General features: G+C 53.9%; 60 protein-coding genes (2 of these 60 only partly in view). 36 read left to right on the forward strand and 24 right to left on the reverse strand.

What is annotated here, in order from left to right:
- Positions 1-321, forward strand: partial view of an AGE family epimerase/isomerase gene (locus V9K92_RS07990; protein ID WP_337353728.1) — the end only. Its footprint begins 1926 nt before the window's first position; the window shows 321 of its 2247 coding nt (coding positions 1927-2247); the start codon falls outside the window, past its left edge; its stop codon occupies positions 319-321.
- A 76-nt stretch (positions 322-397) separates the two neighbouring features.
- Here the strand turns inward: V9K92_RS07990 and betB are convergent, their stop codons facing one another.
- From betB to betI, 4 genes are all read right to left on the reverse strand, one after another.
- Positions 398-1861: a betaine-aldehyde dehydrogenase gene (betB, locus tag V9K92_RS07995; protein ID WP_337353729.1), complete on the reverse strand. Its 1464-nt coding sequence runs from the start codon at positions 1859-1861 to the stop codon at positions 398-400.
- 164 nt (positions 1862-2025) lie between these two features.
- Positions 2026-3675: a choline dehydrogenase gene (gene betA / locus V9K92_RS08000; RefSeq protein WP_337353730.1), complete on the reverse strand. Its 1650-nt coding sequence runs from the start codon at positions 3673-3675 to the stop codon at positions 2026-2028.
- 7 nt (positions 3676-3682) lie between these two features.
- Positions 3683-5203: a choline-sulfatase gene (betC, locus tag V9K92_RS08005; RefSeq protein WP_337353731.1), complete on the reverse strand. Its 1521-nt coding sequence runs from the start codon at positions 5201-5203 to the stop codon at positions 3683-3685.
- The gene (betI, locus tag V9K92_RS08010; protein ID WP_337353732.1) at positions 5200-5802 is read right to left on the reverse strand and encodes a transcriptional regulator BetI; all 603 of its coding nucleotides are present in this window, start codon (positions 5800-5802) and stop codon (positions 5200-5202) included. The genes betC and betI overlap by 4 nt, the downstream gene beginning before the upstream one ends.
- Positions 5803-5955: 153 nt before the next feature.
- On the opposite strand from betI, the gene V9K92_RS08015 reads away from it, so the two are divergent.
- The gene (locus tag V9K92_RS08015; protein WP_115051984.1) at positions 5956-7122 is read left to right on the forward strand and encodes an acetyl-CoA acetyltransferase; all 1167 of its coding nucleotides are present in this window, start codon (positions 5956-5958) and stop codon (positions 7120-7122) included.
- A 9-nt stretch (positions 7123-7131) separates the two neighbouring features.
- Here the strand turns inward: V9K92_RS08015 and V9K92_RS08020 are convergent, their stop codons facing one another.
- Together V9K92_RS08020 and V9K92_RS08025 are read right to left on the reverse strand one after the other, a co-directional pair.
- A complete protein-coding gene (locus V9K92_RS08020; protein ID WP_337353733.1) occupies positions 7132-7803 on the reverse strand; it encodes a class I SAM-dependent methyltransferase in 672 nt (223 codons plus the stop codon).
- Positions 7804-7936: 133 nt separating this feature from the next.
- Complete coding sequence (locus V9K92_RS08025; RefSeq protein ID WP_307286451.1) at positions 7937-8674, reverse strand: DUF3750 domain-containing protein; 738 nt, start codon at positions 8672-8674, stop codon at positions 7937-7939.
- A 92-nt stretch (positions 8675-8766) separates the two neighbouring features.
- Here V9K92_RS08025 and V9K92_RS08030 point away from each other — a divergent pair, with 92 nt between their 5' ends.
- Both V9K92_RS08030 and V9K92_RS08035 read left to right on the forward strand, forming a co-directional pair.
- Positions 8767-9789 carry an asparaginase gene (locus tag V9K92_RS08030; RefSeq protein WP_115051981.1) on the forward strand — a complete coding sequence of 341 codons (1023 nt, stop codon included), beginning with the start codon at positions 8767-8769 and terminating at the stop codon, positions 9787-9789.
- Positions 9790-9880: 91 nt separating this feature from the next.
- The gene (locus V9K92_RS08035) at positions 9881-10354 is read left to right on the forward strand and encodes a GreA/GreB family elongation factor (RefSeq protein WP_115052202.1); all 474 of its coding nucleotides are present in this window, start codon (positions 9881-9883) and stop codon (positions 10352-10354) included.
- Positions 10355-10618: 264 nt separating this feature from the next.
- Here the strand turns inward: V9K92_RS08035 and corA are convergent, their stop codons facing one another.
- The 3 genes from corA to V9K92_RS08050 are packed head-to-tail and all read right to left on the reverse strand — an operon-like array spanning position 10619 to position 15183.
- Positions 10619-11611, reverse strand: a complete 993-nt coding sequence (corA, locus tag V9K92_RS08040) for a magnesium/cobalt transporter CorA (protein ID WP_115051980.1) — start codon at positions 11609-11611, stop codon at positions 10619-10621.
- Position 11612: 1 nt separating this feature from the next.
- Positions 11613-13745, reverse strand: a complete 2133-nt coding sequence (scpA, locus tag V9K92_RS08045; protein ID WP_337353734.1) for a methylmalonyl-CoA mutase — start codon at positions 13743-13745, stop codon at positions 11613-11615.
- Positions 13746-13749: 4 nt separating this feature from the next.
- Positions 13750-15183: a methylmalonyl-CoA mutase subunit beta gene (locus V9K92_RS08050; RefSeq protein WP_337353735.1), complete on the reverse strand. Its 1434-nt coding sequence runs from the start codon at positions 15181-15183 to the stop codon at positions 13750-13752.
- Between the two features lie 188 nt (positions 15184-15371).
- Between V9K92_RS08050 and V9K92_RS08055 the strand changes: the two genes are divergently transcribed.
- Complete coding sequence (locus V9K92_RS08055) at positions 15372-16136, forward strand: SDR family oxidoreductase (protein ID WP_115051977.1); 765 nt, start codon at positions 15372-15374, stop codon at positions 16134-16136.
- Positions 16137-16192: 56 nt separating this feature from the next.
- Here the strand turns inward: V9K92_RS08055 and V9K92_RS08060 are convergent, their stop codons facing one another.
- Positions 16193-16558 carry a DUF2267 domain-containing protein gene (locus tag V9K92_RS08060; protein ID WP_115051976.1) on the reverse strand — a complete coding sequence of 122 codons (366 nt, stop codon included), beginning with the start codon at positions 16556-16558 and terminating at the stop codon, positions 16193-16195.
- Positions 16559-16846: 288 nt separating this feature from the next.
- On the opposite strand from V9K92_RS08060, the gene V9K92_RS08065 reads away from it, so the two are divergent.
- Positions 16847-18379, forward strand: coding sequence for a helicase HerA-like C-terminal domain-containing protein (locus V9K92_RS08065; RefSeq protein ID WP_336440905.1), 1533 nt, complete (start codon positions 16847-16849; stop codon positions 18377-18379).
- A 217-nt stretch (positions 18380-18596) separates the two neighbouring features.
- Here the strand turns inward: V9K92_RS08065 and V9K92_RS08070 are convergent, their stop codons facing one another.
- On the reverse strand, positions 18597-19307 hold the full coding sequence (locus tag V9K92_RS08070) for a L,D-transpeptidase (RefSeq protein ID WP_115052201.1): 711 nt from the start codon (positions 19305-19307) through the stop codon (positions 18597-18599).
- Between the two features lie 354 nt (positions 19308-19661).
- On the opposite strand from V9K92_RS08070, the gene V9K92_RS08075 reads away from it, so the two are divergent.
- Together V9K92_RS08075 and V9K92_RS08080 are read left to right on the forward strand one after the other, a co-directional pair.
- Positions 19662-20540: a branched-chain amino acid aminotransferase gene (locus tag V9K92_RS08075; protein ID WP_307283557.1), complete on the forward strand. Its 879-nt coding sequence runs from the start codon at positions 19662-19664 to the stop codon at positions 20538-20540.
- A gap of 154 nt (positions 20541-20694) precedes the next feature.
- The gene (locus V9K92_RS08080) at positions 20695-21294 is read left to right on the forward strand and encodes a superoxide dismutase (RefSeq protein ID WP_115051974.1); all 600 of its coding nucleotides are present in this window, start codon (positions 20695-20697) and stop codon (positions 21292-21294) included.
- A 109-nt stretch (positions 21295-21403) separates the two neighbouring features.
- Here the strand turns inward: V9K92_RS08080 and V9K92_RS08085 are convergent, their stop codons facing one another.
- On the reverse strand, positions 21404-22480 hold the full coding sequence (locus V9K92_RS08085) for a CaiB/BaiF CoA transferase family protein (protein ID WP_337353736.1): 1077 nt from the start codon (positions 22478-22480) through the stop codon (positions 21404-21406).
- A gap of 209 nt (positions 22481-22689) precedes the next feature.
- Between V9K92_RS08085 and V9K92_RS08090 the strand changes: the two genes are divergently transcribed.
- The 5 genes from V9K92_RS08090 (at position 22690) to V9K92_RS08110 (ending at position 26300) form a co-directional block, all read left to right on the forward strand.
- Positions 22690-23076, forward strand: coding sequence for a hypothetical protein (locus tag V9K92_RS08090; protein ID WP_115051972.1), 387 nt, complete (start codon positions 22690-22692; stop codon positions 23074-23076).
- A gap of 188 nt (positions 23077-23264) precedes the next feature.
- Positions 23265-24248, forward strand: a complete 984-nt coding sequence (locus V9K92_RS08095; protein WP_307283569.1) for a D-alanine--D-alanine ligase family protein — start codon at positions 23265-23267, stop codon at positions 24246-24248.
- Positions 24249-24384: 136 nt separating this feature from the next.
- The gene (locus V9K92_RS08100) at positions 24385-24834 is read left to right on the forward strand and encodes a c-type cytochrome (protein WP_336440908.1); all 450 of its coding nucleotides are present in this window, start codon (positions 24385-24387) and stop codon (positions 24832-24834) included.
- 10 nt (positions 24835-24844) lie between these two features.
- Positions 24845-25768, forward strand: coding sequence for a cytochrome c (locus V9K92_RS08105; protein WP_307283575.1), 924 nt, complete (start codon positions 24845-24847; stop codon positions 25766-25768).
- Positions 25769-25883: 115 nt separating this feature from the next.
- The gene (locus V9K92_RS08110; protein ID WP_337353737.1) at positions 25884-26300 is read left to right on the forward strand and encodes a hypothetical protein; all 417 of its coding nucleotides are present in this window, start codon (positions 25884-25886) and stop codon (positions 26298-26300) included.
- A gap of 29 nt (positions 26301-26329) precedes the next feature.
- Here the strand turns inward: V9K92_RS08110 and V9K92_RS08115 are convergent, their stop codons facing one another.
- Positions 26330-26668, reverse strand: coding sequence for a metallophosphoesterase (locus V9K92_RS08115; RefSeq protein WP_337353738.1), 339 nt, complete (start codon positions 26666-26668; stop codon positions 26330-26332).
- Positions 26669-26818: 150 nt separating this feature from the next.
- Between V9K92_RS08115 and V9K92_RS08120 the strand changes: the two genes are divergently transcribed.
- From V9K92_RS08120 to V9K92_RS08130, 3 genes are read left to right on the forward strand one after another with little or no spacing between them, the layout of a single operon-like run.
- A complete protein-coding gene (locus tag V9K92_RS08120) occupies positions 26819-27148 on the forward strand; it encodes a metalloregulator ArsR/SmtB family transcription factor (RefSeq protein ID WP_115051966.1) in 330 nt (109 codons plus the stop codon).
- Positions 27145-27609: an SRPBCC family protein gene (locus V9K92_RS08125; RefSeq protein ID WP_337353739.1), complete on the forward strand. Its 465-nt coding sequence runs from the start codon at positions 27145-27147 to the stop codon at positions 27607-27609. The genes V9K92_RS08120 and V9K92_RS08125 overlap by 4 nt, the downstream gene beginning before the upstream one ends.
- 44 nt (positions 27610-27653) lie before the next feature.
- A complete protein-coding gene (locus tag V9K92_RS08130; protein ID WP_337353740.1) occupies positions 27654-28070 on the forward strand; it encodes a GFA family protein in 417 nt (138 codons plus the stop codon).
- A 56-nt stretch (positions 28071-28126) separates the two neighbouring features.
- On the opposite strand, the gene V9K92_RS08135 is transcribed toward V9K92_RS08130, so the two are convergent.
- Positions 28127-30232 carry a S9 family peptidase gene (locus tag V9K92_RS08135; protein ID WP_337353741.1) on the reverse strand — a complete coding sequence of 702 codons (2106 nt, stop codon included), beginning with the start codon at positions 30230-30232 and terminating at the stop codon, positions 28127-28129.
- Positions 30233-30388: 156 nt separating this feature from the next.
- Positions 30389-30793: a peptide-methionine (R)-S-oxide reductase MsrB gene (gene msrB, locus V9K92_RS08140; RefSeq protein WP_115051962.1), complete on the reverse strand. Its 405-nt coding sequence runs from the start codon at positions 30791-30793 to the stop codon at positions 30389-30391.
- Between the two features lie 392 nt (positions 30794-31185).
- Between msrB and V9K92_RS08145 the strand changes: the two genes are divergently transcribed.
- Entirely contained in the window at positions 31186-31623 is a 438-nt protein-coding gene (locus V9K92_RS08145) for a MucR family transcriptional regulator (protein WP_115051961.1), read from the forward strand.
- A gap of 166 nt (positions 31624-31789) precedes the next feature.
- Here the strand turns inward: V9K92_RS08145 and V9K92_RS08150 are convergent, their stop codons facing one another.
- The gene (locus V9K92_RS08150; protein ID WP_307283601.1) at positions 31790-32089 is read right to left on the reverse strand and encodes a cytoplasmic protein; all 300 of its coding nucleotides are present in this window, start codon (positions 32087-32089) and stop codon (positions 31790-31792) included.
- A 197-nt stretch (positions 32090-32286) separates the two neighbouring features.
- Here V9K92_RS08150 and V9K92_RS08155 point away from each other — a divergent pair, with 197 nt between their 5' ends.
- Positions 32287-32739 carry a helix-turn-helix domain-containing protein gene (locus V9K92_RS08155; protein ID WP_115051959.1) on the forward strand — a complete coding sequence of 151 codons (453 nt, stop codon included), beginning with the start codon at positions 32287-32289 and terminating at the stop codon, positions 32737-32739.
- Positions 32736-33536 carry a DUF6456 domain-containing protein gene (locus V9K92_RS08160; RefSeq protein WP_337353742.1) on the forward strand — a complete coding sequence of 267 codons (801 nt, stop codon included), beginning with the start codon at positions 32736-32738 and terminating at the stop codon, positions 33534-33536. Before V9K92_RS08155 ends, V9K92_RS08160 begins: the two co-directional genes overlap by 4 nt.
- 30 nt (positions 33537-33566) lie before the next feature.
- On the opposite strand, the gene V9K92_RS08165 is transcribed toward V9K92_RS08160, so the two are convergent.
- Positions 33567-34007 (reverse strand): SufE family protein, encoded by a 441-nt coding sequence (locus V9K92_RS08165; protein WP_337353743.1) that lies wholly within the window; start codon positions 34005-34007, stop codon positions 33567-33569.
- A gap of 64 nt (positions 34008-34071) precedes the next feature.
- A complete protein-coding gene (locus V9K92_RS08170; RefSeq protein ID WP_337353744.1) occupies positions 34072-34482 on the reverse strand; it encodes a DUF5330 domain-containing protein in 411 nt (136 codons plus the stop codon).
- Positions 34483-34914: 432 nt separating this feature from the next.
- On the opposite strand from V9K92_RS08170, the gene V9K92_RS08175 reads away from it, so the two are divergent.
- From V9K92_RS08175 to V9K92_RS08185, 3 genes are all read left to right on the forward strand, one after another.
- A complete protein-coding gene (locus V9K92_RS08175) occupies positions 34915-36801 on the forward strand; it encodes a sensor histidine kinase (RefSeq protein ID WP_337353745.1) in 1887 nt (628 codons plus the stop codon).
- Positions 36776-37651, forward strand: coding sequence for a peptidoglycan-binding domain-containing protein (locus V9K92_RS08180; RefSeq protein ID WP_337353746.1), 876 nt, complete (start codon positions 36776-36778; stop codon positions 37649-37651). The genes V9K92_RS08175 and V9K92_RS08180 overlap by 26 nt, the downstream gene beginning before the upstream one ends.
- A gap of 141 nt (positions 37652-37792) precedes the next feature.
- A complete protein-coding gene (locus V9K92_RS08185; RefSeq protein ID WP_115051954.1) occupies positions 37793-38140 on the forward strand; it encodes a DUF1491 family protein in 348 nt (115 codons plus the stop codon).
- Between the two features lie 54 nt (positions 38141-38194).
- On the opposite strand, the gene V9K92_RS08190 is transcribed toward V9K92_RS08185, so the two are convergent.
- The gene (locus V9K92_RS08190; RefSeq protein WP_337353747.1) at positions 38195-39133 is read right to left on the reverse strand and encodes a DUF2336 domain-containing protein; all 939 of its coding nucleotides are present in this window, start codon (positions 39131-39133) and stop codon (positions 38195-38197) included.
- Between the two features lie 190 nt (positions 39134-39323).
- On the opposite strand from V9K92_RS08190, the gene V9K92_RS08195 reads away from it, so the two are divergent.
- Together V9K92_RS08195 and V9K92_RS08200 are read left to right on the forward strand one after the other, a co-directional pair.
- On the forward strand, positions 39324-39515 hold the full coding sequence (locus tag V9K92_RS08195) for a hypothetical protein (RefSeq protein ID WP_162802427.1): 192 nt from the start codon (positions 39324-39326) through the stop codon (positions 39513-39515).
- 63 nt (positions 39516-39578) lie between these two features.
- Positions 39579-39863 carry a YciI family protein gene (locus V9K92_RS08200; protein WP_337353748.1) on the forward strand — a complete coding sequence of 95 codons (285 nt, stop codon included), beginning with the start codon at positions 39579-39581 and terminating at the stop codon, positions 39861-39863.
- 91 nt (positions 39864-39954) lie between these two features.
- Here the strand turns inward: V9K92_RS08200 and V9K92_RS08205 are convergent, their stop codons facing one another.
- The 4 genes from V9K92_RS08205 to V9K92_RS08220 form a co-directional block, all read right to left on the reverse strand.
- Complete coding sequence (locus V9K92_RS08205) at positions 39955-40998, reverse strand: YdcF family protein (RefSeq protein ID WP_337353749.1); 1044 nt, start codon at positions 40996-40998, stop codon at positions 39955-39957.
- 102 nt (positions 40999-41100) lie between these two features.
- Positions 41101-41646, reverse strand: coding sequence for a DUF1254 domain-containing protein (locus tag V9K92_RS08210; RefSeq protein WP_337353750.1), 546 nt, complete (start codon positions 41644-41646; stop codon positions 41101-41103).
- Positions 41639-42223, reverse strand: a complete 585-nt coding sequence (locus tag V9K92_RS08215) for a DUF1214 domain-containing protein (protein WP_337353751.1) — start codon at positions 42221-42223, stop codon at positions 41639-41641. Before V9K92_RS08215 ends, V9K92_RS08210 begins: the two co-directional genes overlap by 8 nt.
- 35 nt (positions 42224-42258) lie before the next feature.
- Entirely contained in the window at positions 42259-44406 is a 2148-nt protein-coding gene (locus V9K92_RS08220) for a transglycosylase domain-containing protein (protein ID WP_115051947.1), read from the reverse strand.
- Positions 44407-44669: 263 nt separating this feature from the next.
- On the opposite strand from V9K92_RS08220, the gene V9K92_RS08225 reads away from it, so the two are divergent.
- Complete coding sequence (locus V9K92_RS08225) at positions 44670-45299, forward strand: LysE family translocator (protein WP_115051946.1); 630 nt, start codon at positions 44670-44672, stop codon at positions 45297-45299.
- A 94-nt stretch (positions 45300-45393) separates the two neighbouring features.
- Here V9K92_RS08225 and V9K92_RS08230 read toward each other — a convergent pair whose 3' ends face one another.
- A complete protein-coding gene (locus V9K92_RS08230; protein ID WP_337353752.1) occupies positions 45394-46020 on the reverse strand; it encodes a hypothetical protein in 627 nt (208 codons plus the stop codon).
- A gap of 692 nt (positions 46021-46712) precedes the next feature.
- On the opposite strand from V9K92_RS08230, the gene V9K92_RS08235 reads away from it, so the two are divergent.
- From V9K92_RS08235 to V9K92_RS08285, 11 genes are all read left to right on the forward strand, one after another.
- On the forward strand, positions 46713-47249 hold the full coding sequence (locus V9K92_RS08235; RefSeq protein WP_307283641.1) for a hypothetical protein: 537 nt from the start codon (positions 46713-46715) through the stop codon (positions 47247-47249).
- Positions 47176-48120, forward strand: a complete 945-nt coding sequence (locus V9K92_RS08240) for a DUF6107 family protein (RefSeq protein WP_337353753.1) — start codon at positions 47176-47178, stop codon at positions 48118-48120. Before V9K92_RS08235 ends, V9K92_RS08240 begins: the two co-directional genes overlap by 74 nt.
- 137 nt (positions 48121-48257) lie before the next feature.
- Positions 48258-48476 (forward strand): hypothetical protein, encoded by a 219-nt coding sequence (locus V9K92_RS08245; RefSeq protein WP_337353754.1) that lies wholly within the window; start codon positions 48258-48260, stop codon positions 48474-48476.
- Between the two features lie 92 nt (positions 48477-48568).
- A complete protein-coding gene (locus tag V9K92_RS08250) occupies positions 48569-48820 on the forward strand; it encodes a hypothetical protein (protein ID WP_115051940.1) in 252 nt (83 codons plus the stop codon).
- A 27-nt stretch (positions 48821-48847) separates the two neighbouring features.
- Complete coding sequence (locus V9K92_RS08255; protein WP_115051939.1) at positions 48848-49519, forward strand: response regulator transcription factor; 672 nt, start codon at positions 48848-48850, stop codon at positions 49517-49519.
- Between the two features lie 113 nt (positions 49520-49632).
- On the forward strand, positions 49633-50934 hold the full coding sequence (locus V9K92_RS08260) for an ATP-binding protein (protein WP_115052198.1): 1302 nt from the start codon (positions 49633-49635) through the stop codon (positions 50932-50934).
- A gap of 69 nt (positions 50935-51003) precedes the next feature.
- Positions 51004-51429, forward strand: coding sequence for a hypothetical protein (locus V9K92_RS08265; RefSeq protein ID WP_115051938.1), 426 nt, complete (start codon positions 51004-51006; stop codon positions 51427-51429).
- Between the two features lie 92 nt (positions 51430-51521).
- Entirely contained in the window at positions 51522-52682 is a 1161-nt protein-coding gene (ccmI, locus tag V9K92_RS08270) for a c-type cytochrome biogenesis protein CcmI (RefSeq protein WP_336440938.1), read from the forward strand.
- Positions 52682-53128, forward strand: coding sequence for a cytochrome c maturation protein CcmE (gene ccmE / locus V9K92_RS08275; protein WP_307283657.1), 447 nt, complete (start codon positions 52682-52684; stop codon positions 53126-53128). Before ccmI ends, ccmE begins: the two co-directional genes overlap by 1 nt.
- Positions 53125-55143: a heme lyase CcmF/NrfE family subunit gene (locus V9K92_RS08280; RefSeq protein ID WP_337353755.1), complete on the forward strand. Its 2019-nt coding sequence runs from the start codon at positions 53125-53127 to the stop codon at positions 55141-55143. The genes ccmE and V9K92_RS08280 overlap by 4 nt, the downstream gene beginning before the upstream one ends.
- A protein-coding gene (locus tag V9K92_RS08285) for a cytochrome c-type biogenesis protein (protein WP_337353756.1) crosses the window boundary here: on the forward strand, positions 55140-55490 show its 5' portion. Its footprint extends 132 nt past the window's final position; the window shows 351 of its 483 coding nt (coding positions 1-351); it begins with the start codon at positions 55140-55142; its stop codon lies beyond the right edge, outside the window. The genes V9K92_RS08280 and V9K92_RS08285 overlap by 4 nt, the downstream gene beginning before the upstream one ends.

A 55490-nucleotide genomic window follows, 5' to 3' on the forward strand; every position in this document is an offset into this window, starting at 1 on the left:
TCGACGGAACTTGCCTATGGTGCGGTCTCACGGCATGGCCTGCCACTTGACACCAACTCTCGCAGCTGGCCGCAAACGGAAGCCGTTAAGGCCGCTATCGCGCTTGACGGAAATGGCGGGCCCGATCTGAAACCTGAAGTGGAGGCCCGTGTTGGACGGCTCTTCCGCTGGCATATTGAGCCTGCGCCGAAGGGGTTGTGGATTGATCTTATTGATCAGAAAGGGCGAGCCAAAGCCGAAGAGGTTCCAGCTTCGATCTTCTATCATCTGGTCAGCGCCCTGACGCAATATGTCGACTATGTTGGAAAGCGCCCTCAGTAAGTTAAACGCTCACTTCGCCGTCATCCTCGATCAAGCCCGAGGATGACGGCGAGGTTAGTAGTTCTCGCAACGATCCTCAGTAAGGGCTTTCCACATTTCCGGTCTCGACATAGACCGACTTGATCTGGCTATAGTGATACAGTGCTGCCAGGCCATTTTCGCGTCCGACGCCTGATTGCTTGAAGCCGCCAAAGGGCATTTCCACCGGCGCCAGATTATAGGTATTGATCCAGCAGGTACCGGCTTTGATTTGGCTTATCACTCGATGGGCACGGGAAAGGTCCTTGGTGAAAACGCCAGCGGAAAGGCCAAATTCCGAGTCATTTGCACGGGCAATGACCTCTTCTTCCTCAGTGAAGTCCAGCACCGTCATAACCGGGCCGAATATTTCTTCACGCGCGATGATCATATTATCAGTCACATTGGTGAAAATGGTCGGCTCGACGAAGCAGCCGCCCTCAAAACCCTGCATCTGAGGCACGCCGCCACCGAAATGCAATGTGGCCCCTTCAGCTTTGCCCTTTTCAATATAGGACACAACCTTGTCGCGTTGTGCAGCGTTGACGAGCGGGCCGAGATGGATTTCCGGATCAAGCGGGTCGCCGAGGCGGATGGCCTTTGTGCGTGTGGTGAGACGGTCGAGAAACTGATCCTTGATACCGCTTTGTACGAAAACGCGGGTGCCGTTGGAACAAACCTGTCCTGTTGAATAGAAATTGCCCAAGAGCGCGCCGCCGACAGCGTTTTCGACATCTGCATCGTTAAAGATGATCAAGGGAGACTTGCCGCCCAGTTCCATTGTGGCGTGTTTCATATGCGAGCCAGCCTGTGCGAGCACACGTTTGCCTGTCGGTACCGAGCCGGTAAGGGAGACTTTCGCCACCAGCGGATGATCAACCAGTTGTGAACCAACATCGCCGAAGCCCTGGACGACGTTGAACAGACCATCTGGCAAGCCTGCTTCCTTGTAAATCTCGGCAAGCGCCAAGGCCGAAAGCGGCGTATTTTCCGATGGCTTGAAAATCATGGCATTGCCCGCAGCCAAGGCTGGGGCGGATTTCCAACCTGCACCCTGAATCGGGTAATTCCATGCCCCAATGCCAACGCATACGCCCAGTGCCTCGCGGCGTGTATAGGCGTAGGACCCGCCGAGCTCGATCATCTCGCCATTGAAACCAGCAATGATGCCCCCGTAAAACTCCAGCGCATCAGCAGCAGATGCAGGGTCAGCAACCAGCGTTTCCTGAATGGCCTTGCCGGTGTCCAAGGTTTCAAGATGCGCAATTTCTGCATTGCGTTCCCGGAGGATGTCGGCGGCGCGGCGAAGGATACGGCCACGCTCAACAGGTTTTAAAGCAGCCCATGCGGGCTGGGCAGCGGCAGCGGCTTGTACCGCCTGTTCGATGAGCGCTGGCGTTGCTCCATACAGTTTGGCAATGAATTCGCCGGTGGCCGGATAGATCACGTCGAGCGGCTTGCCTTCCTTGTCTTCTACAAAGCGGCCATTGATGAAATGCGATGCCTTTGGCTGCGCGCGCATGATGTTCTCCTTGAATTAAAAAGTAGCATAGGCGTTATGCGTGGTTCGACAAGCTCACCATGAGGAAGGTGGATGATGGCACCAGCAAAACTCGGCGGCGCCTTGCAAAGTATCAACCTTCCTCATGGTGAGCTTGTCGAACCACCCATAATGGTACTGCAAGATCATCGATCACTCACTTTCCACCGTGGATTGATCCAAGGCTCCTGGTTGGAACGGGGTAGTGGATCGCGGCCAAGAATATGATCTGAGGCCTTCTCCCCGGTCATAATCGATGGGCCATTGAGATTGCCATTGGTAACGCGCGGGAAAATTGACGAATCCGCAACGCGCAGACCTTCAATGCCGATCACACGGCATTGCGGATCAACAACCGCCATTGGATCGCTGATCGCACCCATCTTGCAAGTGCCACATGGGTGGAAAGCGCTTTCCGCATGTTCGCGCAGGAAATCGTCAATTGCATCATCCGACTGGATATGAGCGCCGGGAGAAATTTCCCGGCCCCGATAGGGCGTCAAAGCATCCTGGCCGAAAATCTCACGCGTAAGCCGTACCGCATGGCGGAAGTCCGTCCAATCATCAGGATGCGACATGTAGTTGAACAAAATCTTGGGCTTCTCGAATGGATCGGAGGAGCGGAGCGTGACGCTGCCTCGCGATTTGGAGCGCATGGGACCAACATGGGCTTGAAACCCATGGCCTTTGGCCGCGACCTTCCCATCATAGCGGATTGCTGCAGGAAGGAAGTGATATTGGATATCCGGATAATCGATACCGGGTTTGGACCGCACGAAAGCTGCGGATTCAAAATGATTGGTCGCGCCGTCACCTGTCTTGAAGAAGAGCCATTGCGCGCCGATCAATCCCTTTGAGAACAGCCCAAGCTTGGAGTTCAAAGTTATCGGTTTCAGACTTTCCTGCTGGATATAGACTTCCATATGATCTTGCAGGTTCTGGCCGACGCCCGGTCGGTCTGCAATGACATTTATACCATGTTCTTTCAGATGGGCGGCTGGACCGATGCCCGACAACATGAGTAGCTTTGGCGAATTGATGGATGAGGCCGCAATAATAACTTCGCGTCGTGCCCGAATAGTTTCAACCTTGCCGCGCCGCGTGATTTCGACACCAACGGCCCGTTGATTCTCAATGATCACGCGCCGGGCAAAGCCATTGATCAGATTCACATTTTTGCGCTTCAGGGCTGGGCGCAGATAGGCATTGGCGGCTGACCAGCGGCGGCCATTGTGAATGGTCTGCTCCATCGGGCCGAAGCCCTCCTGTTTGGAACCATTATAGTCCTCAGTAACCTCGAAGCCTGCTTCTTGCCCTGCTTTGACGAAGGCATGAAATAAGGGATTGTCGCGGCGTCCGCGCTGGACATGAAGCGGGCCATCTGTTCCGCGCCATCCGGCTTCACCGCCATGGGAATGTTCCATGCGCTTGAAGTAGGGCAGCACATCGGCATAGGACCAACCCGTTGCGCCGCTTTCGGCCCAGTGGTCAAAATCATGAGCATGGCCCCGCACATATACCATGCCGTTGATGGAGGATGATCCACCGATGACCTTGCCGCGAGGGGTGACGAGCGTGCGCCCACCCAGATGCGGTTCAGGCTCTGAGGTAAAGCCCCAATCATAGGTGCTCATATTCATCGGGAATGAGAGCGCTGCAGGCATCTGGATGAACGGGCCGATATCAGTGCCGCCAAATTCGATGACCAGCACTGAATATTTTCCATCTTCCGACAGGCGATATGCCATGGCGGAACCTGCCGAACCCGAACCGACTATAATGAAATCTGCTTCCACGACTGTCTCACTCGCCGCGCGGATAGCGGGCGTTCTCTTCCAAAACGTTCAAATCCATATGATTGCGCATGTAGCGCTCGGAGGCTTTTTGCAGCGGCTGATAATCCCACGGATAATAAGAACCATTGCGCAGCGCCTCATAGACAACCCAGCGCCGCGCCTGACTTTCGCGCACAGCAGCGTCAAAGGCCTTGAGATTCCAGCGCTCCCGCACGTCAGCCATGAATTTTGCCACTGTGGCAGCGAAGGCCGGGTCATCGGCAAGGTTTGTCAATTCATGCGGATCGGATTCAAGATCAAAGAGTTGCGGCGGATCGATCTCGCAATGCACGAACTTATATTTGCCGGTGCGAATACATATGAGCGGCGCGTTTGAACCTTCCGCAGCAAATTCCATGAGCACAGGTCCGCTGCGATCCTTGCCGCTGAGCAGCGGGGTCAAATCCTCGCCATCGGTCCAGGGGAGAATTTCAGCAATATCAATGCCGGCAAGGGCGCCCAAAGTCGGATTGAGGTCGAGGGTCGATACAGGCTGCTTGATTAATTGAGGCTTGATGCCCTTGCCCGCGATCATCAGCGGCACACGGGCGGAGCCCTCGAAGAAGTTCATCTTGAACCACAGGCCGCGGTCGCCCAGCATATCTCCATGGTCGGAGGTGAAGACGATGATTGTATCGTCAAGCATCCGGGTGGTTTCAAGGGTTTCGATAAGCTCGCCAACCTTGTCATCAATATAGCTGATGTTGGCGAGATAACCCCGCCGCGCACGGCGCACCTGCTCAGGGGTAATATCAAATGCCGTGTGATCGCAGGCATGCAACAGGCGCTGCGAGTGCGGGTCCTGTTGGTCAAAAGGGATCGCTGCGACTTGCGGATCAAGCGCAGGCGAATTCTCGTACAGGTCCCAATATTTGCGCCGCGCCACATAGGGATCGTGCGGATGGGTAAACGAGACGGTCAGGCACCACGGACGGCGGGCCGTATCATCGGACTCGCGCGATAGCTGATAGAGTTTCTGGCGTGCGTGAAACGCAACTTCGTCATCATATTCCATCTGGTTGGTTATCTCGGCAATGCCGGCACCCGTGACGGAGCCAAGATTATGATACCACCAATCAATGCGCTCTCCAGGCTTGCGATAGTCGGGCGTCCAGCCGAAATCGGCAGGGTAGATATCCGTCGTCAGCCGTTCTTCAAGTCCATGCAACTGATCCGGCCCGACAAAATGCATCTTGCCGGACAGACCCGTATAGTAGCCGGCGCGGCGCAGATGGTGGGCATAGGTCGGAATGTCAGAGGCAAATTCAGCCGCATTGTCATAGACCTGGGTTCGCGATGGCAATTGGCCAGACATCAGCGAGGCGCGAGCAGGCGCACAAAGCGGGGAAGCCGTGTAGGTATTGGCAAAGCGTGCCGAACGCTGTGCCAAGGCTTTCAGGTGCGGCGCATGGATGAAATCGGCTGGGCCGTCAGGAAACAGCGTTCCGTTCAGTTGATCTACCATGATGACAAGAATATTGGGCTTCATAGGGCGGCTCTTGAGCGTTCGGAGGCGGCAAGCTTGGTGGTAACGTAATCTTCCACGAGGGCTATGGCTTTGGCTGCTTCAGGCGCGCCATTGCGTAGCGCGTGGCGGATGTAAAGGCCGTCAATCATTGCGCCTGTTCCCTCAGCTATCTGGAGCGCGGTTTCCTTGTCTGTCAGTTGCTGCAAGGCATAAGCAAGATTGGAATGCATGCGCCGCGCGTAGACCCGTAGGAGACGGCGCGTCTCATCGGACTGCTGTGCATGAACGTAGAATGTCAGCCAGGCAGCGATAGTCTGCGGCGCAAATTGCGCCGCAGAAAAATTGACAGCGATAACAGCTGCGATGCGTGCCGATGGCGTTCGTGCATTGTGTAGCGCGCCAAGAAGGTCCTGGCCAAGCTCGTTCAGCAAATGCCGCATGGTGGCGAGGATCAACTGTTCCTTGCCGCCGAAATAATGATGCGCCAATGCCGCCGAAACGCCAGCTTCCTGGGCAATCTGGGCCACCGTTACATCCAAAGAACCGCGCTCGCCGATCGTGCGGATAGCAGCATCGATCAATGCGCGTTTTCGCAGTGGTTCCATTCCGACTTTTGGCATGAAAGTGTCCTCGTTCGAAAGAAAGACTATTCTTGATTGACTGATCAATCAATAAAAAATTTATGCAGATATTACGTGTTTATACGACATTTACCTTGAAGGACCGGAGGTCCATGTTTAGCTGAAGTACATGACATTTTGTGGAGGAATGAAATGACAGCCTGCATCGTTGGATGGTCGCACTTGCCGTTTGGCAAGCTCGAAGGCGAAACTGTGGAAACGCTGATCGTCAAAGCGGCGCTGGGCGCGCTGGATCATGCGGGCATCGGCCCCGAAGATGTCGATGAAATCGTGCTGGGACATTTCAATGCGGGTTTCTCACCGCAGGACTTCACCGCGAGTCTGGTTCTGCAAGCCAGCGATGCGTTTCGTTTCAAACCGGCTACACGGGTAGAAAATGCCTGCGCGACAGGTTCCGCGGCCGTCCATCAAGGTATCAAGACCATTCGCGCCGGTGCTGCAAAAGTTGTTCTGGTTGTTGGTGTTGAGAAGATGACCTCCACGCCGGGGCCGGAGATTGGCAAGAACCTGTTGAAGGCCTCTTACCTGCCGGAAGAAGGTGATATTCCAGCGGGATTTGCCGGTGTGTTCGGTCAGATTGCAGCGGCATATTTCCAGAAATATGGCGACCAGTCCGATGCCCTTGCCACTATCGCTGCCAAAAACCACAAGAATGGTGTCAATAACCCTTATGCGCAGATGCGTAAGGATTTGGGCTATGATTTCTGCCGTCAGGAGAGTGACAAGAACCCGTTTGTCGCCGGTCCGTTGAAACGCACGGACTGCTCACTGGTATCCGATGGTGCCGCGGCGCTGGTGCTGACCGACACACAGACGGCCTTGAAGATGCGCCGTGCCGTAGCATTCCGTGCCGCTGCCCATGTGCAGGACTTCCTGCCAATCTCCAAGCGCGACATATTGCAGTTTGAAGGTTGTGCGGAAGGATGGAAACGTGCGCTCAATCAGGCCGGTGTCACGATTGACGATCTGTCTTTTGTGGAAACCCATGACTGCTTCACCATCGCTGAACTGATAGAATATGAGGCGATGGGGCTGGCAAAACCGGGAGAGGGCGCGAAGGTTGCCCTCGAAGGCCAGACCGCAATGGGCGGCCGCTTGCCAGTCAACCCATCTGGCGGGCTAAAAGCCAAAGGTCATCCAATTGGCGCAAGTGGCGTTTCAATGCATGTGCTTTCGTCGATGCAACTGACCGGGGAAGCAGGCGGCATTCAGGTGCCGGGCGCAAAGCTTGCCGGCATATTCAATATGGGCGGTGCTGCCGTGGCAAACTACGTTTCGGTGCTTGAGCGGATCAAATAGGGGTGCGGGTTATTTATAGGCAACCCAACCCTTGAACGTCAGTCCAGCATAAAACAGCTCGATATTGGAGAACCCTGCTTCGCGAAGCAGGGCTTCATCCTCTTCAGGCGAGAGGACCGGCAACCGCTCCTTCATGGTCCTGATATTGTTTTCAGATTGAAAGGCAAGCACCCCAGATAAGGATGCAAAAGCCGCATAGCGCGTCAGCCATTTGTCCGGTTCCGCTCCTTGCGTGGGGAAACTGTGATGCGCAGCGACGAAAGGTGCCCCTGGCTTCAGTCGACGTTGGATGCCGCGCAATGTTTGCAGCCTCTCCCTACGCGGCAGGAAGTGAAGCGTCAAAAGGCAGGTCGCAGCGTCGAAAGGGCCTTCCGGCGCATTATCGATATAGCCCTCCTGGAATGTCACGCGGGAAGTCAGAGAACCGAGATTCGTTTCGGCCAGTTGAAGCATCTCCGCTGACGGGTCAATGCCATCAAAGCGCCATTCCGGTTGCAGCTCCGCGAGCGCTTTCAGCTCCATTCCTCCGCCAGCTCCAAGCACCAGCACTCGCGCATCGGCAGGAGCCCTTTCCGCCAAAAGCAGGCCGGTCATCTTATGCAGATGGCGAAGGCCCGGCACGAGCTGTTCGGTTCTTGCCGCATATCCAGAAACAATATCGGGGTCGGAAAAGGATGCCATTCAAAATCTCCTTAGGGAGCAGAGCCAAGAGGAATGTACTCTAAATCATGTAACTATATATGTTACATATAAGTTGATATTCAAGACGCATGAATTTTGAGGACAATAATTGCCTTGCAAAAAACCCGTTGCTTTAAAAGCCCACTCTGCCAAATCCAGGAACTTTAAGTCCCGGATTCAAAATATCCAGACCTGCAACTAAGCCCATGAATTGAATCTCGAAACCGCTGCGAGCGCCAGCTGAAATCCCTGCATAGCCGAAAAGGTTTGCGTGGAAATTTTGCCAGTCATCATCGATAGCAAAAAGCCTGCCTTCCGTAGGAAAATCCCTACCAATTGCATTAGGAGGCAGGACGATCCCGATTTGCGGCACGGCTCGCAGGACATGCGCCACAAAGCTGTTTGAGTTGGGGCCGGGCCAGATAACGTAATTGCCGTGCGCGGCGTAAGGATAGTTGGTAATAGCAGCCTCAATCCGGGGGATGAGGGATGCCGCTTCCTCGCCGTGAATCTCATGAATAATGGTGGGCTTGTTGGAATACCAGTTTCCGTCCGCATCATAGGCGTTCTTGCGTACGGGATTACCCCAGCCAACGACATCGTAACGATCATAATTGGTAGCCCCGGGCCGCTTCAGTACCAACCAGCTATGCAGGGAGAGGGCGCCTTTGAGACCGCCAGTCCGCGCCGCCATAATATAGATTGCAGCATCGTTGGCGGCAGGCTGAGCCAGCAGAACACCGCTTGAACTCCAGTCGGCATCACGCCAGTTCGCCGCGTGGGTCTGCGTCATCCACCACCCTGTTGCCATCATGGCCGGCGCTAGAAACATTACAAAGATAAACAGCGCAAGACGGCGGAAGAGCTTCAGCAAGCAGTTTCTCCATTGGAAAGATACACGGAGCAATCTATAACGGCATAAATTCGGGCCGATTTCAGCCCTATTGATGGGAAAATTTAGGTATCATGAGCAATCCGGTTCTGGTGGAAGTTTTTCGGGGCGAAACGTCAGAAAGCCGCCATCGCGGCGCAGTTGTTGTCACCGATGGGGATGGCAAGGTTGTGTTCTCGCTCGGCGATATTGAGCGCCCCACATTTCCACGTTCGGCAATCAAGGCGATACAGGCCTTGCCACTCGTGGAGAGTGGTGCTGCGGACGCCTATGGCTTTGGGAATGAGGAACTCGCCATGGCTTGTGCCTCTCATTCTGGTGAGCAATTGCACGTCGCAAAGGCTGGCGAAATGCTGTCCCGCGCCGGGCTTGATTCGACAGCGCTTGAGTGTGGTTCCCACTGGCCATTTGAACAATCCGTGCTGATTGATCTTGCCAGAAGCGGGCAACAGCCGACGCCTTTGCATAATAATTGTTCCGGCAAGCATGCGGGCTTTTTGTGCACCTGCAAGCATCTTGGTATCGAAACACAAGGTTATTCCGCTTTGGGTTCGCCTGAGCAGGACATGGTACGCGACGCCATGGAAAGCGTGACTGGCGCAGCCCACACGCTGGATCATTGTGGAACGGATGGCTGTTCCATCCCGACTTACGCAATTCCATTGCGTAATCTGGCGCATGGGTTTGCGCGCATGGCGACCGGAACCGGATTTGAGCCCCGCCGCGCACAGGCTGCAAAGCGGCTGCTCGACGCCGCGATGGCCGCGCCGTTTTACGTTGCCGGAACCGGGCGTGCCTGCACAAAACTGATGGAAATGGCTCCGGGCCGCATATTCGTCAAGACTGGTGCGGAAGGCGTGTTTGTGGGCGCGCTGCCCGAACTGGGACTTGGTATCGCCGTTAAATGCGATGATGGTACGACGCGGGCTTCCGAGGCAATCATTGCCACAGTGCTCGCCCGCATCTATCGCAATGAAAGCGAACTGGAATCGAAGCTCGATCGCTTCGCTGACCGTGAAATGCGCAACTGGAATGGCGTGACTTTTGGTGTGGTCAGCCCAACGCCAGCACTGACCGATGCGATGATCAACTGATCTGTTTTCCTAACTGATGAGATTTGCCAACGGATTGGTGGCTTATCTCATCGTACTTGTCGGTAGCCCTCGCAGTACCTACTTTAACCTCATGAGTAGAGCTTTTACCAAAGAAGATGACAGCAATTCATCGATTGATCTAGGCGAGCGCCCATTAAGTACGCATCGTAATCTGGTGACAATCGAAGGATTGGCAATGATTGATGCAGAACTGGCGGCGGCTCATGGCGAATTGGCAAAGGGAAACGCCGAGGCAGACCGTAATATGATTGCCCGCGCATCCCGCGATCTGCGCTATTGGTCGGCCAGGCGCGAAACGGCTGAACTCTCAATTCCTGATCCGGATAGCGATGTTGTGCGCTTCGGCATGACGGTTACGATTGCCGACGAGGACGACAAGAAGCAGGTTTGGAAGATAGTCGGTGAGGACGAAGCCGATGCAAGTCACGGAAAAATCTCGCATATATCCCCTATTGCCAATCTGATGTTTGGCAAATCAATCGGCGACAGCTTTGTGCTGAATGGTCATGAGTGGGAAATTGTGAAAATTCAAATAAACGAATGACTATGGGCGAGCCGCGAACTACCCTCTCAAAGAGGGATCTATTCCGTTTCTTTTGAAGGTGGGGCAACGGGCGTAGGTTGAAACCCTTCTTTCGTCTCAATCAATCTCAACTCGTCGTCCACTTTTAAATTATAGCGGGCAATAATTTTTGCAGGAAAGATGAAACCTACCTCATCCTCCATCTGCAACAACGTAAATTTGGCCCCGTCATATAAGCTCGATTACAGCGACCATACATCAAACCGTCAAGCCAACCGCTATTATCTAAAGCCAGCCCTTCTTCTTGAAAATGAGCAGTGGAATAACGGCGGAGGCGATCATAACGCCAAGCGCCATGGGATAGCCCCAAACCTTGTCGAGTTCGGGCATGAAGTGAAAGTTCATGCCGTAGATCGAGGCCACCAGCGTAGGCGGCATGAAAGCCACTGCTGCGACGGAAAAAATCTTGATGATGGCATTTTGCTCGATGGAGATGAGGCCAACCACTGTGTCGAGCAGGAAGGTAATCTTGTTGGAAAGAAAATCTACATAGGTGCTCAGCGATTGCGTATCGCGTTCAAGTGATTTGATCCAGGCTCGCGTTTCTTTCTTGTAGGTGTTCTGGTCGGTGATTGCCGTCATGTAGACCAGCAAACGGCTTACACCCGCTATGCTTTCTCGAATTTTGGAAAGAAACGCTCCTTGCCCGCCAATACGGGTGAGGCTGTCACGAAAATTCTTGGTTGTCATTGGCCGGTCTTTTTCCGACCGGCGGAAAATTGCAAATGAGTTGTGGTCGATATCACCCGCAACACCTTCGAGAATATCGGCAATGCGATCCGTTACAGCTTCGATGATGCCGAGCAAAATGGTGACGCCGCTGCACTTGACATTGATCAGCCCATTGCCAGCTTTGCTGACGCGGCTGATGTAAAGCGCGAAGGCTTTTGGCTCACTGTAACGCACTGTGACGAGCATAGGGCCGGTCAGTATGAAGGTGATCGGCGCAATGCTGTGGTGTTTATTCTCAGTTGAGTGAAGAATCGATGCTGTAAGATATTGCGAGCCATTATCGGCATAAAACCGGCTGGATTCCTCAATCTCGATCATGTCTTCCTTGGTCGGGATGGAGGCCTTGGTCCAGCTCTCGGTCTGAACATCTTCTTCATGGGTTGGATTCAAAAGGTCGATCCAGACCGCATTGTCCGGTGCCGGATCGCCAGCCTGCGCAATGTGAGAGACGAGACGGTCGCCATCAAGCGTATAAATTGTAATCATTTCAAAGTGAATCCAACAGCGTATCAATCAGTTTCTCTGCGGCTTCGCCTATGACAGTCCCTGGAGGGAAAATCGCAGCAGCGCCAGCTTGCAGAACAGCTTCATAGTCCTGCGGCGGAATAACCCCGCCGACGATGACCAATATGTCCTCGCGGCCGTGACGTTTCAATGACTCCTTGAGTTCAGGCACCAAAGTCAGATGTCCGGCAGCAAGCGATGAAACGCCAACAATATGCACATTGCTTTCCGCTGACAGTTCCGCAACTTCCTCAGGCGTCTGGAACATCGCTCCAACGATCACATCGAAACCAAGATCACCAAACGCTGTGGCGATAACCTTCTGGCCGCGGTCGTGCCCATCCTGTCCCATTTTAGCAACGAGAATGCGGGGCTTTTCACCGGTCCGCCTTTCATAGGCTGCACACTTGGCCTGAACGCGGTCAACAACTTCGCTCTTTCCAACTTCCTTGCGGTAAACGCCGGAAATCGTGTGAATGGTTGCAACATGACGGCCATAGGCTTTTTCCAGCGCCAGTGAGATCTCACCCACTGTTGCCCTTGCACGAGCGGCTTTAACCGCCAAATCAAGCAGATTGCCCCTTCCTGATTTAGCCGCCGAAGTCAGCACGGAAAGTGCATCATCGACGGCTGCAACATCACGCGTGCCTTTGAGTTGCTGAAGCTTGGAAAGCTGGCGCGCGCGCACCTCGGCATTGTCGACCTTGAGCACATCGACCAGCGTGTCTTCGGTAGGGCGGTAGGAATTGACGCCGATCACCGGTTGCTGGCCACTATCGATACGCGCTTGTGTGCGGGCTGCCGCTGCTTCGATACGCATTTTAGGAATGCCCTGTTCAATGGCCTTGGCCATGCCGCCCAGTGTTTCGATCTCTTCAATATGCGAAAGGGCGCGCCCCGCCAGATCATAGGTCAGCCGTTCAACATAGGCCGATCCACCCCACGGGTCGATAATCCGGGTTGTTCCGGACTCCTTTTGCAGGATCAGCTGCGTATTACGCGCTATGCGTGCGGAATGGTCGGTTGGCAAAGCCAAGGCTTCGTCAAAGGAATTTGTATGTAAAGACTGCGTATGCCCCTGCGTTGAAGCCATCGCCTCAATCATGGTGCGCATGATGTTGTTGTGCGGGTCCTGCGCCGTGAGCGACCAGCCTGATGTCTGTGAATGGGTCCGCAGCGATAGCGAACGCTCATCCTTGGGATTGAAGTTCTTCTTCATCAAAACAGCCCAAAGCAGTCGTGCCGCCCGCAACTTGGCCACTTCCATGAAGAAGTTCATGCCGATTGCCCAGAAAAATGAAAGTCTTGGCGCAAATGTATCAATGTCCTGACCGGCAGCGACGCCAGCGCGGGCATATTCAATGCCATCGGCAATGGTGTAGGCAAGCTCGAGATCTGCCGTCGCTCCGGCTTCCTGCATATGATAACCGGAAATCGAGATCGAATTGAATTTCGGCATCTTCTCCGATGTGTAGGAGAAAATATCGGAAATGATCCGCATGGATGGCTGGGGCGGATAGATGTAGGTATTGCGCACCATGAACTCTTTCAGAATATCGTTCTGAATGGTCCCGGCGAGCTTTTCCTGTGGCACGCCCTGTTCTTCCGCAGCAACGATGTAAAGCGCCAGAATGGGAAGCACCGCGCCATTCATGGTCATCGAAACAGTCATCTCGCCAAGCGGAATGCCGTCGAATAATTGTTGCATATCGAGAATGGAATCGATGGCCACACCCGCCATGCCAACATCGCCCGCAACACGAGGGTGGTCGCTATCATACCCGCGATGTGTTGCGAGATCGAAGGCAACGGAAAGCCCTTTCTGTCCGCCTTTCAGATTACGGCGATAAAAGGCATTGGACTCTTCTGCCGTCGAAAACCCAGCATATTGCCGAATGGTCCAGGGCTGCTGAACATACATGGTCGGGTAGGGGCCGCGTATGAAGGGCGCAGCGCCAGGAAATGAATCAAGGTGTGGCTGGCCACGCAAGGCCGTATCGCCATAAGAGCGCCTGACCTTGATATCTTCCGGCGTTTTCCAGACAGCAGCATCCGGCTTTGCGGCTGCGCTTTTCGGTGCTTGCCAATCGATCTTGGTAAAATCGGGAATTCTCATCGGTTCAAGCCTGCAGTGTTTCGTCGATGCGCGGAAATGTCAGCGGTTCGCAGTGCACCACGCCGTCCGTTGGCAATGGCATGTGCGGAGCGTCCAGCACTTTCACAGGGCGTTCGGTGGCGGCCGGGAAGACGGTTGTGCCGATGATCGAACGCTCGCCGGATTTGTACCGCTCGGCCCGAGCATGGCGAGCATTGACGATGCGCTCCTGGAGCTTGCCGTCAACAAGGCTTTGCAGAATGCCGCCTTCACGCTCGAGGGTTTGAAATTCTTTCCATGCTGCCTCGCATAGCGCTTCGGTCAGACTTTCGACTGCACCGGAACCACAGGCAGGATCGGCAACAAAAGCAAGATTGCTTTCGTCTGCAAGAACGAGCTGGGTGTTACGGGCAAGGCGGCGCGCAGAGCCATCCGGCAGCCCGTGCGTAATGGTGTGCGGGAGGATGGCGATCGTATCTGCACCGCCGATAGCAGCGGCGAAGGACGCTATGGTGGTACGCAGAATATTGGTTTCCGGATCAAGCTTCGTCATCATGCGCATCGAGGTTTCCGCATGGATCATCGCCGCAGATGGGGTGATATCGCAGGCCTCCTGCAAGCGCGCCCAGAGACGGCGCAGCGCGCGTATTTTAGCGATAGAAATAAACTGATCCTGATCGACTGACAGCGCAAAACCGATATGCGGCGCGGCATAGTGAATGGGCTGGCGGGCTTCCTCAAACAACCGGAAATGCCCCGCAGCAATGGAGAGCATGGCACCAAGCTCCTGCGCTTCGGTGGCTCCGGCATTGTGATAAACGCGGCCATCGGCTTCCAGCACAATACCGGGGAGATCATCGGAGAAAAATCCGGCAAGTGCCTGCGGCAGCGAAGCTTTCAGCGCGGCGATACTCATGCGCAAACGCCCCGTTCCCGCCAAAGTTGCCGCCGGATCGATACCCAAGGAAAAGCTCAGTGTCTTCGGATTGATATCGCGTGGCCGCATATAGTCGACGAACCAGTCAGCACAGGCGCGGCTTTTTGGATGAACGTCCATCCGCAGGTGAATCATGTCGAGATGGACGCCTCGCAAAACCTGATCAACAGCTTCACGGGTGGCTGGCAGCCCATACCCGAAAGCATTAGGTGCGCCTTCGAAAACCAGTGCGATTCCCGTCGCGCCATTTTCCAGATCTTCCAATAGTTGCTTATTTGCCCGAGCGGGATCTGGATCATCAATGCGCTGTACGATGTGCCAGACTTGGGAGGGGTTTTTGCGCGGAGTGAGCTGCGCCTTACTGGCGCGCTGATACAATGGGCCGACAGCAATGTCATCATCGGTGCGGGAAACCAGGGTTTCGTTGAAATCAGCGCCTTTCAAGGCTTTCTGCGCAAGTTTGACCCATTTTTCGTGGGTCGTCTGCGCAAATTCAGTTTCCTTGAGCAGTGACGCGTCCATGCTTTCTCCCGGCAGTCTGTTCTTTGTTTGTGACTTTAGGTGGAACCATGCTGCTTCGCAACAAAGCAAAGTGCCGCTAGCGCAACGCACTGAAAATAAAATGAATTTTCCTCGCCGCCGGTTTCGGGTGGCTGGCATTGGTGATCCATGAAAGCTTGGCCGTCACGAACAGGCGAAAGGTTTAAATTATGAAAATCCTCAACGGAAAAACGGCCATTATCACAGGTGCAAGTTCCGGCATCGGCTATGAAACAGCAAAGCTCCTGGCGAGCGAAGGCGCGAATATTGTTGTGGCGGCAAGACGTCAAAACGAGCTTGATAAGCTTGTTGCGGAAATCGAAGCTGCGGGCGGCAAAGCGGTTGCTCTTGCGGGAGACGTTGCAGACGAACCCTATGCCAAGGCATTGGTGGAGCTGGCGGAGGACACATTTGGCGGGGTGGATATCGGATTTAATAATGCGGGTATCAATGGCGAGATGGGAGCGACCCCCGACATTACATTGAAAGGCTGGCAAGACACGCTGAACGTTAATCTCACAGGCGCCTTTCTGGGTGCGAAATACCAAATTCCGGCGATGCAGAAACGTGGGGCTGGTTCGCTGATTTTTACGTCGACCTTTGTCGGTTACACCGTGGGATTTCCCGGAACGGCTGCTTATGGCGCAAGCAAGGCGGGCGTCATTGGCTTGATGAAATCGCTGGCTGCTGAACTTGGACCGCAAGGTATTCGCGTCAATGCGATTCTGCCCGGCGGCACAGAAACAACAATGGCGGAAGCTTGGGTGGATACGCCGGAAAAACTCTCCTTTGTGGAAGGGCTGCATGCGCTTAAGCGAAGGGCAATGCCAGCGGAGATCGCTCGCTCTGTGCTTTATCTCGCTTCTGATGCGTCCAGTTTTACAACAGGCTCGGCCATGCTTGTTGATGGCGGCGTATCGATCAACCGCACGTAAAAACGAAAACGCGCGCTTTAAAGCGCGCGTTTTCACGGCGTCCGAAAATGACCGTTTTAAACGAACTGGCTAAGACCCGGAATTGAATTGACGACCTCGTCGACCGGGCCGCTTCCAGCCTTTTCACGTGCAAACGCAATGGTTTCCTTGGAAATGCCGCTGATTTCGCCCATGCCGAGACCGATGCCCATCAGCTTCGACCCAAGGCCCATAACGCCGGGCATAAGGCCGGAAAGTAACCCGCCGCTACCCTTGGCTTCAGCAATTGCCTCTTCGCTGCCGGGTACGCCAGCAATCAGCAGATCAACCTTATCGGCAGGGGCTTCCTTCTGCAAAAACGCCAGAATGAGGCCGACCGCCTTGCGCGCGGTTTCAGGGTCGGTGCCGACATTGGCGGTAATACGAGCGATAAGTTCATCCATAAGTGCAATCTCCCAACTGGCTTGAATTACGTTTACGTAATATGCGTGAAATTCATATCACACAAGTGTTCGTTTTCATCTGGCGCATGTTTTCAACCCTCCACAACTAAAATGCAATTGCAGGTGAAGATTTTCTTGCAGCGCCTGTTTTCCCGTAATCGCATCGGCATTGAAGGGGACGCTCACCATTTTGTGCTTTTCTGTAACATCGACGTTCTGCCATTGTCGCACGGGATTTGGCTGTTTATACCATGGGTCAAGTGACGACAGTGACGAGGACAGAACGACATGGCCGCAGACAGTATTTTCCTTGGTGCAAGCCGCAAGCCGGATGACAGCTATAATCAGGCCGAGTCGTTATTGCTCAAATTCGGCAATCGCCATGGTCTGATCACGGGCGCAACCGGCACTGGTAAGACCGTCACGCTGCAAGTTTTAGCTGAAGGCTTCTCCGCAGCCGGAGTGCCGGTTTTCTGCTCGGACATCAAAGGCGATCTGTCGGGGATCGCAGCCAAAGGCGAGGAGAAGGATTTTCTCGTCAAACGCGCAGCTGACGTAAAACTCGATCCTTACACAATGGCTTCGTCGCCGGTTATCTTCTGGGATATTTTCGGCGAGCAGGGGCATCCGATCCGCGCGACTATTTCTGAAATGGGTCCGCTTCTTCTCTCGCGCCTGATGAATCTGACGGAAGCGCAGGAAGGCGTTTTGAATATCGCGTTCAAGATCGCCGACGAAGAGGGGCTTCTGCTTCTCGACATGAAGGACCTGCAATCGCTGCTGGTTAATATTGCGGAGCGGGCTGAAGAAATCTCGGCACGCTACGGCAATGTGACCAAGCCTTCGGTTGGAGCGATCCAGCGTTCGCTACTGGTGCTCGAACAGCAGGGCGGCACGAAGTTCTTCGGAGAACCCGCACTGAAAATCACCGATATTATGCGTACCGGAACCGATGGGCGGGGGCAGGTCAGCATTCTTGCAGCTGACAAGCTCATGATGAATCCGCGCCTTTACTCGACGTTCCTGCTTTGGCTGCTCTCGGAGCTTTTTGAAGAATTGCCGGAAATCGGCGATCCGGAAAAGCCGCGCCTGGTCTTCTTCTTCGATGAGGCCCACCTTCTTTTTAATGAAGCGCCCAAAGCTCTGCTCACACGCGTTGAGCAGGTTGTGCGGCTGATCCGCTCAAAAGGTGTCGGCGTATTCTTCATCTCGCAGAACCCGCTGGATGTGCCTGAAACGGTGCTGGCACAGCTTGGTAACCGCGTGCAGCATGCTTTGCGCGCCTATACGCCGCGCGAGCAGAATGCCGTAAAGACAGCTGCCGATACATTCCGCGCCAATCCGGACTTCAACACATTCGAAGCAATCACCAATCTCGGCACGGGCGAAGCCCTGGTTTCCACGCTGGCTGAAAAGGGCGTGCCTTCCATGGTCCAGCGGACATTGATCCGCCCGCCATCGGGGCGCATCGGTCCGTTGAATATTGATGAGCGTCAGAAACTCATCAATGCCAGCCCAGTTGCCGGTATCTATGATGAAATGGTCGACCGCGAATCCGCCTATGAGCTTTTGCAGAAGAAGGCAGTGCAGACGAAAACCGAAGAAGAGGCGCAAACGCAGCAGGCAGAGGCTGATAGTACAGGCGGCTGGAAGCTTCCCGATTTTCTCGGCGGTGAAACCAAGACCGGTCCGCGCGGTGGCCAGATCCGTGGTCGCCAAACTGTAGCGGAAGCCGCGATGAAATCCGTTGTCCGCTCCGTCGGCTCCTCGCTCGGACGCGCGCTGGTCCGAGGGATTTTGGGAAGCCTCAGCAAACGCTAGTTTCAACGCCTTCGGAATTCCGAACACGCGCAAAGATGGTGAGTGGCGATTGCGCCCCTCCCGCGAACCCCTCCTGGGCCTGTGATGATGCTCGATTGCAGTAGTGCAGTTTTTTAACTGCTGAACACCGAGGCAGGACCTTAGCGTAACAGTACTGTCATCAGCATCCAAAAGGCCGATGGATTGCTCCATCAGCCTTTGTTTGAGCGGCATAAGCTTAAATAACGAGAATCGGCGTCTTGTTTGGAACGCGATCATAAAGATCGATGATATCCTGGTTGATGAAGCGCACGCAGCCTGACGAAACCGCCTTGCCGATTGTCCACCATTCCGGTGATCCATGCAGGCGGTAGAGCGTGTCCACGCCGTTCTGGAAAATATAAAGCGCGCGCGCGCCCAGTGGATTGTTCAGACCCGGCGCCATGCCACCATTTGCAGAGCTATATTGAGCCAATTCCGGTTGGCGGGCAATCATCTCATCCGGTGGAGTCCATTTGGGCCAATGGCGCTTCCACTGAACAATGGCGCGGCCTGACCATGCAAAACCCTCACGACCAAGACCAACGCCGTAACGGATGGCCTCGCCATTTTCGCGCACCAGATAAAGAAATTTTGTGTTTGTATCGACGACGATGGTTCCCGGCTGTTCGCCCGTGGGATCGCGCACGATCTGGCGCAGATAACGCGGGTCCATCTTTTTTACCGGTATGGCCGGTAGCTGGAAGCCGCCATCTTCGCGTGCTGAATACATGGCCTCATAGGAGCCCAAAGCCGGATCAACGTCAGTTCCGGGTCTTAGCGGATTGCCATAATCATCGACCTTGATGACCGGCATATCACCGCGGATCTGTGCACATCCTGCGAGGCCGGCTGCTGCAGTTGCAGTCATTGCCGTGAGGAAGCCGCGACGTGTAAGTGTGTTTTGCATCATTAAACCAGGTTGGTGGCGGGAAAGTTCAGCACGCAGTCACTATTGGTAACATGCTCTAAACGCACAAAGAATATGGCGATGAACCGTTAGCAATAGGGCATAAACAAGGCAAGCTCACAACTGTTGCGCGCGGGCAACAGAAACGCGGTGCATCCGCTGCTTTCTAAACCTGTCTGATGATAAACACTTCGTGAGGAAAGGTGACTGCATTAATATTGTGCGTGGTTCGCGAACCACGCATCACATCAATGCAGTCCGTTTATTGGTGGGGCAGTCGATTACGGCTATTGACCTCAGCGCTAAATGGCTTTTCGTTGCTTCAACACAATCAGCATGAACGGAATCAGCATCATGGCAGTTAATTCAGCAGCGCAAACCGCAACCTGGACCTATGTCGACGGGGATTGGTATGAGGGAAACGTGCCGCTGATTGGTCCGCGCACCCATGCCATGTGGCTGGCTTCTACCGTGTTTGATGGCGCGCGCTGGTTTGAGGGCGTGGCGCCCGATCTCGATCTGCACTGCGCCCGCGTCAACACTTCAGCCATTGCCATGGGGCTGAAGCCGACGATGAGTGCCGACGAAATCGTCGGATTGACCCATGATGGCCTGAAAAAATTCGATGGCAAGACAGCGGTCTACATCCGGCCCATGTATTGGGGCGAACATGGCGGCTATATGGGCGTACCGGCCGATCCTGAGTCCACCCGCTTTTGCCTGAGCATTTACGAAGCGCCCATGCTTGAACCGACCGGCTTCTCGCTAAGCGTTTCGCCCTTCCGCCGCCCCACATTTGAAACCATGCCGACCAATGCCAAGGCCGGTTGCCTTTATCCGAACAATGGCCGGGCCATTTTGGAAGCGCGTTCGCGCGGTTTTGACAATGCGCTGGTTCTCGACATGCTGGGCAATGTGGCTGAAACGGCCAGCTCCAATATATTCATGGTCAAGGACGGGCATATTTTCACCCCGGCACCAAACGGCACGTTCCTTTCAGGCATTACCCGTTCGCGTATTATCGATGTTCTGGCTGACTATGGTTTCCGTACCACGCAGACGACGTTGACGGTTCAGGATTTCCTTCAGGCGGACGAGATTTTCTCCACGGGGAACCATTCGAAGGTTGTGCCCGTTATCAAAATTGAGGACCGTGAGCTGCAAGTCGGTCCGATAGCCCGCAAGGCGAGAGAGCTTTATTGGGAGTTCGCCCATGCCGGGCCGAAAATTTGACCCGATAATGCGTTCAAGCCGAAATATTGATCCGTTTCGCATTGCTCCCGAACAAATACGGACCTATGTAACCAAGGCAGGTTTTGTCAGGATAGGTCATCACCCGAACGGGCAGCCTATCCCGTCACAGATATAGATCGAAGAGGAGACTTCCATGGCTTTCGAATTGCCCGCACTGCCGTATGATTATGACGCGCTCGCACCCTTTATGTCCCGCGAAACGCTCGAATATCACCATGACAAGCACCACAAGGCTTATGTCGATAACGGCAACAAACTGGCTGCCGAAGCCGGTCTTGAGGGCCTTTCCCTTGAGGAAATCGTCAAGCAATCCTATGGAAAGAACGCTGGCCTGTTCAACAATGCCGGTCAGCATTACAACCATCTGCATTTCTGGAACTGGCTGAAGAAAGACGGCGGCGGCAAGAAGCTTCCCGGCGCTCTGGAAAAGGCTTTTGAATCCGACCTCGGCGGCTATGACAAGTTCCGCACGGATTTCATCGCAGCTGGCACAACACAGTTCGGCTCGGGTTGGGCATGGGTTTCAGTCAAAGACGGCAAGCTCGAAATTTCCAAGACACCAAACGGCGAAAACCCGCTGGTTCACGGCGCAACGCCAATTCTAGGCGTCGATGTGTGGGAACATTCCTATTACATCGATTATCGCAATGCCCGTCCAAAATATCTGGAAGCCTTTGTCGATAGCCTGATCAATTGGGACTATGTTGCCGAGCTTTACGAAAAAGCCAAATAAACCAGTTTCATAAACGGTCTGAAACGGCTCCGTTTATCGGGGCCGTTTTATTTTGAGCTGTCTGTTTTGGTTTGGCGAACCGCAACGGCAATTCAGCGCAAGCCTGAAATTACCAAATATCATCTTCCGGATTCAGCGTAACCGAAGACCTTGCTTCGCCCGGTGTTCGGGAGAATCTGGGGACCGGTGCAGATTGCTGCTGGCCATCCATTTGAATATAGGTCTTGCGCGCCTGCATATGCGGGTGATGCGGTGCCTCGCTTAACGTCAACACCGGTGCGAAACAGGCATCCGTGGATTCGAGCAATGTGCACCATTCTGCCTGCGTTCGCATGGCAAAGATTCGGGTAAATTCCGCTTCAAGTTCGGGCCAGTTTTCATAGGCGTTCTGCAATGCCAGCCACCGTGTATCCATGCCCAGCTTTTCCAATAATTCGGCAAAGAATTTCGGCTCTAACGCCCCAACAGCAATGTGGCGTCCATCAGAACAGGCATAGCTGCGGTAATAGGGCGCCGCTCCGTTGAGGAGATTTCTGTCACGCTCCATGGAAAGGCTTGCCGTCGCTGCAAGCCCGGTAAAAAGGCTCATCAGGGACGAGACGCCATCTATAATCGCGGCATCGATAACCTGTCCTCTGCCTGAACTTTGCCGCTCGATCAGTGCAGCAAGAACACCGAAGGCCAGAAGCATCGACCCGCCGCCATAATCGCCAACCAGATTGAGTGGCGGCAGAGGAGGGCCGCTCGTGCCCATCGAAGCAAGCGCCCCCGCAAGAGCGATATAATTGATGTCGTGTCCGGCGGTCTGAGCGAGCGGGCCAGTCTGTCCCCAGCCCGTGATGCGGCCATAAACCAGACGGGGGTTGAGAGCTCGCAAAATATCTGGTCCAAGGCCAAGCCGTTCCATCACGCCGGGCCTATAACCCTCAATAAGCACATCCGCTTTTGCCGCTAGTTCGAGACACCGAGTGCGCCCCGAATCAGCACGTATATCCAATTGCAGAATGCGGCGTCCACGATCTTGAACGGGATTGGGCCAGCCATTGCCTCCCAACCGCTCAATTCTCACAACATCTGCACCAAGATCTGCCAGAAGCATGGCGCAATGCGGAGCAGGGCCAAGCCCTATAAATTCCAGTACCTTAATGCCTGCAAGCGGACCTTGCCGTGGGGGCATATTTTCCATGAGTAGCCAGCCTCGGACGCGATTATTCGAGGCAGGTTGGCATTTTTAATGCCCAGTGGCCAGCGAGTCATCCGGCAAAAATTTTACGCCTTCGCCTTGCCATATTGGTTGTTCATCTGTCGTTCAGAGGATTAGACTTAAGTCTAATACCTTAGGGACTTTTAACACGCTGGATGCCCTCATTCTGAGAGGTGTTCACTGGAGGAACAATGAGAAAGCTGATTTCAGCAATTTGTGCTGTTTTGATATCGGTTGGTACTCTGGGAACTGCGGGATCGGCCAGCGCCGCACCTGCAACGGTGCAAAGATCGATTGAAGCGACTGGAACCGGTGCTGACACGCTGGTTCAGAAGGTTGATCACCGCAGGTGGCATCGTCGCGATCGTTACGAACGCCGTTGGGATCGCCGCGATCGCTGGGAGCGCCGCCATCATCGCCGTTGGGACCGCCCGCATTATCGTCGATATGATCGGCCGTACTACCGCAGTTGGGACCGGCCACATTATCGCCGTTGGGACCGTCGATATGATCGCCCGCGCCACTATCGTCCGCATTATTACCGGACAGGCAACGCGCAGATCATCTTCGATCTGTAACCAGGCTCGCTGCGGCAACATGAAAAAAGCCCCTTCATCACAAGATGGAGGGGCTTTTTTGTGTGACCTGCTTTTCGAAGGCAATTTCAGGCAGCCGGTTGAATGGTTGTGGGCGTGGCCGCTCCTTGAAAAAGCCATCAAATCCATAAGAGGTGGGCCCATTGTAAAGATCTGGGGAATTCAACTGCATGGGCAATATAATCCTCTTCGGCGGCGAAAATCGTGAGCGCCTCGTTTCAGTTGCAAGTACGCAAGCCATCGCCGCTACGCTTCCGGAAGCGGACCTCTGGTTCTGGGGCAGCGACGGGATTATCCGAAGCTGCGAGCGGGACCATCTTATGGGGCATTCGCGCCCCTTTGAGGTCGATTTGCCAGCCATTGGCGAAGTTATTGGATCCATTGAAGACGCGATTGATCGCGCCGCTCAGGAGCATCGCGTGCTTATCCTTGGTTTGCACGGTGGCATGGCAGAAAATGGGGAATTCGCCGCTCTTTGTGAGACACGCGGCGCCAGATTTACCGGTTGCGGGTCCAAGGCCAGTCGACTGGCATTTGACAAGGTTGCCAGTAAGGAAGCTGTTGCCGTGCTTGGCATTGCAACTCCGCCAACCCTCTCGCTCGCATCTGCTGCCAACGATCTTGGCACTTATGGAAAGCTCGTAGCAAAGCCGGTAGCAGACGGATCGAGCTATGGCCTTTTGTTTGTGAACAACCCAGAAGACATTCATGAGCTCGAACAGGTGATGCAGAAAGAAGCCTACTTGATAGAGCCATTCATTGAGGGGGTAAACGCCACCTGCGGTATCCTGGAGCATGAGGGAGAACTGATCGCGCTGCCGCCGGTTGAAATCCGGCCCGCCGATGGCGTATTTGATTACGCAGCAAAATATCTATCGTCTCAGACAAATGAGCTTTGCCCTTCCACCTTTGACGAGAAGACCAATACATCGCTGCAAACATTGGCCTTAAAAGCGCACTCAGCCATTGGAGCGCGCGGCTATTCGAGAAGCGACTTCATCATCGCTGCCGACGGTCCGATCTTCCTTGAGATCAATACTCTGCCCGGCCTAACGAACGCCTCGCTCTTTCCTAAAGCTCTGGCGGCGCAAGGTATCAGCTTCAAAGAGTTTCTTCACGGACAAATCGAGATTGCCACTTCGGCCAGCGCATAAATGGGTTTTTACTGAAACCGCCAGCAAACGAAAATGTGATTGCGCTGTGCCCGTGCAATTCGAAAACTTTTGACTAGAGTGATCCCAAGCCCTTGAAGCCAAGTTCTTATTAGCCACAAGAGTAGGACTCTATTCGATGAAAAGACTGATTGCTTTGTCTGCCGCGCCATTGCTGGCACTTGCAGTTTTTGCCACCACGGCAAGCGCCGATCCCATAGCCGACAGGCAAGCACTCATGAAGGATCAGGGAAAGGCAGTCGGAAGCATCGCTCCCATCGCCAAGGGAGAAAAACCCTTTGATGCCGCCACCGTCATGACAGCTTTGAAAAAGATCAATGATGATGCGCAGAAGCTTGATCCTGCCACCCTTTTCCCTGCAGGCAGTGATACGGGCGATACAACGGCTTCGCCGAAAATCTGGGAAGATAATGCGGCCTTTGTTGCTGCTATCGACAAATATAAAGCCGATGTGGCTGCCGCCGTTGCCGCTGATCCGAAAGACCTTGAAAGCTTCAAGACTGCATTCAATCAGGTGACGCAGAATTGCGGCACTTGTCATCAGGCTTTCCGCATAAAAAAGAACTGATTTTCCGGTGATGCGCCGGATTTTCAAATTCCTACTCAGCCTCCTGATCCTTGGCGGCGCAGGTTTTTGGTTGCTGTCTGCGCCAACTCGACTTGATGAGACAAAGCTGGCAGCCACCACGCCGGGCGATGCAACACGTGGACAGAGCGTATTCTGGCAAGGCGGCTGCGCTTCCTGCCACGCCGCTCCGGGCGCGACTGGTGATGCCAGACTGGTTTTAAGTGGCGGCGAGGAATTGGTCACGCCCTTTGGCACCTTTGTGACGCCGAATATTTCGCCTGCCAATCAGGGAATTGCAGGCTGGTCGTTGTCTGATTTTGCCAATGCGATGACCCATGGTGTCTCACCGGACGGAAGACACTATTATCCTGCCTTTCCCTATACATCCTATGCTCGCATGCAATTGCAGGACATTGCCGATCTTTATGCCTTCATGAAGACTTTGCCGCCCTCGGAAAATGTTGCAGGCCCGCATAAGCTGAGCTTCCCTTTTACCGTGCGGCGCGGCATTGGCCTGTGGAAGCGGCTTTATCTGTCCGATCAGCCGGTGCTGACGATTGCCAATGCAACTGATGCGATCAAGCGCGGCCAATATCTGGTCGAAGGCCCTGGCCATTGCGGCGAATGCCATACACCGCGCAACGCCATTGGCGGACCAGATAAGACATTGTGGCTTGCGGGTGCCAAGGCGGCGGAAGGCAAGGGTGTCGTGCCTAATATTACCGGCGGCGAGGGCGGTATTGATTCCTGGTCGGCGCAGGATATCGCCTATTCGCTCGAAAGTGGATTCACGCCTGATTTTGATTCGCTGGGTGGATCTATGGCCGATGTGGTGCAGAACATGTCCCATCTGCAACCGTCTGACCGGGATGCGATTGCCGCCTATCTGAAAGCTATTCCGGCCCATGCGAATGGCTATCCCGCCGCGCAGTGATTTGCCGGCGACATAAGATTTACTTATGCCAGGCCTTGGAATTCGTTGCTTGCAGCGTGCCTAATTGTGTCATCCATTGGCGGCTTCTACAGTGATAGGAGCGGCAGCCAGAGCAATGTTTTACAAATCAGCGCGTAATTACTGCCTTGTTTTACTTATGCTCAGCGGTCTTAGCTCTGCAGCGTTGGCGCAGGGTACCGTATTTTCCGAACGTCCAGGCTTGGCCGGACCGGAGGAGATGCCCAAACAAAATGCATCGTGCGAAGGCCTGGCGGCAATAATTGCCGGGCTTGAAACACCTGAAGGCAATCGCATCGATCTATGGGCTTCGGGGCCTCTCACCTATATTCATAGCGATGAAGCGCTTTGGTATCTGGCGATATGTCCGCAATCGGGCGTGCAGGTGATGTGCATCACCTATTCAGGTAACGGGATGAAACTTGGAGATAATATTCTCATTCGCGGCGGCATGAGAATATTGGATAAAACCCATATCGTCCTCGATCCGTGCCTTGCCTCACGCGAAGAATAATAAGTCGCGGCGACATTTGGCTGGGATGATTATCGCCGCTTGCAACCAATGAGCACGGAATTTCCATCGGTATATTTGCTGCGCATCGTGTAGAGCCAGCCCTGGCATTCCTCCATGGATCCAAAGCAGCGTTGGAAAGATACCGTTGTCTGGTCATCACCAAAGGAAATCATCGGATTATCTGTGGTCCCGCTATAACGGCCAAAGACTATACCCGAGCCAATCGGCGGCGCGTTGCAGCGTTCACCGGCATATTCGCTGACATTCTTGCGAATGGCAGCTTGTGCTGGCGTGATGCCTGCGGACAAAAGTGCAGGCTGAATGGCGACGGCCATTCCAAACATCAAAATCTGAGTCATGCGCTTCATTCTAATTCCTCCTATGCGAAACCAGTCGATCCCGCTGCGGGCAGGGTTCAACTATATGCCATTCATGGCGAGACTACAGCCAATTCATTTATGCCTGCATCTTATTCAATTAGTATTGACTAATGAATTAGTATACGCTAATTCTTTGGCATGATAGAAGCAGATCCTATAAACGCCGTCATGCGCGCATTGGCCGATCCCACAAGGCGGGCCGTATTTGAACAGGTTATCGAGAACCAGGAAATTACTGTTGTCGAGCTCACGCGCGGCAGCGGCGTGACGCAAGGCGCTATTTCGCAACATCTCAAGACACTCAAGCAGGCCGGTCTGGTTGCTGAGCGTCCCGAAGGTCGAAAAGTTTACTACCGCGCTCAGCCGGAAGGGCTTGAGCCACTCGTCAACTGGATGGACCATTATGGTGTCTTCTGGCGCGAGCGTTTTGCCAATCTTAGAACATTGCTGAAGGAAATCGATCCATGAACGAAGCAGCATTAAAGCCTGATACGCAAGAAATAGTGGTGGACGAGATTTTTCCGCATTCGCCGGAAACAATCTGGAAAACATTGACCACTGCGAGTTTGATGGGACGCTGGTTGATGATTCCGTCCGGGTTCGAGCCCGTGGAAGGCAAACACTTCACCTACAAAACCACGCCAGCGGGCGCTTGGGATGGCATCATCCACTGCGAAGTGCTTGAGGTAAAGCCGTATGAGCGCTTTTCTTATGCCTGGAAAGGCGGGCATAGCAGTAATTCCGGATATGGCTCACAGCTCGACACCGTGGTCACATTCATGCTGTCCAAGGGTGAAAGCGGCACGCGCCTGCGTCTCATCCATTCCGGCTTCGTCCTGCCGAAAAACGACAGCGCGTTCAAGAGCATGAGCGAAGGTTGGAAGAAAGTGGTCGAGAGTATCGGCAGCATTGTCGACGGGAAGGACTGACGCAACCGCGTCGTCATCGATCTAGTGCTTATTGGGAGAGAGTTATGAGCAAACCTTACACAGGCGGATGCGCCTGCGGCGAAATTCGCTATGAAATAAGCAGCGCACCCATCTTCGAAAACCACTGCCAATGCCATGATTGCCAGAAACGAAGTGGAACCGGGCATGGCTCTTACCTGACTTTCGTCAATAGAGCCGCTATGAAAATCACCGGCAAAGCGAGCACATGGAATGTCGCAGGCGATAGCGGGATCGAAAAGATTCACGCCTTCTGTCCGACCTGCGGAACGCTTGTCTACTTGAACTCGGTAGCAACGCCGGACATGGTCGCTGTCCCCGCGACCAGCCTTGACGATCCAAGTCGGTTCAATCCGCAGGTGGTCACTTACGCCATCCGCGGCCTTGCGTGGGACACGATCGATCCTTCGCTAACGAAATTCGAACGGATGCCGCCCATGTGAAGGCAGCCGGTATCGGCAAGGCTTCACATGTGGCGTATCCAGGTTTGCCTTTGGTCTTAAGCTTCGACCTTACCAACCAATTTCAAGGCAAAGGCCTGCGTATAGGCAACTTCCTCCAACCTTGAAAAACGCCCGGAAGCGCCTGCATGCCCGGCATCCATATTGATACGGAAAAGCACCGGATTATCGTCGGTCTTTAGCTCGCGTAGCTTGGCAACCCATTTTGCTGGCTCCCAGTAGGTGACACGCGGATCTGTCAGGCCTGCCACGGCAAGGATCGGCGGGTAAGCCTGTGCCGTGACATTATCGTAAGGCGAATAGGATGCCATATAGGAGTAGTCGGTTGCCGAGGTAATCGGATTGCCCCATTCCGTCCATTCTGGCGGGGTGAGGGGCAGGGTGTCATCAAGCATTGTATTGATCACATCAACAAAGGGTACTTCGGCGATGATGCCGCCAAAGTTCTGTGGTGCCATGTTGACAATGGCACCCATCAGCATGCCGCCTGCAGAACCACCTTGCGCTATGATCCGGTCATGACTGGTGAAGCCTTCCGCAACAAGATGTTCGGAGGCAGCGATAAAGTCCTTGAACGTATTCAGCTTATTGAGGCGCTTGCCGTTTTCATACCAATCATAGCCCTTATCCTTGCCGCCGCGAATATGGGCAATGGCGTAGATGAAACCACGATCTGCCAGTGACAGGCAGTTGGTATTGAAGCTGGCCGGAATGCTGTGGCCATAAGAACCATAGCCGTAAAGCAGCGCAGGGGCGGAGCCATCCAGCTTGGTGTTCTTGTGATAAACGATGGAAACCGGAACAGTTTCGCCATCATGAGCGGGCGCGAGAAGGCGGCGGGTTACATAGTCGTCCGGATTGTGGCCGGATGGCACTTCCTGCGTTTTAAGCAATGAACGCTCGCGTGTCCGCATATTATAGTCGTAAAGCTGCGTCGGCGTCGTCATCGACGAATAGGAAAAGCGGATCACCTCGGTGTCATATTCGGGGCTGCCGGAAAGGCCGAGCGAAAAGGCTTCTTCATCGAATGCAATGGCATGTTCTTCACCGGTCTGGCGGTCACGAATAACAATTCGAGGCAAACTATTTTCGCGCTCAAGCCAAACCAGGTGATTCTTGTAGGCTGAGTGTCCAAGCAGCAGACGTCCCGCCTTGTGGGCAACGACTTCTTTCCAATTGGCTTTTTCCGGCGTTGCCACCGGAACGCTCATGATTTTGAAATCCTTGGCGCCATCAGCATTTGTGAGGATGTAGAAAACGTCGCCGCCTTCGGTCAGGCTATACTCAACGCCGGGTTGACGTTCCGCGACAAGCTTTGGCTCAGCGGAAGCATCATTTGCCGGAATCAGCCAAACTTCAGAGGTCTCGTGATCGTGAATATCAATGAAGATAAAATCATCAAGGGAACTGCCCCCAACACCCAGAAAGAAACCCGGGTCCTTTTCCTCATGAATCAGGCGGTCTTGGCTCTCCGACGTTCCAAGCTTGTGAAAGAACAGGCGGGAAGGGCGATGATTGGCATCAACGCGCGTATAGTAGAAGCCGTCCGATTGCGCGTTCCAGACGCCGCTGCCTGACGTATCGCTGACAGTTTCGGCATTATCCTGCATTGTCTCGAGATCGCGCACTTTCAGCGTATAATATTCAGAGCCCTTGTCGTCGACGCCCCAGATCAGCTTGGTGTGGTCGGGCGAATGATCGGCAGAGCCAAGGCTGAAATAGGCTTTGTCCTGCGCTTCGATATCACCGTCGAGCAGCATTGTCTGCTCGCCGCCATCGCGTGGTGTGCGGAAAAAGCGTGGATGCTGGCCGCCGGTCTTGAACGAGGTTCCATAGGCATAGGGACCGTCCTTGGAGGGCACAGACGAATCATCCTCCTTGATGCGGCCTTTCATTTCTTCAAACAGCTTGGCCTGCAATGGCTTGGTATCGGCCATAAGCGCCGATTGATAGGCATTTTCCGCCTCTAAATGGCTGCGGATTTCCGGTTCCAGCGTCGATGGATCACGGAAGACGTCCTGCCAGTTTTCCGCACGCATCCAAGCGTAATCATCCACACGGGTAATGCCATGACGGGTATCAGAAACAGGCTTCTTTTCGGATTTTGGAACGGGATGAGCGGAAAAGCGTGGCGAATTCGTCATGGAGAACTTTCAAAGGTTGGCGATAAGGTCCATCTCGCAGCCCGGCACGATTTTCCGGGCTGCAACGCAGATTTCATATAAGCCGGTATCGCGTCAATGCGGCTTTAGTTGATAGTTGGACAGATTAAATGGAAGCGTTCGGCCCAGTGGTTCGCACTAGGCCTGGTCAAAGACCAAGGCATTGCCATTCATGCAGTAACGCAGGCCCGTGGGAGCGGGTCCGTCCGGAAAAACATGACCAAGATGGGCATCGCAATCAGAGCATTTAATCTCCGTGCGGAGCATGCCATAGGACCGGTCCTCCACAGCAATCACTGCGTCAGGTTCGATTGGATTTGTAAAACTTGGCCAACCTGTACCGGACTCATACTTTGCTTCTGACTTGTAAAGCGGGCGATCACAGCAAACGCACTTATAAACACCTTTGAGTTTACTATCGAAGTTCGGACTGGAGAATGCGCGCTCCGTTCCATGGTTTCGCGTAATTTGATACTGTTCCGGTGTTAACTGCTCACGCCATTCTGCATCAGTTTTTACCACTTTGAACGTTTTTGTATTCATTTTATGTTCCTTTCAATGCAAATGTAAGCATGAACACTGCACTCCACAACATCCGTTATTATAGAATGCTTTGCGTGAAACGTTATATTCCTCATTTTTGCCATTTTATGTATTAGTTATATAGGCAAATTCTCGAATGCGCGTCGTCGGCAGGTGCGTGCATTCGTTGAGTGGAGTTAGTATGGCTTCTTGGCGCGATTGGTGGTTAATCTCTGAATTTGATGTCGTTTGAAATATTTCTTTTGTAAATGAAGTATTGATTTGACAAATTCACCAAAATCCGAAAAAGAGGATCGCCAAAGGCGTCGGAAAACAGAGCGCCCTAGAGCTTTATATTGGTGTTTTTTAACTCCCCTCCCGATATTTCAAATTAGACGAAGGAATTGGACTTTATGACCACATTCGACAATTCAAACTCCACGGCCAGCGATGTTTTGCTTGAGCTGACGGCTGAATTGGTTGCTGCCTATGTCAGCAATAATTCTGTACCGGCCGGCGATTTGCCGACGCTCATCGCCGAGGTACATTCAGCGCTTGGTCGCGTTAACGGTGGCTCAGAGGCGGTTGTTGCTGTTCAGGAAAAACCAAAACCTGCAATCAACCCAAAGAAGTCCGTTGCAGATGACTATATTGTCTGCCTCGAAGACGGCAAGAAGTTTAAATCACTGAAGCGTCACCTGATGACTCATTATAGCCTGACGCCAGAACAGTATCGTGAGAAGTGGGATCTTGATCCTTCCTATCCGATGGTTGCGCCAAACTACGCAGCAGCTCGTTCGCGCCTTGCCAAGAATATGGGTCTTGGTCGTAAGCGCAAGAAGGCCGCTTAAGACCGATATTCGGTCGGGTGGCAAGAGTTCAACTCCTGCGGAAAGCCAATAGATCACATTTTTTGAATGGGTCTGATGGCAAGCGGATGCGGGAGGCTAGATTGCAATCCCACTATTGGAACTGACTATTTGGATTTGAAAAACGGCGCCTTGGGCGCCGTTTTTGTTAAATGGCCATTTTTGGCTTTGCCTGACCCTGCAACCTGTCCAATGCCTGTTTCAGACCAATGTGGCGATTGAGATCATAACTCCAATGCCCACTTGTTCCCTTGAGCCGTTCGCGCTCTATGAGCCGTATCAGACGCCGGCACATATGAACTCGGCTCGCCTCATCCTTTCCAGGCAATTGGTCGAGATCAATATTACAAAATATTTGCAGGGCTAAACGTTGCCGGGCCTCGCCCGCGGTAATTTCCTTGGCCGCCAGAAACGCGCCACGCTCTTTCTTCAACTCGCATATCGACATTGGACCACTCCTTTCAGTGTGGCCGGTATTATGATGGATTGGCAGTGATGTAGGATAAAAGACCTATTTATAATGAGTAGAAAAACAAATAATATAATTAAAACAAATGGATAATGGTTGTATTGGCAAAAACTTATCCACGTTCTTGATGGTGGGAGTATAAGAAGATATTCCTATTAAAGAGGTGGAGTAGAGTAATGGTTCCGAATTTCAACCATACGATAAGGTCAGCGGCGGATGCGCAAAAAATAGTCAAAGCCCTGCGCGCGCGTCGCGACGGGACTACGCCGATTCTGGCTGTCATTACTCGGAATGACGTCTTAGGCGAGCAACATTTCCAGATATGTGAACATGTTCTAGACGTGTTGTCCGCTCTCTTTAACATTTCAGGTTGCGATTTGCGATCAAACTCGCGGTGTGAACAAGCTGTTGCGCGCGTTCGCCAAATTGGCATGTATGTGGTGCATGTCACACTCGGCATGTCCATGACGCAGGTCGGTCGTGTCTTCGGGCGAGATCGCAGTACGGTGGCCCATGCCTGTCATCTGATTGAGGATATGCGCGAGGATACAGATTTCGACCGCATCGTTCATATGGTTGAAACAGTTATTCGGGCAGCCTTTGCTCAAAGTGGGAGGGTGCGTCGATGAACGGGCACTCCACAATCGATCAAGCCATGATTGCGCGCCTTTTACGATTTCTCGCCAAGGGTTCAGTGCAACTCGCTGAAGCGGCAGCGCCGGAAAAATTGATGCTTGAAAGCGCCGCATATGGTGTGTTGAGCGTTAAAAGAGATGTTATCGCCCATGCAGCAATGACGGGACTCGTGGTGCCCTGTAAGTCGGAGTTGAAAATTTCCGATGCAGGTAAGGCATGGCTGCTGCGGAGCGCCACCGATGTTGATGCCTTTGCCAGTCAGCATAGAAACGAGGCGTTCATAACGCTCCCGGACGAACATGGCCCAAGCAAAGTTCGCACCAATGAGGCCGAGTCGCCGCTGGCAAATCTGCGTAAACGCAAGGATGGCACGGGCCGGCCACTGATCAACGAAGCGGCGTTCAAGGCGGGAGAGCAATTGCGTCGGGATTTCACCCTTGGCAATCTGATGCCCTCGATCAGTGTTAACTGGGATGTGACTGGCAGTGGTTCGCGCTCCAATGGTGTGCTCGAAATTACAGACGCGGCCTTGGCTGCTCGCCAGCGTGTGGAGCAGGCGCTCAATGCGGTCGGACCTGAACTTGCGGGCGTCTTGGTCGATGTGTGCTGCTTTCTCAAGGGATTGGAAATAGTCGAGCGTGAGCGGCAATGGCCGGTCCGTTCAGCAAAACTGATCCTGAAAACAGCACTGGCTGTGCTAGACAGACATTACAATCCGCCAGCGCCAACGCGCCGCACTTCAAGCGTTATTCACTGGGGCACGGAAGGTTACCGTCCCTCAATAAGCTAAGGGCAATGATTTTGCTCTGACGAATTTGGCTTAATGCTGCGTTGCATCCGCCGAGCCGAGCGCTGTTTCGGCTTCCTGGCGGATGCGGGCGACCATCGAACGCAGACCGTTCGAGCGTTGCGGCGTCAGATTTTCATTAAGACCTAGCTTCCGCAAAACGGCTTCCGGATCGATAGCGAGAATTTCCGAAGCTTTTTTGCCTGAGTAAAGCGCCATCATGATAGCAACCAGACCGCGAACGATGTGTGCGTCGCTGTCGCCGACAAATTCGATAACGGGATCTGGTCCTGCTGAAAGCGTGCTTTTGAGCCAGACCTGACTGACACAGCCATTGACCTTATGCACGGCGTCGCGGGCTGATTCCGGATAGGGTTTGAGATCACGACCAAGGTCGATGACATAGCGATAGCGCTCTTCCCAATCGTCGATGAAGTCGAAATCGCCAATAATGTCGTCAATAGTCTGTGCCATGGTATTGTCCTGTTCAGGGCACATATAGTGTTCCTAACTGCGAACGTCACCGTTTTTATGCAATTCAATTCTTACTGACTGAGCCCGTATGGGCCTTGGCGTCTATTTTGCTTGTTTCTTCACGCTCGCGGGTGGCGGCGTTGATAATCTCACGTAAAGCCATTTCACGCAGTTTTGCTTTGATTGCTTCAGCATCGCTGGTATCTGGCGCATCGCCATGCGCTCTCGCAACCACCGAGTCCGGATCATCGGATTTTTTGCCGAGCTGGGCATCGAGATATTCATATCCGACTTTGGCGGCTTCACCGGCACGTACGCCAGCATTTGCGATCGCCGCCTTGCCAGTTTCACAGGCCTGGGGTTTGCGGGTACAGAAATCCGACAGATCGCTGATTGTGTCTTGCGCTGCCAGCAGGGCTTCAAGCGGGCTGGGTCCGCCCTTCTCATTGGAGAGCGAAGGCATGAATAATGACACGACTGTCATCCAGAAGCAGAACTTGATCGCAAATCTGATCAAAAAGAACATAGCCCAACCCTTTGGCGCAAAACCCACCGTCCCAAGACGACCTACGCGAAGACTGTGACACAGGCTTAGCAACATAGCGTTGAAGCCTGCGTCTCAATTTGAGCCACTATAGAAACCAAGCATTAACAACTGTTGAGGCGCAAATCGTTGATTGCACGATTCGACACGCCAATTTGTGTTTGACCGAAACTCTTCATTTACCATGCCAGTCACAATCGCTCGAAACCGGGTTTACGGCTCATTCGATCCCCCAGTTTTATCCTTTCCTTAAAGCCTCGTCTGCAAAAGTTAACGCTGACAAGAGTGCTTGAAAGAGCATTCATGAAATGACCGCTTTATCCGGGCGACAACCAGGGTTTTGCGGAAAGCAGGAAAAAATTGGTGCCGATTCATTCCGTCACACATTCTGACTTTGCCGGGGCTGACGCCCACCGGCGGCATGACTTTGCCGATGCCAGCTCGCGCCGGCGGCTTGATATTGCCGGTCGCTTCCACGATTTGTGCAGGCGTTGGGTCAATACATCCGTTGCCTGCCCGGTGACCCGTGAGCGCGATACGCGGATGGCGGGCGCGTTTCTTGCCATGCCTTTGGTGCTTGCAATGGCGGTGTTCACCAATCACCTGTTGGCTGGCGAAATGGCCGGTATTGTAAGCATAGTTATTGGCGTTCTGGCTTTGCCGATGATCTTCTGCGGTGCTCTGGCAATATCCAAGGATGGCCTGAAGATCGGCCTTGGTGCACTTATCGCTTATGGCGCATCTATTTGCGCTATCGGGATTGCTTCATCAGCACCAAATCTGCTGCTTTGGCTGCTGGCTGCCGCTGTGCCTGTTGAAGCCTGGTTCATTTATAGAAGCGAGCGTTCGCTGCGTTTGGCTGGCGCGATATCGGCGGCGATGCTGGCTGTTCTGCTTATCGTGTCATTGCTCAAGAATGCAGAAGTTGGCCTTTCGCCGATCTCTTTGCTGGCTTCTCTGGCCTATTCTGCAACATTGATTGTGCGGATAACGAAAGGACTTGTTCAGCGCGTTGCTGCCGCTCGCCGCGATGATCGCGTTGCCGATCTCGAAAGCGCCATTGATGGCGTGGTTATGAGTATTGGCAGCGACGGGCTGGTGAAATCACTTTCATCCAAGGCCCAAGAACAGTTTGGTATTGCACGCAATCTGCTGATCGGCACGCCGCTGTTCGAGCGGGTGCACGTGGCCGATCGTGTTCAATTCCTTGGTTTCCTCAGCGACATGAAGCGCGGCGCGGCCAAAGCCCATGTCGATGTCAAGCTGCGTTGTGTTGCGCCGGCAGAGACTTGCGGCCAGCCACACCTTGTCAGGTTCGCAACTTATCATTTGAGCGCTGTGCCTCACAGCCAGGCCGAGGGCTTTCTTATAGTCGCAACGGATATCTCGCAGGCCGTCGCGGATCGCAACGCACTTGTTGCAGCGCGCCGCGAAGTTGAGACAGTCGAAATTACAAAAGGCCGTTTTCTGTCCACAGTGAGCCACGAACTGCGCACGCCGCTTAATTCCATCATTGGTTTTTCCGACATCCTGTTGCAGGAAATTTGCGGCAAGCTGCCCGATAGCCGCCAGCGCGAATATGTCGAGTTGGTGCATCGTTCCGGCAATCATCTGCTTTCAGTGGTCAATGCCATTCTCGATGTTTCGAAGATTGAAGCGGGAGCCTATCCGATCCATGCGGAAAGCTTCGCCTTCAAAGACACCGTGACAATGGTGCACGATATGATGGCGCATCAGGCTTTGCAGAAGAACGTCACCTTGTGCGATCGCGTCAGCCCCCGTATTGGCAATGTCGTTGCCGATAATCGCGCCATCCATCAGGTTCTGATCAATCTTGTGTCCAATGCGGTGAAATTCACCGAAGCTGGCGGCGTTGTGACGATCGACGCGCAGGTTGAAGATGACACGCTGATGTTCTCGGTCAGTGATACGGGCATCGGTATTGCCGAAGCAGATCTGAAGACTTTGGGCCAGCCTTTCCGCCAGGTGCAGAATGACTATACGCGCGCTCAGGAAGGCACTGGCTTGGGTCTTGCCACTGTAAAAGGGCTGATAGGTCTTCATGGCGGCGAACTGACGATCAAGAGCGTTCCAGGGCAGGGCACAATTGTTGACGTCCGTATCCCCCGCTCTGGCCGTATTATCGCCAGCGACGAGCGCAGCGAAGAGCCTGCCGCCAATATTGTCGACTTCAAAGAGATCAGCGATGTAAAGGGAGGTTCCCATGGGGAAGCCCGCAAGTCGGCCTAGCAGCCGGACCGCCAAGCGCCGCGCACCTAAACGAAGCCCTGCATTGCGGGCTTTGATTGCAGCCGGTGGTTTGATCGCCAGCAATCCTGGCATCGCAGGCGGCACAACCGCCTTTCTGGTCACGCTTGGTTTCATCTCGGCCAATGCGCTGTGGTATCAGCCGCATGTGCATGAGGGCGTCTTTTTCTCGACGCGGCCCGAATTGGTGTTCAAGCCGATAAAGCAGGAAAAGCCTGCTTTATCGGGAGAAAAACGGACATCTGTGGATGCACCAATCCGCAAGGTCAATTCTGTTCCGGTTCCGAAAAGCCAGGATGCAATTGCCGCTGCCATCAATGGTGACCCGGTATTGGGGCCGGGCGGCGATCCGGAAGTGGCACAGCTTCAGCAGAAACTGCTGGCCCTCGGCTTTTACAATGGAACCGTGGACGGCATTTCCGGCAAAGGCACACGCGCGGCTATCGAGGCTTACCGCAAGGCCAGCGCTGAGCTCGGTGTTGAGGCCGAGGCTCCAGTTGGCAATGTGGACGACACGACGGCAAGCATTGCTGTTCCGGCCAAGAAGCCGGATTCTGCTCCTGAAAAAGCAACGGTACAGAAAATTTCTGCTTCGTCGGCCAATGCCGAGGTGAACGATGCCGCAACAGGCGGCCTATCCGCACCGGAAATCGTACGCGTGCAGGCCGGTTTGCGCGCATTCGGCAATGACAAAGTGGAAATCGACGGCAAGGTCGGTGAATCCACGAAGATAGCCGTCAGTGAATTTCAGAAACTCTTCCGCCTGCCAGTAACGGGCGAGCCAGACGCGAAGTTGTTGGCCAAGATGCAGGAAATCGGCCTTATCAACTAATTCACGCCCTGATGGCCTGCAAATGTCGTTTTTCTGTGCTCGGTGCTCCTGAACCCAAAAGTTCACTGCTTCGGGTGCTTGAAATCCACCATTTTCGGCTCATCAGGACGCAAATTTCCGTCCCAGCAAGGATTTGTGCCCATGCGCCTGACATCTGACTTTTGGGTTTCAGCACTGGTGCGGAGGGTCAATGACACCGGCGCATTTGCTGCATTAAGCAACAGGGGAGCAATGGAAGCCGGAGCGATTTTCATCAAACTTCGCAATTCCGATGGCACATATGACCTGTTCGGTCCGGCTCCGCAAATGGTCTATGATGAGACAAAGCCCGACGAGCGCTTGTTTACACGACTGAAATCAGGCTCGGCTGAGATGGACATCAATGATGATCTGGAAAAGCAGAAGCGCTGGGACCGCGATCTTTGGATTGTTGAAATTGAGGATTATCGCGGGGATAGGTCTGAGTTGTTTTCGGTGGTTGATGTTTAGATTAAAAAGCTGAATGCAATGATCGTCCTTGCCAATGTGGGGAAATTGCAGCGGTCAGGAAACCTTTCGGGCTGTATTCTCGACATCCTTGGCCATCTCACGCAATTTCTGGCGCAGTGCCGCAGAGTTTTCCTGAATCTTCCAGCGTGCGACTGTAGCCCGGGCTTTTTCCTGGTCAATCTGGCGATAAGACTGGATGAACAGCCGCAGTGAATGCAGATCCTTATGCACCAGCCCGAAAAGACCGGTAAGGATGAGGTGTGACGCTTCCGCTGAAAGGCCAAGCGAGGCAAAGGCGATTGTCAATTCAGCATTGAGCCCGTGACCAATGATGCGCACTGTACTTTCCATGCCAAGATCAAGCGCGCGGGCAAATTCTTCCTGGAATTGAGTGGTCTGGTCCAGCAGGGCTGCATCGATCAATCGGTCGGCAAGCGCCTGATCGTCGGATTGCCCGATATCAGTGCTAAGCATCAGTTCCCGCAGTGCCTGCCGCGTTTCGCGAAGGCGCTCGGACTCTGGAGCCGCAACCGTTTCAACATCGGTCGACAGTTGAAATGCCAATGTGCGTTCGAGCGCGGGATCATCGAAACTGTGCAGCGCATCCAGCAATAATGGATCAGATGTTGTGCGGCGTGCTATCGCTCGGGCATGCCCAAGGCCTTTGCGCCGGATGATGTCAATAAGATCGCCGGTCTTCAGCACGGGAGAGCGCAGCAGGATGGGCGCAGAAATATCCACATCATCCTCGGCAAGAGCCATGATGAGACGGTGGGGCGCATGGGGTAATTCGGAAAGTACGGCTGCCGCATGCCGGCGCACGCGCGGAGAGGTGAGGGGCAGGAGAGGAACAGCGAGGTCTTCAAGCTGCTGCGCATCGCTTTTTGCCGGTCTTGCGACGCTGCAGAACGCAGTAATGGACGCGGTCAGGAGATCGTCAGCCTTGCTGCCGCCGCTGCGGTCTTCAAGCGCCCGAAACTCAGGATACTTCACGAACAAACTCCAACACTGCACGCAACGCAATAACAGCTTCTAAAATTAGCCGCTAAGCGTTAGCAAGTCGTTAACCATCGACGTGTCTTATTAAATAATGGCGCAAATCACGCGCATACGGCATAAGTACCAATAGGCATCTGCGTAGCATTCGAGTTCAGGAGAGCAACGAACCTTACGGATGGACCAAATGGGATTTGTAATCGCATTTCCGGGAAGCGCCAGAACGCGAAGCAACCGGGATCAGAAGAAACGTCAGGCGACAGCCGAGATCACAATCTTTCCCGGCGTGCGCTATGAACATTATTCAGCCCAGCCGCAAAAACGTGACAAGGCAAAGCTTCGCCGTCAGTTTTTCGACAATTTGCCCCAGCCGGGTTGATTTGAACCTGTTCTTGTAAATGCAGCTATGGAACTATCAGGACTCGCATATCAGGAGTCCCTAATGTTCATCGTTTCCCTTACCTACATCGCGCCGCTAGCCGACCTCGATGCCGCAATGGCAGATCATGTCGCCTTCCTCGAAAAGCACTACGCTACCGGAATGTTTGTAGCCTCGGGCCGGAAAATACCGCGTACCGGCGGCATCATTCTCGCCAAGGTTGAGAGTGAAGCAGCCCTGCGCAAAGTGCTTGAAGAAGACCCGTTTTACACACGCAAGCTCGCCAATATTGACGTGCAGGAGTTCGCGCCGTCAAAAGTGCAGCCGGGGCTTGAGGGATTGCTTTGAATCCCTCTTTCTGGGGGCTTGCAGTAGCATAGTGCGTGGTTCGCCTCGTCGAACCACGCATGTCATTCGTGCCAAGCGGTGGATGCAAATATTACTGCTGAACGCCCGGATAGGCCCAAAGGCCGGATACCCGCATCAGATCCCTGTAAATCACCAGGCGCTCATCGGCTGAAACCTTCGCTGCTTCTTCCACGGAAGGGGCATCCAGAGCCACAACCGGTACGACATTGGCGTCAAGATCATATTGCTTGAGCGCATCTTCCAGCAATGTCCGGGCACGGCGCATGTGGCTTGAACTTGTGACCAGGACGACGCTGTCAGCGCTGTGGCGGTTAAGAAGATTGGCGACATTCAGGACATTGCCGACGGTGTCCTTTGACTTGTCTTCAATGAGAATGCGATCGCGGCTGACACCGCGCTCCACCAGCCACTTCATCATGACGTCGCCTTCGGTAACACCGGATTGCGGTTGGCCGCCTGTCACCATGATACGCGCTTCGGGATTGGCCTGCGCGGCTTTCAGCGCTACATCAAGCCGGTCCAGCAAGGGTTTTTCAGCTGTTCCATCCTTGGCCAAAGCATAACCCAAGGTGACGATCATGACTTTACCTGGAAGGGTAGGCACATCGGTGTTCGGCTTTTCAGCAATGATCTGTTCGGCACGAACAAAACGCTGGCGATATGCCTCGGCGCGCTCGCGGTCGAGACCGGCCAACGCCTGATGCGCTAGGCTTGCTTCGGTTTCGTCATTGCGTATACGACCCAGAGCCTCCAGCCATGCCTGTGCATCAAAAGAGGTTGGGTCCTTGGCAAGGATTTCCTCATAGGTCGCACGGGCTCCGTCGAGGTTTTTCTGCAGGATTTGCGATGACGCGACTGCAAATCGGAAATCCAGCCGTTCGGGCGCCAGCTTGGAAGCTTCTGCAAAGGATTGCTCAACCACATCGTAACGGCCATGCAGGGTGATGCCCTTGAAAATCTCAGCTTCGGCCTTTTTCACGTCACCGCCCGACCAGTAATATTGCATGCCGGTATCGACCAAAGTTTTGATCCGCTCGGCGTTTTGCGCGTCATAGGCAAAGGCAAATGAAGTGCTTAGCGTCAGAGCAAGGGTTACAGCAGCAATCTTCTTCATAGTGTCCACTCTCTTTATCGGGTCCGGTTGGTCGTACACATATTCTGTAACAGCGAAGCTACAATCCAAAAAAATTGCCTATCCCAGACGCAAAACCGGGTTCTAGAGCAGCGGCGAACAGTTGGCATTTTTCAGGAAGGACGCAACCTGTTCGCCCCATGATTCATCGGGAACGAAACTACGGATAACAACAAAACCCTCATCCATATCGGCTTCGATCAGCACGGAGTTTTCAGCGGCTACGGGCTTGGATTTGTTGAGTTCAATCATTTGCAGAGGTGTTGCAATGACGAGATCCAACTGGTCGGCGATCGCTGTGCGATCGTTGATCGAGTAGATATTTTCGCCTTGGCGATTGTAAACCGAGATCGACCAGTAGGGCAGTGTGCCGATACCAGTTATATGCGCGGGCAGATCTGTAATATCAAAACGGCAGGCGGCGGCTTGAAACAAGGGGTCAAATGCGAGCCGTGCCATACCGGGCCTGGGTTCGCCGGTTGCCGTATGAAACTGCCAATCCTCGCCATAGGCTGAAATACGCGACCAGGCATTTCGATCCGAGTAATAGGGGACAAGCAATACGACGGCGATGTGAATAATACCCGCACCGACCAGACCGAACAGAAGGGCGCGCAATAGCTTACCCATCGCAACTAATCCTTGTGATTGCCGGGAAGGTCATGTCGACAAGACCGGAATTGCTGCCCACCGGCGTATCGTACAATGTCATCACCAAGGTCATCCGCCCGCTGCCCGAGGTGGCGAGCCAGTTTTCAGGCTGTGCCTTCGGCGAAACGGAAACGACGAATGCGCCATTCTCACCGCGCAGGATTTGCCGTGAATGCAATGCAGGCAGGCGGCCGGCGCCGGGATCGAGTGGCAATAAGGTACGATCTGCCGCATAAAGTGTCCAAAAGCGTGAATTCGGGCTATTTCCGCTCAAACTGTAGGTGCATTGGCGGTCAAGCGCTGCGCCCGTATCATCATTGTAAGCGTAAAACGCCAGACCTTCGGCTGAACCCAGCGGAAAAGCGCCTTCGCGGGCGGCGCGCGCCTTGGCGTAAGGGTCGGAAAGCGGCGTGCCTGCATCCGGATGGGCAGTCCATTGCCCAATGGCGAGCGCGTTGAAGCCATCGAAACGATTCACCGCATACCATGCGCTCAGTGTTCCGCCGCCGACGGCAATGACAAGCGCAATAAGGGCGAGGAAGACATTACGAAGCATGAATGATGACTACACGGCGGCGCTGCTGCGTGCAATTAGCGCGCGGAAACTTTTGTAGGAAGCAAAGGCAATTTCAGCTTCGGTGATGTTTTCAGGGCCTGATCAATCTCGCGAAGCACCTGCACGGTCGCATTCGAAAGAACGCGCGGACGCTCGCCAGCCTTGATAATTTCGCTATCGGCATCGGTGGTGCTGTTTTCAGCCACTACGTTTTCCTGCTTGGGCATGGTTGGATCGATGCCGGGAATCGCTTTCAAATCGATATTCTGGTGCGCATAATTCATGAAACGCTGCCACGTCATTGCGGGAAGAATGCCGCCTGTCAGTTCCTTGGTTGGCGTGAAATTATCATTGCCAAACCAAACCGCCGCCGTGAAATTACCGGTGAACCCGACGAACCAGGCATCGCGATAGCTCTGGGTCGTTCCCGTCTTGCCCGCGACACGCGTCATGGGAAGCACGGCGCGCCGTGCTGTACCCCATTCCGGCACCTGCGAGAGCATAATGTTCATGTTATTTGCGGCAGTCTCGGTCAGAACCCGGTGGGGCTTTGGGCCATCCTTGCGCCAGTCCCAAAGCATGTCGCCATTTTGGCTCAATATCTGCGTGAACGCATGGCGCATGCCGACAATGCCGCCGGTCGCAAAGACGTTATAGCCCGTGGCTTGATCCATGACTGTCATGCCGGAGGTGCCGAGCACCATGGTCTTATGCGAGCTGATCGGTGATTCAACGCCCATGGCTTTTGCCAATGCGACGATAGGAGCCGTGGTCAAATAATCCTTGGCAAGACGTACGGGCACCGTGTTGATCGATTTGACCAGAGCAGTCGTGAGATCAATCTTGCCCAGATATTTGCGGGAATAATTTTGCGGTGACCAATTGCCCCAAGACACTGCGCCTCCCGAAACGAGTGTTTTCGGAGTCATGCCCTTTTCCATGGCGGCAGCATAGACATAGGGCTTGAAGGACGAGCCCGCCTGCCGCAAGGCGGCGGTGGCGCGATTGAACTGACTGAGGCCATAGTCGCGCCCGCCGACGATCGCCCTTACGGCGCCATTGTTTTCCAGAACAACAATCGCAGCCTGCGCGACGTGATATTCCTTGCCATATTGGCGCAGATGATACTCGGCGGATTCTTCGGCGGCCTTCTGGATGCCGGTATCAAGTGTGGTGCGCACAACCAATGTATGGGTGCTGAAATTCTGCGCGACCTTGCGAACCTCGTCAAAGGCCCAGTCGAGGAAGTAATCCGGGCTTTCCAAACGTCCGCGATCAACCACTGTCGCAGGATTGCGCCGGGCCCCGACGACCTGTCCTTCCGTCATCAGACCACCCTGAACGAGATTACTGAGCACCACGTTCGCACGAGCACGGGCCGCAGGCAGATTGACGTGTGGGGCATATTTTGCCGGTGCCTTGAACAGTCCGGCCAGCATCGCCGCTTCAGCAAGATTCACGTCCTTGACGCTTTTGTTGAAGTAAAATTGCGATGCGGCAGCTATGCCGAATGTGCCACCGCCCATATAAGCGCGGTCGAGGTAGGTCTGAAGAATTTCTTTCTTGCTCAAATTGGCCTCAAGCCAAAGAGCCAGAAAGGCTTCCTTGATCTTTCGATCAAGACTGCGCTCATTGGTCAGAAACAGGTTTTTCGCCAGCTGCTGGGTAATTGTCGACCCGCCCTGCACAACCGAATTGGCGCGCAGATTTTCCGTCATTGCGCGGGAAAGACCAAGAAAATCAATGCCAAAATGGTCAAAGAAGCGCCGGTCTTCCGTGGCAAGGACAGCCTTTATGACGTGATCCGGCAATTCGTCAATCGGAACGGCACTGCGGTGGAGAATCCCGCGCTGGCCGATTTCATTGCCATAACGATCAAGAAAGGTGACGGCGAAATCGTCACGCGTGCGCCAGTTCTTATCAGTTTCGTGAAAGGCAGGTATCGCCAGCGTTAGCATGACCACGGAGCCAGCCGTGCCCCAGGTGAACCCTTCGCTCAAGACTTCAATAATGGCGCGCCGCCAGCCGGAAACATGGAACCGGCGGAAAAATATCGTCAGATCTTCCCAGGTTTCGGCGGCACGGAAGCGCAACTCATAAAGCGTTGAATCGATCCATGCATCAAGCCCTAGCAATGGCGAGACTCTGAAACGTTTACGCTTGTCTGGCTTGGTCTCTTTCATCGAAACTCTGTGCCTGCCCTATATCCACATTCTTATAAAGAATATGGTGTATCCGATTACGCTTAACAGCTTCTGAAGTTCGCTATTTTGAAGCGTTGCCCTGTCATTTCACCCCAGAGGACAGATTAGCTCTTTTTTATGTCCTGCGACAAGAGAAGCCTGAAAAACTTGCCTTTTGAGCATCGAAATGCCGCTTGAATTTTTCATTTGCAAATGGCTGCTTCTTATGGATTTCTGAGCGCCAGATATACAGGAGCGGGAACATGGCTATTGAACATTGGTTGGCATTTGTCGCAGCATCGGCAATACTTCTTGCTATCCCCGGGCCGACCATTCTTCTGGTAATTTCTTATGCGCTTGGCCATGGGAGGCGCTTTGCAATGGCGACTGTCGCGGGCGTTGCGCTCGGCGATTTCACCGCCATGACTGCTTCCATGCTCGGCCTGGGCGCGCTGCTTGCCGCGTCAGCGACGATTTTCACCGCCTTGAAATGGATCGGCGCGGCCTATCTGATCTATCTCGGCATCAAACTATGGCGTGCGCCCGTGGCGGATGCTGTGACAGGTGAGACGCCAGCAAAAAATGAAAAGGCACTGCGTATATTCCTGCATACCTATGTCGTAACTGCGCTCAACCCGAAAAGCATTATCTTCTTCGTGGCGTTCCTGCCGCAGTTTCTCGATACGACACGGCCGATCCTCACCCAGATGATCATTTTCGAAACAACATTCCTCGTGCTGGCAACATTGAATGCCGGGGCCTATGCATTGATGGCGTCAATGGCACGGCAGACAATTCGCAAGCCTAGCGTCCAGCGCGTAGTCAATCGTACTGGCGGCTCGCTGATGATAGGTGCGGGGTTGCTGGCTGCCACATGGAAAAAGGCGGCATAAGAAAATTTACCTTTATAGGAAAATGGCCCTAATTATTTGCATGGCAAAGCAGAATCGGTAGATAAAAATGGACAGGCCGGTACCGAAATTGAGATCACTCCTTAGATGATTGAGGCTGGAGCCTCTCTATTTTATGAACTTCAAGGAACCTCAGTAGATCACGTGGTGGCGGAGGTATATCTGGCAATGGTTCTGGCGAGTGTAGGGGGAACGCAAAATCAACGATCCCAGCCCCGAAATCTGACAGACGGCGCATGTCCGATATAGTTAACTCCCAGAACTCGGCATCATCGGGGATATACCGGGCGCTAATGTGTGGAGTCGCCTTGAAGGAGGAAATTAGGATTCCGTGTTCTTCTTCTATATACTGGGAGTGCGCGATTAGGTTTCTGTTTCCTAGGCAAATATCATAATGAGACTGGAATGCTAGGAGCATTGCGCTGGTGGCTTTAGGTATTTCCATTTCGCTGACCAGCCCGCGCAAGAGGTCACCACGTTGTCTATTGCCCATTGGTTCGAGTATCCGACTTCCCATGCGAAACTTGTAGGAACCTACGTTAAAGCCCATCAGTCCTCGCAATATATCAAGATGCGTTTCCTCAATTTCATTCCAAGCAATGACGACAACGCCGACAGCGTGGATCAGTTCACGTGGCAGTGGTTTCGTTTTGACCGGGTAGTCTGGTAATGTACGAGGACTAGGCCAAGAGTAATTTTCCATGTCCGACTCCGAAGACAAGAAGTTTCAAGAGACACTACAGAAGTTGCTGACAACGCCGCCTCAACCAAAGACGAGTAATGACGCTAAAAACCAGAATTCAAAGTCTGTTAAAACAATCTGAACAAAACCAGCAGACAGAAAACAGATTAGATTGCATAATGGGGCGAATCCTACCACGGTGGGCATAAAAGGACCCCGCCTATTAAGCGGGGCCAAGCTCCTTAGGCGATACCCAACTAAGCTGGGTAACTCCTGCAATGTTCTCGGACGATTTCGAGTCGTCCGAATCGTACGCGCCAGTACCACCTGACGTGTACGCCTCTAGGCCACGAACATGTCACCATGTCGTTGTCCTCCATCACTGCCGGATTTCCCCGGTAGACCGAAACGCCGGATTGCGCCCCGCCCTGTATCAGGACGCTTTGCCGGTCGTTTTGGCCGATGAATTCTAGCAGATTCGATGTTTACCGGATTCTCGGAAAAATCGCGAGTCTATGTTCACGGTTTACCCCTGTGCATCCACTGCTATCTGACGATAGTTTACTGGAGTGTGGTGCTAGGATGCCTTGTCATGTATATAATTAGGAAAATAGTCCTTGACTGCGTAACGGTCCTGCTGTAGATATTAGTCATCGTCGGAATTGTGACCAAGGCTTCCTCGCCGGTTAGCCGCGATACTTCAGGGATTTTTTATGACTGCTATTTATGCGATGGCCATGCGCCGGCGCAGCGCCTTTGCGTTGTGCCGCGAATACTGCATTGCCCCCCACGAGATTGCACCATTGCTGGGCGTTAACGAACAGCAGTTTCTAAACGGCATTTATCGCGATGGCTATTCGCTTGATGAGATACAGCAGGGTAACAGCCAGTTACATGCTGCGAGAAAAATCATGGAGCTTTTGCGCAAGGAGCTGGAAACACTGTCCAGTTTTGAAAACGAAATTCCAAGCAAGGCACGGCTCGACGCATTGGCCTTGCTGGCCCGCACTATCGACAAGGTGAGCGACCTTCAAGAGAGGTTTGATGCGGCGAGAGCACAAAGCGCCAGCGGTCTTTCGCCCGACGAGGTCGCGGCGGTTCTAAAACGAATTGATGAGAGGATCGATGAACTTGCCAACATCCGTGCAAGCGAGCTGGTCGAAACAAAATTTAAGCATGCGGGAGATACTGGCGGCCCATCCGGAATGGCTTTTTCAGGGGCGGACAACACAACAGCCGCCGCGAACTGATTGGCATACATGGCTGATCCTTGGCGGGCGAGGCTCCGGCAAGACACGAATGGGGGCGGAATGGGTCAATGGCATGGCCCTTGGGTTTGCGCCCTTTGATACATCGAAATCCATGCATATCGCTCTGGTCGGCGAAACATTGGCCGATGTCCGCGAGGTTATGATCGACGGCCCATCCGGCATCATGTCGGTTTCACGGGCCGAGCGCCCTCGCTTTGAAATGACAAGGCGTCGTCTACTCTGGAACAGTGGAGCGACGGCGTCGATGTTTTCATCAGAAGACCCTGAAAGCTTGCGCGGACCGCAATTTGATGCTGGCTGGGGCGATGAGTTGGCAAAGTGGAAAAATGTGCAGGCGACATGGGACATGTTGCAGTTCGGGCTGCGTCTTGGCCGAAACCCGAAGCAAGTGATCACAACCACACCGAAGCCGCTGCCTTTGTTAAAGAAGATGCTGGCTGATCCGAGCATTCCGGTGCGCCGCATGAAGATGTGCGAGAATGCGGAGTTTCTCGCTCCCGGTTTTGTCAAACATATTAGCGGGCTTTATGGCGATACCCGCCTTGGCAGACAGGAACTTGATGGCGAACTCATCGAAGAGAGCGAAGGCGCGCTTTGGTCGCGGCTGATGATGGAGGAGGTATTCTGCCCGGACGTGCCGGAATTGAAGCGCATTGTCATTGCCATTGATCCACCCGCAAGCGCCACGAAGAAGTCCGATGCTTGCGGGATCGTAGCCGCGGGGCTTGCCGGAATCAAGATCGCTGCGGAACTCGATATTCGCGGCCAGCTTGGTGATGGCGAACTGATGCTGATGGGCTCTGCAGCGGCAAGCCTCGCAGCCTGGACAGCGCTGGGCGTAAGCGGCTGAAGGATCTGGGCAATGCGTCCGCCGCTTTTGACTTTAAAGTAGCGATGAATTCCGCCTCAGTCGGGCTTGGTCAGGAGGCCCGCTGTAAATTTTCTCCAATATTTTTTGAACCGACAATTATTTAAAGGAATTTGCTAATGACCAACGAAAAATCATGGTTTGCTTCCAAGACCATCTGGGCATCGATAGTAACAATTGGCTTGTCGTGCTCCGGCTTCTTCAATGGCTCGCTTGAAGGGGCCGATCATGCATCTCTTGCAGATACGATAGTCCAATTCCTAACCGCCATTAGCGGCGTTGTAGCGCTATTTGGACGCATCAGCGCGACAACTCTCATTTCACGTAAAGAAATATGATGTTAAAAGACGTGAACCTGTGGCATTTGTAGCAGCGAGACACCAACTGTTCATTCATCGTTCAGACAGCAATCGATATTAATGACAACATGATGAAACACTTACTCTTCTCCTTGCCCCTAGCGGGTCTGATCTCGGGCGCCGGCGTCGTCTTCGCCGGTCCTGCTTTAGCTGCGGATTGTTCGTCGGTGGGGCAGCAGGTAGCGGACTCGCAAGGGGGGACCCTTGCGCGTGCAACATCTGTTGTCCAAAACGGCAAAGAGGTCTGCGTAGTGGTGGTTCTGGTTCCCGGTAAGGACGGCGAACGACCGCGGCGTGTGGAAGTTGCTGTTCCAGCAAACTGATCTCATAAGTCCGCGAGGAAATACTGCATGAGAATACTTGTCGTCGAGGATGATCGCGACCTTAACCGTCAGCTCGTGGATGCGCTGACGGAGGCTGGATATGTTGTCGACAAGGCTTTTGACGGCGAAGAAGGGCATTTTCTCGGCGATACCGAACCCTATGACGCTGTTATCCTGGATATCGGCCTGCCGCAGATGGATGGGCTGACCGTGCTTGAAAAATGGCGCCAGGATTCCCGTATCATGCCCGTACTTTTGCTGACAGCCCGCGATCGCTGGAGCGATAAGGTGGCAGGGATTGATGCGGGTGCCGACGACTACGTCGCCAAGCCTTTTCACATTGAGGAAGTTCTTGCGCGCCTACGCGCCTTGATCCGCCGCGCGGCGGGACATGCTTCGTCCGAAATTTCCTGCGGTCCGTTGCGTCTGGATACGAAAACGTCAAAAGCCACTGTCAATGGAAACACGCTGAAACTCACTTCCCATGAATTCCGCCTGCTTTCCTATCTCATGCATCATATGGACGAAGTCGTATCGCGAACCGAGCTGGTCGAGCATCTTTACGATCAGGATTTCGACCGGGACTCAAACACTATTGAGGTTTTTGTCGGCCGGTTGCGCAAGAAGATGGGCATGGACCTGATCGAGACCATTCGCGGTATGGGCTATCGTATCAAGTCGCAAGACAGCAAGGCTTAGGGTCTTAAGCCTTTTAAAGAGGGTATTGCGTGGCAATCCGGCTGAGAAATTATCTCCCAAGCTTGCGATCTCTGTCGTTCCGCGTCATTTCGCTCTCGACCCTCTGGACCATCATCTCATTCATTGCCATCGCCACTATCATCTCGACGCTCTATGGCGAAGCACGCCTGAAAAGCTTTCAGCAATTGCTTTCAGCCCATCTTTTCAGTGTTATCGCATCAGTCAGTGTCAATGATGGCACGTTGGCAGGACGTCCTGACCCCGGTGAAGTGCGATATTCCAGCCCGCTTTCAGGCTGGTATTGGTCAGTCGAGCCTGCGGCGGATAATTTAAAGGGCTCGCTGCGCTCCGTTTCTCTGGGAGAGCGAAACATCGATTCACCCTCAACTCTCAATGTTCCCTTCGATACATCATTCCAGCGCCAATATACGGAAGCCGGACCGAACGGCCAGCAATTGTCGGTCGTTGAAACCGAAGTGGTGCTTGACGCGGATAATCGGGTCGCACGTTTCAGGGTGATGGGAAATCTGAGCGAAGTCGAGGGAGAAATCGCAGATTTCCGCTATACGTTGTACTTCTATCTCGGCATTTTTGGTCTGGGCGGAACTTTGATCAATGCTGCCGTTATTCTATTCGGGCTTCGCCCACTTGATCGTGTGCGCCGTTCACTGGGCGATATCCGCGAGGGCAAGGTTACGCGTCTTGACGAAGACTTGCCCAACGAGATCGCGCCCCTGGCGCGCGAGATGAATGCGCTGATCGACAATAATCGCCGTATCATGGATCGTTCACGCACGCAGGTCGGCAATCTTGCCCATTCGCTGAAAACGCCTTTATCGGTTCTGGTGAATGAAAGCCGGACAATCGGTGGCACGGAAGGCCGCCTTATCGCCGAACAATCTGCCGCTATGCAAATTCAGGTGCAGCATTATCTCCAACGTGCCCGCGTTGCCGCACAGCGTGATAGTGTTGTCTTCCGCGCTCCCGTAACGCCAATACTGGAGCGGCTGGTGCGCGTTACCGCCAAGCTCAATCCCCACATGGACATCAAGTTCAACAATTACATGGACGATGCAATCTTTGCTGGTGAGCAGGAAGATCTTGAGGAGATCGTCGGCAACTTGATGGAGAATGCTGGAAAGTGGGGCCGCCGGATTATCACCTTGACACTTGCCCGCGTCGAGCAAGGATTTGAGATCAGCGTCGAGGATGACGGGCCGGGTCTTGCTGCCGAGCAGATACAGGACGCGCTGGCACGCGGGAAGCGGCTTGATGAAACAAAGCCGGGCACAGGTTTGGGCCTGTCGATTGTGAACGACACTGTGCGCGAATATGGCGGAACCCTAACGCTTGAACGCAGTTCTCTACTCGGCGGGTTACATGCGAGACTGATTTTACCAACGGCTGCGAACTGAATGAAGCTTGCAAGCCGCCATTCAATCAGGTCATAAAGGCCTGAAGATTTATCTGAAAATGAGCTTGTGATGAAATTTCATGTCGCTATTCCCTTTCTCGCAATTGCTGCGCTTGCCGGTTGTTCAACGACATCCGGCGGCAAGGGCGATAGCGCGGTTCTAGGTTCCTGGACCGGCGGCTCGAAACAAGCTGCAAAAACGAGCGTTCTTGCCGCCCTCGGTAATGGACTGGTCGGCAATGCATCGCTTGAACCGGCAGACCGCAAGCAGGCATTGCAGGCTGAGTATCAGACCTTGGAATATTCTCCGGCCGGCAAGGTTGTAGAGTGGAAAAGCAGCAACAATCGTTCTGGCGAGGTTGTGGCGGCTCAGCCCTACCAAGTTGGATCGCAGAACTGCCGCCAATATACCCATACCATCCGTATTGATGGCACGCCGCAATCTGCGCGTGGAACGGCGTGTCGCAATGAGGACGGCAGCTGGACGCGGCTGTGATCGGGATCGGTCAACGAAGTGCATTTGCGGCGAATTGCCCTATCAATAAATTGCGTTTGGATTTTGGATAAGCGAGAGTCTATGTCTCACGCATGATTTTCTGGATTTCTGCCGCATTTCTGACCGTTGTCGCAACGTTGCTGGTGCTTTTGCCGTTAACACGGCGCACCACGGCTTCAGTGTCGGACAATCAATATGATGTTGAGGTCTATCGAGACCAATTGCGTGAACTAGACGCTGACGAAAAGCGTGGCTTGATCGATCCAGTTGCAGGCGAACAGGCACGTGCGGAAATCGGGCGCCGGCTTCTGAAATCCGCCAAGGCCGCCGCAATAGACGGACAGGTGGTTCGCCCAGCCAAGAGCGCCACCCGTGAGTGGATGACACTTATAACGGTCATCGCAATTCCCCTGATTTCATGGGCTGTCTATGCAAGTACGGGTAATCCGGATCTGCCCGGCCAGCCACTGGCGGAAAGGCTTGCGCGCCCTGCCGATCAAAGCACGCCTGACGAGCTGGTTGCCCGTGCAGAAGCGCATTTGAAACTGAACCCTGATGACGGTCAGGGCTGGGAGGTCCTCGCGCCGATTTATACGCGCATGGGCCGCCCTGCAAATGCAGTTGCCGCGTATCAAAATGCAATACGCTTGAATGGCGACAGCGCCGCGCGGCAGCTTGGTTTGGGCCAGGCGCTGGTCGCGGAAGCGGGCGGTAAAATCACGGTCCGCGCCGAAGAAGCATTCAACAAGGCATTGGCGCTGGATCCAAAAGACATGCGCCCGCAATTCTACATCATTGATGGGTGGATGCAGCAAGGCCGCCTGACCGAAGCGCGTGATCTCATCCGCAAGCTGCTGGTGGAGGCGCCACTTGATGTACCATGGCGCGATCAGGCGCAAGCAGCGTTGACCAGGCTGGACACCGAGATCAATGGTGATGCGCCAGATGTCAGCGATGTCGACAAGACCGCGCCGGATGCGGCTCAGGTGCAGGCAATGATGGATGCCGACAGCGAAAGCCGTGCGACAATGATCGAAGGCATGGTTACCAGCCTCGCTGCGAAACTGGAAAAAGCTCCGGACGATGTTGAGGGCTGGGAGAAGCTCGTGCGATCCTATGTCGTTCTTAACCGGCCTAATGATGCCATTGAAGCGTTGGATCGTGCCAAAAAAGCGTTGAGCGCTGAAAAGATGGCCCGTCTTGATGCCGTGGCGGATGATCTCGGTTTAGCTTACGAGCCGGAGAACGATTGATGACGCGCAAGCAAAAAAGACTGACGGTCATTGGTGGCGGTTTGGCCGTTTTGGGGTTGGCGGCTGCGCTCGTACTCTTTGCTCTGCAACAGAAAATCGCATTCTTCCGCATGCCTTCCGATATTCAAGCTTCCGACATTCAGTCGCAATCGCGATTCCGGCTTGGCGGGTTGGTTGAAAAAGGAACAGTGGTTCGCGGCGAGGGAACCAAGATCAGCTTTTCAGTTACTGATAAGATAAAAAGCATTCCCGTCACCTATGAAGGCATATTGCCGGATCTTTTTCGCGAAGATCAAGGCGTTGTTATCGAGGGTGGCTTTTCACCCACGGGCAAATTTATCGCCGACAGCGTGCTGGCAAAACATGATGAAAACTATATGCCCAAGGAAGTTGCCGATAGCCTGAAGGCCAAAGGTGTCTGGCAGGAAGAGGGCAAGAAGCCATGATTGTCGAACTTGGACATTTCGCGCTGGTACTCGCTCTGGCTTTATCCATCGTTCAATCCGTGCTGCCGATACTGGGCGCGCGTCGCAATGACGACCAGATGATGGCAGTTGCCGTTCCCGCCGCCTTCACTGTACTTGCCCTTGTCGCGATTTCGTTTGCGGCCTTGACAAGCGCCAATGTGCTTTCCGATTTCTCCGTTCAGAATGTGTTTGAGAATTCACATTCGCAAAAGCCGCTGCTTTACAAATTTACCGGCGTGTGGGGCAATCACGAAGGTTCAATGCTGCTCTGGGTTTTGATCCTGAGCTTCTTCACCGCGCTTGTCGCCTTCTTTGGCAACAATCTGCCACCATCGCTGAAAGCCAATGTACTTGGGGTTCAGGCTTGGGTCGGCACTGCCTTTCTTACCTTTATTATTGTCACATCAAATCCCTTTGCGCGCCTTAACCCGGCACCGGTCGAAGGACGTGATCTTAACCCGATCCTGCAGGATATCGGTCTCGCCATTCATCCGCCGCTGCTCTATCTGGGCTATGTCGGATTCTCCGTGTGCTTTTCCTTTGCGGTTGCTGCGCTGATTGATGGCCGGATAGATGCGGCCTGGGCGCGCTGGGTCCGTCCGTGGACGCTCGTGGCCTGGACATTCCTGACAGGCGGCATCGCTATGGGCTCTTACTGGGCCTATTATGAGCTGGGTTGGGGCGGCTGGTGGTTCTGGGACCCGGTTGAAAATGCGTCCTTCATGCCTTGGCTCGCAGGCACCGCTCTGCTTCACTCTGCGCTGGTCATGGAAAAGCGCTCGGCGCTGAAAATCTGGACTGTGCTTCTGGCAATCCTCACCTTTTCCCTGTCACTGCTCGGGACATTCCTTGTCCGATCCGGCGTACTGACCTCCGTCCATACATTCGCCACCGATCCCGGTCGCGGCCTTTTCATCCTTGCCATACTTGTTATCTTTATCGGCGGGTCCTTGGCGCTCTTTGCATGGCGTGCCCAAAGTCTGGCACCCGGCGGCCTGTTTCAGCCGATTTCGCGTGAAGGTGCGTTGGTTCTCAACAATTTGTTTTTGACCACGGCTGCAGCGACCGTTCTGATCGGCACGCTTTACCCACTTCTGCTCGAGTTTCTGACGGGCGAAAAAATCTCGGTCGGCGCGCCCTTTTTCAATCTCACCTTCGGCCCGCTAATGATCCCGCTTTTGGCCGCCGTACCATTCGGGCCACTCATGGCGTGGAAGCGCGGCGATCTCCTGGCCGTGGCACAGCGCCTCATGACTGCTTTCCTCGGTGCTTTGCTGGTTGTCGCTGCCGTGCTTTACCAAACTTCGGCGTCCGGCGTTCTGGCGGCTTTCGGCATAGGGCTTGCCGTGTGGCTCATGCTCGGCGCGCTCACAGACCTTGCGCTGAAAGCCGGTATCGGAAAAGCCTCTTTGAAAGTCGCATTTCAGCGCCTCATTGGCCTGCCACGCTCGGTTTTCGGCACCGCGTTTGCTCATCTCGGTCTTGGCGTCACTTTGCTGGGCATTGTTGCAACCACCACCTTCGCAACCGAAAGCGTTCTGGTCATGAAACCGGGTGAAAGCATCCGGGCGGGCGGCTATACGCTGCGTTTCGATCAAATCGAGCCCTTCAAAGGTTCCAATTTCAGCGAAGAGCAAGGCCGGTTTACCGTTTTGAGCGATGAGGGACAGCCGGTAACGTCGCTCATGGCGGCCAAGCGTTTCTTCCCTGTTCGCAATATGCAGACAACCGAGGCCGGTATCCGCACCTTCGCCTTCAGCCAGCTTTACGTGGCTCTGGGTGATGCGGCTGCCGATGGTGGCATCGTCGTGCGGATATGGTGGAAGCCGCTGGTAACATTGATCTGGCTTGGAACCGTGTTCATGATGGCGGGCGGCTGCCTGTCTTTGCTTGACCGCCGGTTGCGTGTCGGTGCACCCGCCAAGGGTAAAGCAGCTCTGATGCAATCCGCAAAAATCCGCGTTGCCCCCGCAAAAAACCGCGTGTCCCAATGAGCCGCACCCGCAACGCAATTGCAACTTTCCTTGTCCTGCTGCTTTGTTTCGGCGCAAGTAGCGCATTTGCGCTTTCCCCCGACGAGATGCTGACAAGCCCGGTCCTTGAAAAACGTGCCCGCACCATTTCTGCGCAGGTGCGCTGCATGGTCTGCCAGAATGAATCCATTGACGATTCCAATGCGGATCTTGCCCGCGATCTGCGCGTCCTGGTGCGCGAGCGGCTTATGGCTGGCGATACTGACCAGCAGGTGCTGGATTTTCTCGTCGCCCGCTATGGCGAATTCGTCTTGCTCAAGCCCCGGCTGCGATTAAGCACGGTCGTGCTCTGGGGTTTTCCAATAGGC

The sequence above is a fragment of the Phyllobacterium sp. CCNWLW109 genome (genome assembly GCF_037203905.1).
Classification (GTDB): domain Bacteria; phylum Pseudomonadota; class Alphaproteobacteria; order Rhizobiales; family Rhizobiaceae; genus Phyllobacterium; species Phyllobacterium ifriqiyense.

What these genes read in the sequence shown, in the direction of transcription:
- V9K92_RS08280 (WP_337353755.1), top strand. Translation starts at nt 53,125, where the DNA reads ATGATTGTCGAACTTGGACATTTCGCGCTGGTACTCGCTCTGGCTTTA.
- V9K92_RS08060 (WP_115051976.1), bottom strand. Translation starts at nt 16,558, where the DNA reads ATGGATGAACTTATCGCTCGTATTACCGCCAATGTCGGCACCGACCCT.
- V9K92_RS08195 (WP_162802427.1), top strand. Translation starts at nt 39,324, where the DNA reads ATGGGATTTGTAATCGCATTTCCGGGAAGCGCCAGAACGCGAAGCAAC.
- V9K92_RS08110 (WP_337353737.1), top strand. Translation starts at nt 25,884, where the DNA reads ATGTTTTACAAATCAGCGCGTAATTACTGCCTTGTTTTACTTATGCTC.
- V9K92_RS08020 (WP_337353733.1), bottom strand. Translation starts at nt 7,803, where the DNA reads ATGGCATCCTTTTCCGACCCCGATATTGTTTCTGGATATGCGGCAAGA.
- V9K92_RS08265 (WP_115051938.1), top strand. Translation starts at nt 51,004, where the DNA reads ATGAAATTTCATGTCGCTATTCCCTTTCTCGCAATTGCTGCGCTTGCC.
- V9K92_RS08105 (WP_307283575.1), top strand. Translation starts at nt 24,845, where the DNA reads ATGCGCCGGATTTTCAAATTCCTACTCAGCCTCCTGATCCTTGGCGGC.
- V9K92_RS08135 (WP_337353741.1), bottom strand. Translation starts at nt 30,232, where the DNA reads ATGACGAATTCGCCACGCTTTTCCGCTCATCCCGTTCCAAAATCCGAA.
- V9K92_RS08150 (WP_307283601.1), bottom strand. Translation starts at nt 32,089, where the DNA reads ATGTCGATATGCGAGTTGAAGAAAGAGCGTGGCGCGTTTCTGGCGGCC.
- V9K92_RS08245 (WP_337353754.1), top strand. Translation starts at nt 48,258, where the DNA reads ATGACCAACGAAAAATCATGGTTTGCTTCCAAGACCATCTGGGCATCG.
- V9K92_RS08075 (WP_307283557.1), top strand. Translation starts at nt 19,662, where the DNA reads ATGGCAGTTAATTCAGCAGCGCAAACCGCAACCTGGACCTATGTCGAC.
- betC (WP_337353731.1), bottom strand. Translation starts at nt 5,203, where the DNA reads ATGAAGCCCAATATTCTTGTCATCATGGTAGATCAACTGAACGGAACG.
- V9K92_RS08205 (WP_337353749.1), bottom strand. Translation starts at nt 40,998, where the DNA reads ATGAAGAAGATTGCTGCTGTAACCCTTGCTCTGACGCTAAGCACTTCA.
- V9K92_RS08145 (WP_115051961.1), top strand. Translation starts at nt 31,186, where the DNA reads ATGACCACATTCGACAATTCAAACTCCACGGCCAGCGATGTTTTGCTT.
- V9K92_RS08240 (WP_337353753.1), top strand. Translation starts at nt 47,176, where the DNA reads ATGCGGGAGATACTGGCGGCCCATCCGGAATGGCTTTTTCAGGGGCGG.
- V9K92_RS08130 (WP_337353740.1), top strand. Translation starts at nt 27,654, where the DNA reads ATGAGCAAACCTTACACAGGCGGATGCGCCTGCGGCGAAATTCGCTAT.
- V9K92_RS08185 (WP_115051954.1), top strand. Translation starts at nt 37,793, where the DNA reads ATGCGCCTGACATCTGACTTTTGGGTTTCAGCACTGGTGCGGAGGGTC.
- V9K92_RS08100 (WP_336440908.1), top strand. Translation starts at nt 24,385, where the DNA reads ATGAAAAGACTGATTGCTTTGTCTGCCGCGCCATTGCTGGCACTTGCA.
- V9K92_RS08070 (WP_115052201.1), bottom strand. Translation starts at nt 19,307, where the DNA reads ATGCAAAACACACTTACACGTCGCGGCTTCCTCACGGCAATGACTGCA.
- V9K92_RS08165 (WP_337353743.1), bottom strand. Translation starts at nt 34,007, where the DNA reads ATGGCACAGACTATTGACGACATTATTGGCGATTTCGACTTCATCGAC.
- V9K92_RS08125 (WP_337353739.1), top strand. Translation starts at nt 27,145, where the DNA reads ATGAACGAAGCAGCATTAAAGCCTGATACGCAAGAAATAGTGGTGGAC.
- V9K92_RS08120 (WP_115051966.1), top strand. Translation starts at nt 26,819, where the DNA reads ATGATAGAAGCAGATCCTATAAACGCCGTCATGCGCGCATTGGCCGAT.
- V9K92_RS08250 (WP_115051940.1), top strand. Translation starts at nt 48,569, where the DNA reads ATGAAACACTTACTCTTCTCCTTGCCCCTAGCGGGTCTGATCTCGGGC.
- V9K92_RS08230 (WP_337353752.1), bottom strand. Translation starts at nt 46,020, where the DNA reads ATGGAAAATTACTCTTGGCCTAGTCCTCGTACATTACCAGACTACCCG.
- betI (WP_337353732.1), bottom strand. Translation starts at nt 5,802, where the DNA reads ATGCCAAAAGTCGGAATGGAACCACTGCGAAAACGCGCATTGATCGAT.
- msrB (WP_115051962.1), bottom strand. Translation starts at nt 30,793, where the DNA reads ATGAATACAAAAACGTTCAAAGTGGTAAAAACTGATGCAGAATGGCGT.
- V9K92_RS08210 (WP_337353750.1), bottom strand. Translation starts at nt 41,646, where the DNA reads ATGGGTAAGCTATTGCGCGCCCTTCTGTTCGGTCTGGTCGGTGCGGGT.
- V9K92_RS08255 (WP_115051939.1), top strand. Translation starts at nt 48,848, where the DNA reads ATGAGAATACTTGTCGTCGAGGATGATCGCGACCTTAACCGTCAGCTC.
- scpA (WP_337353734.1), bottom strand. Translation starts at nt 13,745, where the DNA reads ATGAGAATTCCCGATTTTACCAAGATCGATTGGCAAGCACCGAAAAGC.
- betB (WP_337353729.1), bottom strand. Translation starts at nt 1,861, where the DNA reads ATGCGCGCGCAGCCAAAGGCATCGCATTTCATCAATGGCCGCTTTGTA.
- V9K92_RS08035 (WP_115052202.1), top strand. Translation starts at nt 9,881, where the DNA reads ATGAGTAGAGCTTTTACCAAAGAAGATGACAGCAATTCATCGATTGAT.
- V9K92_RS08180 (WP_337353746.1), top strand. Translation starts at nt 36,776, where the DNA reads ATGGGGAAGCCCGCAAGTCGGCCTAGCAGCCGGACCGCCAAGCGCCGC.
- V9K92_RS08215 (WP_337353751.1), bottom strand. Translation starts at nt 42,223, where the DNA reads ATGCTTCGTAATGTCTTCCTCGCCCTTATTGCGCTTGTCATTGCCGTC.
- ccmE (WP_307283657.1), top strand. Translation starts at nt 52,682, where the DNA reads ATGACGCGCAAGCAAAAAAGACTGACGGTCATTGGTGGCGGTTTGGCC.
- V9K92_RS08090 (WP_115051972.1), top strand. Translation starts at nt 22,690, where the DNA reads ATGAGAAAGCTGATTTCAGCAATTTGTGCTGTTTTGATATCGGTTGGT.
- V9K92_RS08095 (WP_307283569.1), top strand. Translation starts at nt 23,265, where the DNA reads ATGGGCAATATAATCCTCTTCGGCGGCGAAAATCGTGAGCGCCTCGTT.
- V9K92_RS08225 (WP_115051946.1), top strand. Translation starts at nt 44,670, where the DNA reads ATGGCTATTGAACATTGGTTGGCATTTGTCGCAGCATCGGCAATACTT.
- V9K92_RS08050 (WP_337353735.1), bottom strand. Translation starts at nt 15,183, where the DNA reads ATGGACGCGTCACTGCTCAAGGAAACTGAATTTGCGCAGACGACCCAC.
- V9K92_RS08220 (WP_115051947.1), bottom strand. Translation starts at nt 44,406, where the DNA reads ATGAAAGAGACCAAGCCAGACAAGCGTAAACGTTTCAGAGTCTCGCCA.
- V9K92_RS08155 (WP_115051959.1), top strand. Translation starts at nt 32,287, where the DNA reads ATGGTTCCGAATTTCAACCATACGATAAGGTCAGCGGCGGATGCGCAA.
- V9K92_RS08160 (WP_337353742.1), top strand. Translation starts at nt 32,736, where the DNA reads ATGAACGGGCACTCCACAATCGATCAAGCCATGATTGCGCGCCTTTTA.
- V9K92_RS08065 (WP_336440905.1), top strand. Translation starts at nt 16,847, where the DNA reads ATGGCCGCAGACAGTATTTTCCTTGGTGCAAGCCGCAAGCCGGATGAC.
- V9K92_RS08015 (WP_115051984.1), top strand. Translation starts at nt 5,956, where the DNA reads ATGACAGCCTGCATCGTTGGATGGTCGCACTTGCCGTTTGGCAAGCTC.
- V9K92_RS08055 (WP_115051977.1), top strand. Translation starts at nt 15,372, where the DNA reads ATGAAAATCCTCAACGGAAAAACGGCCATTATCACAGGTGCAAGTTCC.
- V9K92_RS08235 (WP_307283641.1), top strand. Translation starts at nt 46,713, where the DNA reads ATGACTGCTATTTATGCGATGGCCATGCGCCGGCGCAGCGCCTTTGCG.
- V9K92_RS08115 (WP_337353738.1), bottom strand. Translation starts at nt 26,668, where the DNA reads ATGAAGCGCATGACTCAGATTTTGATGTTTGGAATGGCCGTCGCCATT.
- V9K92_RS08085 (WP_337353736.1), bottom strand. Translation starts at nt 22,480, where the DNA reads ATGGAAAATATGCCCCCACGGCAAGGTCCGCTTGCAGGCATTAAGGTA.
- V9K92_RS08200 (WP_337353748.1), top strand. Translation starts at nt 39,579, where the DNA reads ATGTTCATCGTTTCCCTTACCTACATCGCGCCGCTAGCCGACCTCGAT.
- corA (WP_115051980.1), bottom strand. Translation starts at nt 11,611, where the DNA reads ATGATTACAATTTATACGCTTGATGGCGACCGTCTCGTCTCTCACATT.
- V9K92_RS08080 (WP_115051974.1), top strand. Translation starts at nt 20,695, where the DNA reads ATGGCTTTCGAATTGCCCGCACTGCCGTATGATTATGACGCGCTCGCA.
- ccmI (WP_336440938.1), top strand. Translation starts at nt 51,522, where the DNA reads ATGATTTTCTGGATTTCTGCCGCATTTCTGACCGTTGTCGCAACGTTG.